We start from the raw sequence: 57671 nt of genomic DNA on the forward strand, positions 1-57671 counted from the left end.
TGTCGCGCGCCATGGAAAACTGCCCCCTCAGCGTCACAAGGGATTGCCCCCTCCTTGGATAGCTGAGGAGAGAGTGAATGAAGCGGGAACGAATCACTGAAGGCTCGCCGTGGAATGATCCACGGGGGCAGATGATGAAGACGCCGGATGACGTGGCGGAGATGATGCGCCTGAGGGCGTGCGGGTGGGGTGTGAAGCGGATTGCGCGGCAGCTGGGCTGCAGCCACCACACGGTGAAGGACTACTTGGCGGCGGGCGGGGTGAAGCCGTTCAAGTCGCCTGAGCGGCCGAAGCGTCTCGACGGCCTTGAGGGTTGGCTGCGCGAGAGGCTCATTCGGCATCGCGGCAATGCCGACGTGGTGCGACAGGACCTGCTGGCCGAGAAAGGCGTGGCCGTCAGCCGGCGGACACTGCAACGCGCCGTGCAGCCCTATCGCCAGGCGCTGAAAGCGGAGGCGCTGGCGACGACGCGGTTTGAGACGCCCCCGGGCCGGCAGCTGCAGATCGACTTCGGGGAGCGCCTGGTCGAGATCGGAGGGGCGAAAGTCAAGGCATTCGTGTTCGTGGCAACGCTTGGACACTCGCGAAGGCTCCATGTGCGTGCGTTCCGGGCCGAGAGGCAGGAGCATTGGTTCGCCGGGCTCGAGAGCACATTCACGACCTTCAGCGGTGTGCCGGAGGAAGTGCTGATGGACAATCCACGCGCGCTTGTCGTGCGGCACGACGCAGTGAGCCGGTCGGTTCAGTTCAACGACAAGCTGATAGCCTTCGCAAAACATTGGGGCTTTCGCCCTCGCGCCTGCGCGCCATATCGGGCGCGCACGAAGGGCAAGACGGAGAACGGCGTCGGCTACGTGAAGAAGAACGCGATCGCCGGTCATTCCTTCCCAAGTTGGGAAGCATTCGAGGCGCATCTCGACAGATGGGAGCGAGAGGTTGCGAACGTTCGGATCCACGGCACGACCGGCGAGACGCCGATCATCCGCTTCGCGCGTGACGAGATACATCGGTTGAAGCCGCTCGGCGGGCAGCCCTCGTTTGGATCCTTGCGTGAACTGTCCCGCGTCGTCGGCAATGATTGCGCCGTCGAGATCGACACGAACAGCTACTCGGTACCGTGGCGCCTGATTGGCGAGCGCGTGGCGGTAACGATCGCGGCCGGCGAAGTGCGGATCCGCCATGGATTGCACCAGGTCGCGGTCCACAAGCAATCGGAGGGTCGCCGGCTGCGGATTGTCGACTCCGCCCATCTCGATGGTGTTGCTGGTCGCAATGGCGCGGTCCGCCGGGCGGAGATCGCTGTGCCGGCGCCGTCCTCACCGCCGTCGTTGTTACGTCCTCTTGCCGAATACGAAGCCATGGTCGGAGGAAGCTTCTGATGGCGAGGGCAAAAAAGGCAATGGAAGCAACGAACGATCCGCTAGATGCCATGCTGGCGCGATTGCAGCTCTCCGGCATCCGCGATCAGCTCGACAGCCTGCTCGACGAAGCCGCGCGCGCGAACCTGTCGGCGCGTGAGACGCTGATCTTGCTGTGCGAGCGCGAGATCGCACGCAAGGATCATCGCCGCGTCGAGATGGCGCTGAAGCTCGCGCACTTCCCGGCTGTGAAGGAGCTTGCTGGCTTCGACTTCGAGGCGCAGCCGTCGATCGATCCAAAGCAGATCCGTGACCTTGCCGCGTCACGTTGGATCGCCAACGGCGAGAATGTGCTGTTGCTCGGGCCGCCGGGCGTCGGCAAGACGCACTTGTCGATCGCGCTGGGACGAGAGGCGATCCTGGCCGGATACACGGTGCAGTTCACCACGGCGACGACACTGGTCGCGGGCCTTGCCAAGGCGCACGGCGAGCGACGGCTGGACGAGAAACTGCTCGCCCTGTCGAAGCCAAAGCTGCTGATCGTCGACGAGCTCGGTTACCTGCCGCTGGAACCTGACGCGGCGCATCTGTTCTTCCAGTTGGTCAGCCGCCGCTACGAAACTGGCGCCATGCTGATCACCTCAAACCGCAGCGTTGCCGAATGGGGCACCGTGTTCGCGGATCCCGTGGTCGCCACCGCGATCCTCGATCGGCTCCTCCACCACAGTCACGTGCTGACGATCCGCGGCGACAGCTACCGGCTCCGCGCCAAGCGCAAGAGCGGCCTTATAAAGACGCCGACCGCCGGTGACGGCCCTCCAGTCGGCTCCGCCTCCCTCCGGCCCGTCACCGGCGGAAACAACCTTCAACCGAGATCATAATCCCGATGGTGGGGGCAGTTCTTCATGACGCAAAGGGGGCAGTTCCGGATGGCGTTTGACACCCATAGCGATTCTGCCGGAGCGATCACGGGGTGGGAGGAGCGTGGACCGCAATGGCGCGGCTTCGCCACTGAGGGCGCGAAAGAACTTTTCCGCTTCGGGCCGCCCGAGCCCGAGCGGATCTGCATTACAGAGGCGGCCATCGATGCCATGAGCCTAGCGGCGATCGATGTCCGACGCTCCGATACGCTTTATATCAGCACTGGAGGCGGCTGGTCCCCGGCGACAGATCATGCCATCCGCAATCTAGCTAAGCGCGCCAAGGTCTGCCTCGTGGCAGCGACCGACAACAATCGGCAGGGTGACGTGTATGCCGATCGCGTTCGGGCCATTGCCGGAGAAGCGAGTGCGGAATATGCGCGATTACGGCCACGCACCGATGATTGGAATGAGGATCTGAAAGCCCTGACGGCGACCCTTTGATGCGGCTTGCGAATGGGCCGGCTAGGCAGCCGTGGTCGCGCAGCGGTAAGGCCGCTGAATGAGTGAGGCCCTGATGGTTGCCGGTGAGCGGTAGAAGGAAATCGGGCAAGGAGAAAGGAAGATGAAATGGGAATGAGGCGCTGCCGCACGCCCGGCCAGCGCGTCAAGGGTGAAGCTTCGCCCGCGTTCCGCGGCCCTTGACCCGCCGGGCCTTCGATGCGGCGGGCGAGGAGGTGTGATGAAGGACTGGAGTGACGAAGAGATCAGGCGGATCGCTCGCGCTTCATTCCGGTCAGGCCAACAGGAGCCGCCGATGCACACCTCACCTATCGTTCGCAAGGTCTTCGAAGGCGTCGCGACGCGCCACGAGATGCACCGTTTGTTCAACCGCCATCGCGGCCATCCGGCCATGGCCGAGGAGGAGGCAGGGCACCTCTTCGGCGGCGAGTGGTTCGAGATCGCTGAGTCCGAGCACGAATACATGTTCGACATCCTGCCGCCGCTATGGATGCGCGCGGACATGTTCGCGATGCGTGAATTCATGACGGCAAGTGTGACAAGCGTTTTCCTATCACTGTCGATCGACGGCCAGATGCGCTGGTTCCACGGTTATTGCGACCTGTCGGACAGAGCGTCACCGGAGCGGATGAAAGCGGCGATCATCGAGCGCGAGTCTCGTCCTGTCCGGGCGATGACGCGCGAAGAGCGGCTCGAGCACATCTGGTCGTGCACCCACGACGACTACCGCGGCTACGCCGGCGAGCACTGGCCTGCCGCCGTGCGCGGCCGCCGCACCGTGCTCGTCTACGCTGGCCAGCAAGGCACCGGGCTGAAGCTGCTGGACGACCTTACCGAAATGGAGATCGCAGCGAAACTGCCGGTGCAGCTCCGCCACCTGCCGGAAGCGGTCGCGGCCTAGCCGGGCCGCCCGCCCTCGTCGACCTGCGAATAGCCCGGCCCAGTGCCGGGCTTCGCAATTCGGCACCCAGCCTCCCGCCGGCTCTCCCGTCAATCCCGCAAGACCGTGCCGCCCGTTGCAGCCGCGGCGGCGACGCGGTCGCGCGCGCCCAGCAGAAGGACATTTCCAATGGCGCAGGACGACCCTTTCACGATCGACCTCTTCGGCAACACCGCCCTCTCCTCTAGCCTCGGCCTCGGCGTCACCGCCTTCGCCGCCCACTTGGACGGTGACCACGACGACAGAGCAACACCGCCAGGGCCGGCTCCCGCGGGACCGGCGCTCAAACCCGCCCGGCTGTGCGCGCCGAACGCGCGCACGCGCGGCGACAATTTCCGTCTCGCCAGCGACCGTGGCCTGGCAAAGGGCTGGAAGCAGCGCGCCCGCGACAGCGTCGCGGCCATTCGGCTCGCCGCGCAGATCGAGGCGGAGCAGCGGTCCGCCTCGCAGGACGAGCAGCGGCAGTTGATGCGCTTCACGGGCTTCGGCGCTTCCGAGCTCGCCAACGGCGTCTTCCGCAAGCCGGGCGAATCCGAGTTCGCGAGTGGCTGGGAGGAGATCGGCGCCGATCTCGAGGATGCGGTCGACGACGCCGGCTACGTCTCGCTCGCGCGGTGCACCCAGTACGCCCACTTCACGCCCGAGTTCATTGTCCGCGCGATCTGGTCTGGTCTGCAGCGCCTCGGCTGGCGCGGCGGCCGCGTGCTCGAGCCGGGCGTCGGCACCGGGCTGTTTCCGGCGCTGATGCCGGACGAGCTACGCGAGACCTCCCACGTCACGGGCGTCGAGCTCGATCCCGTCACTGCGCGCATCGCCCGGCTGCTGCAGCCGCGCGCGCGGATCGTCACAGGCGATTTCGCGCGCGCCGAGCTGCCGACGAGTTTTGACCTCGCCGTCGGCAACCCGCCCTTCTCCGACCGGACCGTGCGCTCGGATCGCGGGTACAGGTCGATGGGCCTTCGGCTGCACGACTATTTCATCGCGAGGGCGATCGACCTCCTGAAGCCCGGCGCCCTCGCCGCCTTCGTCACGAGCTCCGGCACGATGGACAAGGCGGACGCCTCGGCGCGTCAGCACATCGCGAAGTCGGCCGACCTGGTCGCAGCCATTCGCCTGCCCGAGGGTAGCTTCCGCGCCAGCGCCGGCACCGACGTTTTCGTCGACATCCTGTTCTTCCGCAAGCGCAAGGTCGGCGACGCCGAAGGCGACCTGTCATGGCTCGACCTCGACGAGGTTCGGCTGGCGGCGGAAGACGAGAGCGCGATCCGCGTGAACAGATGGTTCGTGCAGCGCCCGGACTTCGTGCTCGGCGCGCACGCGCTCGCGTCCGGTCCGTTCGGCGAGGCCTATACATGTCTGCCGCGCGACGATGAGGATCTCGAAGCGACACTCAAAGCCGCCATCGGCTTCTTGCCGGAAGCCGTCTATGACGGCGAGCCGGAGGTGATCGATCCCGACCTGGCAGAAGCCGGTGATCCCTGTGACGTCGATTGGCCTGCCGATCGCCACGTGCGCGAGGGCAGCTACTTCTTTGACAAGGCCCACGGCTTGATGCAGGTCCTCGACGGCCAGCCGGTCGCGGTGAAAGCGCGCAAAGGCCGCAGCGCCGACGGCATTCCGGAAAAGCACGTGCGCATGATCCGGAAGCTGATCCCGGTCCGCGACGCTGTGCGCGAGGTCTTGAAGGCGCAGGAGCTCGACCGACCGTGGAAGGACGCGCAGGTCAGGCTGCGCATCGCCTGGTCGAACTTCGTTCGGGACTTCGGCCCGATCAATTTCACGACGGTCTCGACCGCCGAGGACGAGGAGAGCGGCGAGGTGCGCGAGACGCACCGCCGGCCGAACATCCAGCCCTTCCTCGACGATCCCGATTGCTGGCTGGTCGCCTCGATCGAGGACTATGACCTCGAGACCAACACCGCAAAGCCTGGGCCGATCTTCACCGAGCGCGTGATCTCGCCGCCTGCCCCGCCGGTGATCACCAGCGCAACCGACGCGCTGGCCGTTGTTCTCAACGAGCGCGGGCGCGTCGACATCGACCACATCGCCGAGCTGCTGCATCGGGACCGCGACGACGTCGTCGCCGAACTAGGGAGTGCCGTCTTTCGCGATCCCGCTAACGGCTCGTGGCATACGGCTGACGACTATCTCTCTGGTCACGTGCGGGACAAGCTGAAGGTTGCGGAGGCCGCTGCCGCGCTCGACCTCTCCTACGAACGCAACGTCACGGCGCTGCAAGGCGTGCAGCCCGCGGACCTCAGGCCGTCAGACATCACGGCGCGTCTGGGCGCGCCGTGGATTCCGGCCGCCGACGTCGTCGCCTTCGTCAAGGCGACAATGGACGCCGAGATCAGGATTCACCACATGCCGGAGCTCGCATCGTGGACCGTGGAGGCCCGCCAGCTCGGCTGGACAGCGGCCGGCACATCAGAGTGGGGCACCGACCGCCGGCACGCCGGCGAGCTTCTCGCCGACGCGCTGAACAGCCGCGTGCCGCAGATTTTCGATACGGTCAAGGACGGCGACAGCGAGCGCCGCGTCCTCAATGTTGTCGACACCGAGGCGGCCAAGACGAAGCTGCAAAAGATCAAGGACGCTTTCCAGCGCTGGATCTGGTCTGATCCCGATCGCGCCGACCGCTTGGCGCGCGTCTATAACGAGCGCTTCAACAACATCGCGCCACGAGCCTTCGACGGCTCGCACCTGAAGCTTCCGGGTGCCTCAGCCGCCTTTGTGCTTTATGGGCACCAGAAGCGCGGCATCTGGCGCATCGTCTCGGTTGGCTCGACCTATCTCGCCCACGCGGTCGGGGCCGGCAAGACCATAACCATGGCGGCTGCCATCATGGAGCAGCGCCGGCTTGGCCTCGTCGCCAAGGCGATGCTGGTCGTGCCCGGCCATTGCCTGGCGCAGGCCGCACGCGAGTTCCTCGCACTTTATCCGAACGCCCGTATCCTCGTCGCCGACGAGACCAATTTTACCAAGGACAAGCGGCACCGTTTCCTCGCGCGCGCGGCGACCGCGACCTGGGACGCGATTATTATCACGCACAGCGCATTCCGCTTTATCGCCGTGCCATCGGCGTTCGAGCAGCAGATGATCCAGGACGAGCTCGAACTCTACGAGACCCTTCTGACCAAGGTCGAGAGTGACGACCGCGTCTCGCGCAAGCGCCTCGAGCGATTGAAGGAGGGCCTGCAGGAGCGCCTGGAATCGCTTTCGACCCGCAAGGACGACCTGCTGACCATTTCCGAAATTGGCGTCGATCAGATCATCGTCGACGAGGCGCAGGAGTTCAGGAAGCTCTCCTTCGCGACCAACATGTCGACGCTGAAGGGCGTAGATCCGAACGGCTCACAGCGCGCCTGGGACCTGTACGTCAAATCCCGCTTCATCGAGACGAAGAACCCTGGCCGCGCGCTGGTGCTCGCCTCTGGCACGCCGATCACCAACACGCTCGGCGAGATGTTCTCGGTCCAGCGCTACCTCGGCTATGAGGCGCTCCTCGAGCATGGCCTGCACGAGTTCGACGCTTGGGCGAGCACATTTGGCGACGTCACGACCGAACTTGAGCTGCAGCCATCCGGCAAATACAAGCCGGTGACGCGCTTTGCCACCTTCGTGAACGTGCCGGAGCTCATCGCCATGTTCCGCTCCTTTGCAGACGTGGTGATGCCGGATGACCTGCGTCAGTACGTGAAGGTGCCGGCGGTCTCGACCGGCAAGCGCCAGATCCTGACTGCGAAGCCGTCGCCGGCATTCAAGCGCTACCAGATCCGGCTCGGCGAGCGCATCAAGGCGATCGAAGAGCGCGACCGCGCACCCGAGCCCGGCGATGACATCCTGCTGTCAGTCATCACCGACGGCCGCCACGCCGCAATCGACCTGCGTCTGGTTGATCCGGATAGCGACAACGAGGCCGACAACAAGCTGAACCTGCTCGTCGGCAATGCCTTCCGCATCTGGAACGAGACAGCCGAGAACAACTACACGCGGACAGATGGCAAGCCCTTCGACTTGCCTGGCGCCGCGCAGATGATCTTCTCCGATCTCGGCACCATCAGCGTCGAGAAGAGCCGCGGCTTCTCCGCCTATCGCTGGATTCGCGACGAGCTGGTCCGTCTCGGCGTGCCACCGGGCGAGATCGCCTTCATACAGGACTACAAGAAGTCGGAGGCAAAGCAGCGCCTGTTCGGCGACGTGCGTGCCGGCAAGGTCCGCTTCCTGATCGGCTCGTCTGATACAATGGGCACCGGCGTCAACGCGCAGCTTCGCCTGAAGGCATTGCACCACCTCGACGTGCCCTGGCTTCCGTCGCAGATCGAGCAGCGCGAGGGCCGCATCGTGCGGCAGGGCAACCAGCACGATGAAGTCGACATCTTCGCCTATGCGACCGAAGGCAGCCTCGATGCGCAGATGTGGCAGAACAATGAGCGCAAGGCCCGCTTCATCACCGCTGCGCTGTCCGGCGACACCTCGATCCGCCGGCTTGAGGACATGGGAGAGAGTCAGGTCAACCAGTTCGCCATGGCAAAGGCGATCGCGTCGGGCGACCCGCGCTTGATGCAGAAAGCTGGTCTCGAAGCCGACATCGCGCGGCTCGAACGGCTGCGGGCTGCGCACATCGACGACCAGCACGCAGTGCGGCGGCAGATGCGCGAGGCCGAGCGCGACATCGAGCTCTCCAACCGCCGCATCGGCGAAATCGGCCAAGACATCCAGCGCCTCACACCGACGGCTGGAGATGCGTTCAGCATGTCAGTGAGGGGAGAGCCGTGTAGGGAACGCAAGCCCGCTGGCCGCGCATTGATGAAGGAGATCCTGACGCTGGTGCAACTCCAGCAGGAGGGCGAGACCGTCATCGCCTCGATCGGCGGCTTCGACGTCGCGTACAGCGGAGAGCGCATCGGTCACGATGGCTACCGCTACACCACCATGCTGCAGCGAACCGGCGCCGAGTACGAAATGGAGTTGCCGGTGACGGTCACGCCGCTCGGAGCGGTCGCTCGCCTTGAGCACGCACTCGACGACTTCGAGGGCGAGCGCGAGCGCTATCGCCAGCGCCTGGCCGACGCCCGCCGACGGCTGGCGTCTTACGAATCGCGCGACGGAGGCGAGTTCGCCTTCACTGGCGAGCTTGCCGAAAAGCGCCGGCAGCTTGTCGAGGTAGAGAAGGCGCTGGCGGAGGACGGCGAAGGCACCCGGGAGATCGCCGCGGCCGCGTGAATAGAGAATGAGAAGAAAGAGAAAGGGAGAAGGCCAGCTCGCAGATCGGGCGGGCCGTCGACGCTGCGCTCAACCGCCGCCTGCGCGATCCTAACCCGTCGTCCTGCGCAGGGCTTACGCCCTACTGGTCCCGCCGGGCAGGGATGCTCGGCCGCAGTTGCACCGGCCCGCCCGCTCCGCAGGGCCCAGGGGTGTCTTCGAGAAGAAGACGAGAAAGGGCCGGCAGCGTCGGTCCGCAACCCCAAAGGAGTGTTCCCATGCAACTCATCAAGGTCGATCCGCGCGCGCTGAGAGAGAACCCCGATCGCATGCGCCAGACGAAGTCGACGCCGCAGGCCGACGCGCTGCTGCTCGCGACAATCAAGGCTGTTGGTATCGTCCAGCCGCCCGTCATCACGCCCGAGACAGCCGGTGGCAATGGCTACGTTATCAACGCCGGCCACCGCCGGGTGAAGCAGGCAATCGCCGCCGGTCTCGAGGAGATCCACGCGCTCGTCGACGAGGCTGCGAACGACAACGGCGCCATGCGCTCGATGATCGAGAATATCGCCCGCGAGGCGCTGAACCCGGTTGATCAGTGGCGTGCGATCGAGCGCCTGGTCGCGCTCGGCTGGACCGAGGAGGCGATCGGCGTCGCGCTCGCGCTGCCGCTGCGTCAGATCAAGAAGTTGCGCCTGCTGGCGAACGTGCTTCCCGCCATGCTCGACCACATGGCCAAGGGCGATATGCCGAACGAGCAGCACCTCCGCACCATCGCCGCAGCCTCGCTCGACGAGCAGAAGGAGGTCTGGAAGAAGCACAAGCCGTCGAAGGCAGATCCGCAGGTCTCGTGGTGGAGTGTCGCACAAGCGTTGCAGAAGACCCGCATGCACGCGCGCCACGCGAGCTTCGGCGACGACCTTGCGCAGGCCTACGGAATCCAGTGGGTCGAGGACCTGTTTGCTCCGGCTGACGAGGACAGCCGTTATACCACGGACGTTGAGGCGTTCCTCGGTGCCCAGCAGGAGTGGATGGCGAACAACCTGCCGAAGAAGGGCATTATCGCGGAGGCCACCAACTATGGAGAGGTGAAGCTGCCGCCGAAGGCTGAGCGGGTCTACGGCAAGCCGGCGAAGTCCGACTGCACAGCGATGTATCTCGACCGCGACGGCCGTGTGCAGACCGTGCACTACCGCATGCCTGCGGCGAAGAAGCCGAAAGACCAGATCGGCGCAGGATCGGACAACGCTCCGGACGATGTCGGCGAGGTCTCGAAGCCACGTCCCGACGTGACGCGCAAGGGCGTCGAGATGATCGGCGACTACCGCACCGACGCGCTGCGCGAGGCGCTCGGCCGCGCTTCGATCGAGGACGACACGCTGATGGCGCTGCTGATCCTCGCTTTCGCAGGCCAGAACGTCTCTGTGACGACGGCAAGCGGTGGGATCTATTACGGCCACAGCCGGCTTGCGAAGAACGCGGCGGCGCTATTCGACGCCGACGGCAAACTCTCCTTCGACATGGACACACTTCGTGTCGCGGCGCGCAATATGCTGGTCGACGTGTTCTCGTGCCGGGAGAACGCCACCAATAGCGGCATCGTCGCCCGCGTCGCGGGCGCGGTGGTCGGCGCGGACACCTTCCTGCCGAATATGGGCGCGGAGGACTTCCTGTCCTGCCTGTCGCGCACAGCGCTCGAGGCCTCGTGCAAGGACACGCCCATCCTGCCGCGCCAGCGCGTGAAGGACACACGCGCCGCGCTCGTCGAGCACTTCAAGGAAGGTCACTTCGTTCATCCGGCCGCGCTGTTCGCGCCGGATGCGACGAAACTCTCGGATTGGTTGTCCTCCGGCTCGGCCGCCCGGGACGACGAAGGCGATGAGGAAGTCGACGGCACAGGCGACGAGCTTGCTGACGGTGCGACCGACGCTGAGGCATTCAGCGAGGCGGCCGAATAACTGGCACGCGCCCTTCCTTCCGAACGATCCACCGCCGCCGGCCCGGCCGGCGGCGGCTTTGTTTCACGCATGCGCAAATGAGGAGAACACGATGTCCGCGCACACGATCTTCGACACCGCACCCATCGGCTCAATCGTCGCCTGGTCCGACGGAACGCCGCAGCCGCCGGCCCGCTTCAGGAAGAAGCTCGCCGCCTGGCAGTCCAGCAACAGCAAAGGCCGCCTGATCCGAATGCAGGGCGGACGAGACGCCGGCAAGGTCTCGCTGTCGCCCTGTTTTACCCTGCACGAGGTCGACTATGGCGCCGGCGGCGTCATCGCCATTCGCGTCCACCGGACGTTCTCACTAGAGGCGAAGCTGCATTTCACCGTCGTCGAACGTCCCGCGATCGGCTCGGTCCGCGTGTTCGACCGCGCCGGCGACAGCGGCGAGCTCGTCTATCTCGCAACCAATGAGGTCGACGCGAAGGAGTGGCTGACGCGCCATGGCTATCCGGACGCGGTGCTCCAGGAAGTGACTGCCGACGAGGTCGGCGCGGGCGCCGTCGAAGGGAGGGCAGCATGAACGCTTCTCTCCCGCAGGACGTGAGCTCCGGAAATCCGGAGGTCGAGTACGGACGCAGTGCCGAGAATTTCCTCGCAGCCCGCGTGGGCGAAACCGCCTTCGCGATGCTGCCGGCGCGCGGTGGCGGGCACTATCTCGCATCGGGCTGGCGCATCGGCCGGCCGATCGCGGAATGGCACCGCGCCGACTTCTACGGCCATTCCGGCGCGCTGGCGGACGAGGCGGCATTCCGATCGAAGGTTGCTGAAAACGCCGAGCATCAGCGCGAAAAGCGTGCGCTCGGTCGCAAGGACGTGCGGTTCGCGGCGAACACGCCGTGGGGCGCCTCGCAAGGCGCCACCCTCTACGCCGACGGTGTGGTCCGCCACTCGACCGCGGGCCACGGCGGCTTCCACCTCTCCGCCGAGCGCAACCGCAGGGTCCATGCCATGCTCTGCTCAAAGGGCGGCTGGTACGAAGAAGACGCCGAATGGGCCGCCGTTGCGATCACCTTCCCGCATCTCTTCACGGCGTTTGAACGCCGCTGCGCCGAGAGAACGATCAAAGACAGCTGGCCCGACGCCTGGGAGACGATCTTTGGCACGACCCTCCAGCCAGGCGAGTCCCGCGAAAAGGATCGCCGCGTCTTCGACCACGCGCATGCACGGGACTGGATTGTTGTGTCCGCCATCACGTCCAAGCGCGAGAGCGGTTTTGTCGAGGTCGTTGCGACGATCGGCGGGAAGCGAGGGCCCGGAACTGAGGAGCGCCGCTTCCTCGTCCCCTCCGGCGAGTATCACGTCGGCCGCTTCGGCTTCGTGATCGATGAGGCGCGTCACCGCCTCTACGGCGGCCCATCAGACTTCGCCGGATGGAGGTGACCCATGCCCTGGCCCCTTTTTGCCAAAGCTTTCGGTTGGCTTGCGGCGACTGACGAGGACGGCGACACGCCGATCCTCGTTGTCTGGCATCCCAGGCTCAGACGGCACTTCACTGGCTCCGATGCCTGGAGGCGCGCCGTGCGGGCGTCCATCCACGCGCCGCAGCCTGACCCGGCCGATGCTGACAGAAAGGAGGGGCAGTCATGAACGCCTACCTTGTCGCCGTGAAGCTCCTCGCGCATGCCTACCATAATCCCGCAAGCGCCATCGCCGGCGCAAGCGATGGCATCCTCGCAGACATGCGCAAGCACGCCGGCGCCAAGTCAGCGCTCATCGACTGTGCGGCCATCGGCGACGCCATCCCGTCGTCGAGCGTCTACAGGCCGAATGCCGCCTTCCCCGTATCGTCTACGGGGACGGTGTAATGATCGAGCCCCCGGACCGACGTCTCCTGCTCACGCGCATGGAAGCCGAGCAAGCCGAGACGAAGCGCCATCTGGGCGTCATCGAACGTCAGATCGCGGCACGAGCCGAACGGCTGACAAACACCGACCGGGCGAGGAGCCGGCAGCACCGCCGGACCGCATCGAGCTGGACGAATGCGGATGAGCGGCTGTTTCAGCAGCATGTCGCGGAGCTCGCCTTGGCCCGTCGTGGCGAGATCGACGCCCTCACGCGAAAGCTCGATCGGCAGGAGACGGCGATCGCCGAGTTTCGGACGCACCATCGCGTTTCCGCTGCGTGACGGTGAGAGACCAACGATCCACCTATTGGAGCGCGAGCGGCGCGCGCGGACCCTTCATGTCGAGACGGAGAGTTCAGCAGTTTTGGCCCGACCTCTCACGGTTTCGGCGGCGTACTGACCCTTGGCCGACGCTCCCTCGGTTTGGGCTGCGGTCTGAACCGGCCGCGGTCCGCTTCAAGGGCAAGTCGCGAGGCGATCGGCGGCCGCCGTCTCGCGATGGTTGGTCGCGTGCTTCGCAGGCCTGAGGGCCCGCTCGCCCGCAACTCACCTATGCTCGCCTTGGCAGCCGCCGCCCCCTGAAGCGGCCCGCTGAAGCCGGTTCTGGTCGACCGCACCCGAGGGAGCGCTGGCAAAGGGCCGATCGCTCTCAAGGCGAAACCGAGAAAGGATCTCACCATGACCAAAACTGCTCGTTCCTCTCGCGCCAGCGCCCGTGTCATCCCGCTTCGCAAGGGCACCACGCTCGAGATGGTCCGGCTCGCCTGTCCCGATTCGGCGCAGGCGCAGCGCATCTCCGAAAGCTTCGGCCTCGCAATCCTGGACAGCGACGGTATCCGAGATCTGCATGAGCGGCTCATCGTCGAAACCGCCGACGCGCTCAAGGACGGCTTGAGCGAACGCGCCATGCAAATCCACCTTCAACGGATCGTCGGTGCTTATGTCGGATCGGCGCACGGCGCCGGCCAGTTCTACACCCGAGCAGTCACTGAAGCGCGAGATGCGACCGCCAAGCTCGCCAACGACAGCCGCGATGAGGACCTCGATGGTCCGGTCGGTTTCGATAGCCAGGCACAGCGCAAGCGTGAATTCGCCGCCGACATGGGCGCGCAGGCTCACGCGCTTCGCATGGCTGCCGAAGGCGCCGTCGCCGCCTACGAACGGGTCGTCGGTGAGACCTGGAAGCCTTTCGAGCGTCCCATCGACAACACGACCGACACCGTCGGCCGGAAAGCGGCCAAGGTGCAGATGTCGGCGTTCGACTAACCGCCAGCGCGGGGCCTCGAGCCCCGCGCCCCTTCCACAGAAGCCACCTGACGGGCCGGTCCGCGCGACCGGCCCCTTTTTTCGTATCGACGCTGCAACAAAGCGAGCCGCCGCCCGTGCTGCTCGCCATCGTCGGCCCCTCCCGGTCCGTGGTCCTGCGCCGGGCTCGACGTCCGCGCAACGGCTTCGCCGTCCTTCGCGCTGCTTCGGCCCTTCGGGTGCGCGGACTTTGAGCCCGGCTGTGGCGGACCCCGTGAGGAGCCGCGATGAGCGCGGCCTCCCGAACGGAGGTTATTAGAATGAGCAAGAACGGAGAAAAATCGCGAGGCGACCTGTACGCCCGCATCACGGACCGCATCATCGTCGAGCTCGAACGCGGCGTGCGCCCCTGGGTTCAACCTTGGACCGCCGCGAATATGGCGGACCGCATCACCCGACCGCTCCGACACAACGGCCAGCCCTACACGGGCATCAACGTCTTGCTGCTTTGGTCAGAAGCCATCGCGCGCGGCTTCCGCTCGCCGATGTGGATGACGTTCAAGCAGGCCAGTGAACTTGGCGCGCATGTCCGCAAGGGTGAGACCGGCAGTACTGTGGTGTATGCGAGCCGCTTCACCAAGAGGGAGACCGACGCTCACGGCGACGAAGTCGAACGGGATATCCCCTTCCTCAAAGCCTATACCGTCTTCTGCGTCGATCAAATCGATGGCTTGCCCGTGCATTACTACGGTCGGCCGCCCGTCGTCGCATCACCGATCGAGCGCAACGCGCACGCCGACGCTTTCTTTGCCAACACCGGCGCGATTGTTCGCCACGGCGGCTCGACGGCGTTCTACGCGCCCTCGTCCGATCACATTCAGATGCCGCCGATCGAAAGTTTTCGCGACACGGCTTCCTATGTCGCCGTCAGAGCCCATGAGACCGTGCACTGGACTGCTCCCGCTCACCGCGTTAATCGCGATCTCAGCCGTTACGGCAAGGATCGGAGCGAACGCGCGCGCGAAGAGCTTATCGCCGAACTCGGCAGCTGCTTCCTCTGCGCTGATCTCGGGATCTCTCCTGAACTGGAACCTCGGCCGGATCATGCAAGCTACCTCGCGTCGTGGTTGGAGCTCTTGTCTAATGAGAAGCGCTTCATCTTCTCGGCTGCCGCGCATGCACAACGCGCCGTTGCCTATCTGCACGACCAGCAGCCGAAGGCAGCAGACGTCGAGGAGGCAGCATGATTAGCGCGCCGCGATCGGCGCCGACGCTTGCCGGCCCTTGCTTATCTGGCGACTAATGCAGAGACCGCAGCCCCTTGCTTGGCCGCTGCGGCCAGCGCTCCTTCATTTCTTGTGCTGCGCGACCGGACGTTCTTGCTCGCCTTTTTTCGAGGTTGGACGACGTTCGGGCTTTGCACGGGTCGTCGAATTTGCCTAGCAAATCTCGCTCGCGGCCTGCGGGTTCACCTTGCGGGCCGCGTAACTCCTGACGGCGAGTTGCGCTTGCGTTCCTGCTTCGGGCCTCGACCAGCAAGCCTTTAGGAATTGCCAGATGTGTGGTGAGCGGTGATCGGGTTCTTTCCTCGGTCTGGGTTTCGATGATCGCAATTCGTGTTCCTCGACCGTTTCTTCTGGCACACCCACGTCGTCCTCGATTGGCATGTCTGACCGAAGGGCGTCGTCGCTTAGGCGCCGCCTCGCTCTTACCCCCGCAACAGCCGGTTACGACTTTCTTCCCCTGGATCGCTGCGCGTCCATTCCTCGCGGAAATCAAGAAAGTCGTGCCCTGGCTGCCCTCTACTGCGTGCCGGCCCCTGCGGGGTGCGGGTCGACCGCCTCCGGTCTGTCGCCAGCCATCGAGGCCGCGATGGGCGCGGCCCGGGAAACTGAAAAGGACACCACAATGGCAACCATCGGCACCTTCACCTCGATCGGCAACGGCTTCACCGGCACGGTTCGTACCCTCGCGCTCAATGCCAGGGCCAAGCTGGTTCGGGTCGATAACCCCTCGGACAAGGGACCGCACTTCCGCATCTTCGCCGGTAATGTCGAGCTGGGAGCGGCTTGGCAGAAGACCGCCAGGGACACCGAGCGCGATTACCTCTCGGTCAAGCTGGACGACCCGAGCTTCCCGGCTCCGATCTACGCCACCCTGATCGAGGTGGAAGGCCAGGAAGGTCTCCAGCTCATCTGGTCCCGCCCGAGCCGGGATTGACGGCCGACGAAGCGGCCCCGCCGAAAGGCGGGGCCGCTTCTGCATCGACGTCAGCAGATGTGGGTACGCTCAGGGCGCCGGCGCGGGTATGGAGTCAGTTTAGCTGATCCCGTGAATCGTAGCTTGAGGAGGATATGAGCCGACCTGGTTTGAGCTGGAGGCCAAAGCCGTCGTTGGACTACGATAACTAACATTAATCTAAGCGAGGAAAGTGACCTTATCGATCCCGCACGAGGGGCACCATTACAAAACGTCCCACGCGCAATACGGCGCCGTCTGGCGCCCTGCGCAGCCCGAGCTCCGCGACGAGATCCTGCGCTTCTGCTCGATGCCGAAGCGGCGGCGCCGATCGGAAAGAGGTGCGCGGATCGTGCTGCACGTTGATCTGGCCCAAGTGCCTGAGCGCGCTCGGCGCGCCTATAGGAGACACACCTAGCTCGCGCTCGCTGGATGACTATAAGGCTATCGGCATTCGTTTCGTGGGTGGCGCCGCATTGCTCGCGTCTATGCCTGCCACGTGCTCGAGCAACTCCCAGTCAGCAAAACCGCGGCGGCCTCAATCAAGGGGATCAAGGCTAAGCTCGACGTTTCACGTCGGTCGCGTGCTGCCGGCATTCTGTCGGTGCGTCACGCCTGAAGACGCAGCCGCTGCCGCACTCTTTCGTAGAGCTGCACTTCGTCCTTCTGCAAGAGCTCGATGACCACGGCGAATTGCTGCCGATCGACATGGGTGGCCCAGCCGCTTTCGCAGCGCACGACAAGATAGTAGCTATCCCCATAGTCCTCGATGCCACGTTTGAACGTGACGGTGGCGGATTGGACGGTCCCCTTCTCCCTCGCCTGGGGACCTGGAACGAGATTGCAATTGTATCTCCCGGCGAGCTCCGGAAATGGACCATCGTCCTGCTCGCGCTTTCGATAGTGCTCAAAGATCAGATCAGGTTGGCAGCCCCGAATCAGCCGGAAGCTCATCCCGACACCTGCATAATCGGTTCGTGTGTGTCGCACCGGTGGATCAAACGCCAGCGTCACGCGAATGCAGCGTTCCCCATTTCCCGCTTGAAACGCTTCGGGAATTGGAATGCGATAAACGGCAAAATGGTCGAGGGCGAGCTCGTCTTCTGCGTAGAGCGTGACGCGCGCGTCGTCGGAAAACGCCGCGCGTTCCAGATCGACGAGGCCGTGCCCGCAGATCGCGCGCGTCGCGTCCACACCAAGCAGCTGAAGCCGCTCCTGGGCCGGCTGCGGGATTTCCGCGGAACCTACGATGAGCGCGCGCACCAGATTGGCTGAGGCCTGCGGGAAGCGCGTCAGGATCTGGGCGGCGCTGAACGCAACTCGTGGGGCGGCATAGGATGTGCCCGAACCGGCCGTGAACAGGCGATCAAGATAGCTGTGATACAGCGTCAGGACGCCTGCGCTGCCGACATCCTCCCCGCCCCGCAGACGCGCGACGATGGGGTCGAAGATCAGCGTGCCGCCGATCTCGACCACGTCGGGCTTCGTCGCCCCGCCAGGACCAGGTCCGATCCGGGAAAACGGCGCCGGCTCATGCAAGAGCGTGATCGGGCGCACGCCCACATCCTCGGCCCGATCCGGATCGAGACCCTCGCCATGCGCGAGCGCGCCGACGGTGATCACATTCAATGCGCCGGCGGGTTCGAAGAATCGATTGGCGTCCTCCAGAAGATAGCGCGGATATTCGGTCACCGCCTGTTCCAGACGATTGCCGCCTCGCGGGCTGCGGTTTCCGGAGGAGACGATGATGACGACGTCGAGCTCACGCGCCAGTTCATCGAGCGTGGCCGCCCACGTCCCCACCTTTCCGCCATCGAAAACGCGTCGGCGGTCGGCCAGGGCCACGACGAAGATCCGACAGCCGAAGCGCAGGTTCAGCGTCGTGATCGCCTCGCGCATCTGGGAGGGCACGAGGCGGCGATCATCAAAGTCACCCCGATCGTTCACGACCTTCGCCGCACAGATACGGGCGCCGCGTTGCAATGCGCCGGCGGCGAGCTGTGCGCGCAGGTCGCCAAACACGGCGACGCCGGCGACCCGGGTGCCGTGACCCCAAACGTCTGCCGTGCCGAGATCGGCGGGAACGCCGATCGCGCCGGCGACAATATCCGCCAAGAACGGGTGATCGTTGACGCCGCTGTCGATGATGCCGATGAGCGGCGCGTCCTCGGCAAGCGCGTTCAGCGCGGGAGCTTCGGCCAGCGTCAGGTCGAGTGCTTCCGCCGTCGTTACATCCGGCGCCGGTGGCAGATCGACCGTCGCTACCTCCTCAATCGTTAGCAGGGTACGAATGAGCTCGCCCGTCAGGCGCGCGCGAAACATGCTGATCGAGGGACCGATGTAGCGATCCAAGACATCGCCGGCCCGGGCCTCGACGTAACGGATGACCTCCTCGATCTTGCGTTCCCGCAGACGGCGCTCGCCGAGGTCCCAAAGCTCGATATCGACCAGGTAGGATGTTTGGGGCACAAAGTCGTTGAAGTCCGCAAACCCTTCCTCCTGGAAGCGCGAACCAATCCGGTCCCGGGGCTCGACGGACCCAATCCTCTCGATCCCTGCGACGAAACTGTTGTACGGGGCGTGCTTCTGGCCGGGCGGCGCGCCGCGCTGGTAGGCATCGAGGCGGGCGCGGAAGTCCTGCATGTCTTCGTTTGAAGAGAACAGAACGAGCGTGCGGTCCGCATCGCTCGACAAGACCGTAAGCCCCAAACGCTCCCAGTCCTCCTCAAGCAGGGCGCCCGTCATTTGCACGCGCAGGATCAGAGAGGGATCGACGAATTCAGGCTTTCGCCGGCCTCTCTGCGCCTGCGTCGCCGCATCGAGTTCGTCGCGCAGTTTCGTGCTGTGCTGGTCGCGATCGCGTGTTGGCGGAGGCCCGCCGCCGCCGTGTTTGCGGCGCTCGAATTGTTCGGGGAGCCGGACAAGCTCAAGATGATCGTAGCGTGCCACGATGCGCCTAGCTCGTCGGCGCGAGGCGAGACTGTCCTGCTCGGCGCCGCGCCTCATCTTCCAAGGCGCGATTGAAATCGCGTTCCTGCATCTGCTTGCGGCGGTCGATGATCATCGACTTGACCGCCTGCGTGCAGACCCGCTCGATCTCGGCGTAGGAATAGCCTTCCAGCGCAGCGGCATGCTGCATCGGATCGAAGGTGAGGTCGACATTCTTGAACTTCAACCGCAAGAATCGCCCGATCATCGACCGGCCAGGTTTGTCGAACCAGACGACTTCGTCGAACCGCCGCCAGACCGCCGGATCGAGCGATCGGTCCAGGTTCGTCGCGGCGATCAAGAAGCCCTTCGGCTGGATGTGGTCGATGAACAACAACAAGCTGTTGACGACGCGGCGCAGCTCATTGTGCTCGCTGCTGTCATCGCGCGAGCGCGCCAGCGCGTCGAACTCGTCAAAAAACAGAACGCACGGTTGCTTGCGGGCGAACTCGAAAATCTTGCGGACATTGCCGGCCGTCTCACCCAAGTAGGACGAGATCAGCCGGTCAAGCTTGACGAGAAAGAGCGGTAGTCCAAGCTCCGCGGCGAAAATCTCCGCGCACAGCGTCTTGCCGCAGCCCGGCGGCCCGCAGAACAGGAGTTTCGAGCGCACCCTGAGGCCGTGGCGCCGAATTTCATCGGCGCGGCGAAACTCTTTGACGAGGCCAAGCAGCACGCGCGCGTTCGTCGCGCCCAGGACGATGTCGTTCCGGCTGTGCCGCGGCTCAACCCGCTCGATAAAATCCGCCGCCGCCTCGGGAAAGGGAATGAGGGGCGCGAGCGCCTTGGGACCGCTCGGCCGGCTCGGGCCAGCCTCGAGCGTCTTGCGCAGGCTCCGTGCCAGAGCGCGATTATTCTTCTTCTCCTCCTCGTCGATGATTTGCTCTGCCACGGCGCGGAACTCGTCGTCCCGACCGTAGCTGGCCAGCAATTTCTTCATCAACTCCCCGCGGGCCATGGCTCTGCTTTACTTTCCCCTGTGGGACGAATCATAACCTCAATCGAAGTGTTTCACGATGGGGTTACTGCCCGATTTAAACAACGCAAATGGCCGACGGCCACAGATGGCAAATTGGATGTCCGAAATACATATGCAAACTTCGGACAGCCCAAGCAGGGGGCGGCCTTTCAGAGAATCCCCCACGCCCGATAGCGTCCCCGTCCGGTCGCCTCGCGCAAGCCGAGCTCGGCCACCAGGTCCTGCGCGGCGCGCGGCGTGATGCCAAGTTCCTTGGCGATCATGCCGGCCGAGACAATTGGGCGGGTCAGCACGTAGTCCAAGAGTGCCGGCAGCCGGGAGGTGGTGCGGCGGCCGTTGAGTTTGCGGGTAAGCAGGGTGCGCTGGTTCAGCCAGCGATCGTGGTCCTTGAGGCCGGCCGCGGCAGCAGCGGTGATCGCCTCGAGCTGGACGGCGAGTCGCGCCGCAGCGTCGCGCGGCCGTCGGCGTTCACGCGGGATCGCCTTCAGCCCCTCGTGCAGGCATGGCAGATGCCAGCGGGACTTGCCGCGATCGCGCAACACGCTAGCTGCGAGCAGCCGGCCGAGCCAGGGCGTATGCTGTAGCGGTGCAATCTGGTCCCAAGCCTCCGCTGCGATCGCCGCCGCCAAGGTCGGGGGCAGGGGGCGAGTCTGGTCGAGGGTGGCGCGCCAGTCCTCGATCCGGGCGTCTTCGTCCCAGTCGGGATCGTAGACCAGCGGATCGCGCTCCGTCCGGGGGCGGCCCTCGCCGGCTAACGTCTGCTCCGCGCGGACCATCGCGGCGTCGACCGCGGCGAAGGCGGCCGCAAGGCGCTGGTCCGTCTCGATGAGCCCGGGCTGACCGTCGATACCGGCCTCGTCGTCACCGTCGAATTCGGCGTCGTCGCGCTCGTCTCCCCTCGCCGTTTCCCGGTCGTCCTCCCCTTCCCGGCCGCGCAAGCCAGCAAGGCCGGCGACCGACAGCGCCCAGCCGGGTTTGGCGTCGGCGATGCGACGGCGCGTCCGCAGCACGGCCCGGGCTCGGGTCAGCTCGTGGGTCGGGGCGCGGATATCCATGCCGGCGTCGTGGAGAACCAGATCTTCGAGATGGACGAGCTCACCTTCCAGCCACAGACTGGCGCAGGCATCGGTATAATGGGTGCGGGCGACCCAACCCTCGCGGATCGGACTTCTGGCCAGCCGCTCGTCGAGGCGGGCGAGCGCATCTTCGGCGGCGGCGAGCGGACCGGCGAGCTGGGCCCAGGGCAGCGGATCGGGGATTTTGTAGCTGGGCGACAAGGTCTTGATAACCTTAACAGGAATCACCGAAACGGAAGCTAACACAGCTTTGGGTTCCGTCATAGCGAGGCATGTTCCCGGCCACCTCTCACTATCGATAACCACCCCTTATCGATAGGGTTGGACGTCACGGCGCAAATCAGCGAGTCTGAGCTCTGGGGAGCCCCGGACATCGCATCGTCTGGGCACCCGATCGGCCCGTGAGCCCGCCATGCTGAGGCGCTTTGCCGTTCCGGAAGACAAAGTCCCCTGCCCTTCCGGTTGCAGGGACGGCCTGGCGGCCGCCTCAGGCGGCCTCGATGTCGGTCTGCGGAAAATCGCCGCCCTTGAACATCAAGGGCTGCCCCAGATGCCGGGCACAGGCATAGGCAAAACAGTCCCCAAAATTGAGGCTCGCCGGATGCCGGCCCTTGCCGAACCGGTCGAAGGCATCCAATGCGATCCGCGCCGTCTCCGGCGGCACCGCCACCACGGCGATTTCCATCAGCGCCAGATAGCCGTCGACCGCTTCCGCGGCGGCGCTGACCGAAAGATTAAGAACCCGCGCCACCGCGACCCCCGCCTCCCACACCGCCAACGGCGACGTCAGACGCGTCCCGGTCCGCTGCAGGCGGGCCAAAAGCTCCCGCGCCTCGTCCTCGTCGGTCAGCAGCGCGGTCAAGGCCGAGGCGTCGATGAACATCAATCGTCCTCGTACAGGCTGTCGCGGAACGCTTTGTCGGCCGGCTGTCCCTTGACAGGGTTGCCCCTGGCGCGGAGATCCCGGCAGAATTGGATGCCGAGGTCGACCAAGGACGGCTTGCCCTGCTCGCGCTCGAGCTCATGGGCGAGTGCCGCGTGCACCGCTTCGGTGAGGCCGATATTTTTCAGCGCCGCGACCTTGCGGGCGAGCGCGTCGGTCTCCGGGTTCTTGATGTGGAAAGCCATGACGCGTTCCTCTAGATCGTATCGTGTATCCGTATATATCACCTCGGATACACAGAAGGAAGAGCCGGTTACGCCGTTGGCAGGGCCACCAAGGTCCTGGGCCCCGCCGATTCGGCCCCCGCTCAAGGCGACGGGGCGCAGCCTGCCGATCGCGCGCTACGGAAATCGCGGCAATCCCGCTAAGACGCGCGGCCTTCGCGGCATATGAGGTGGCTTTTATGGTTAATTTTCAATGAACGCCTCCCCTCTCCGTCTCCCGACGCTGGTTCCATCGAGGCCGTCCTAGCAAACCTCGACCCGGCCTCCGCTGACGACGACCTCGTCCCAGCCCTCGCCCACGCCTTCCCAGGCTTTCAGTTCAGCGCCGCGCGGATCGACGATGACTACTGGCGCGACACCCGTTCGGTCATTCGACCGGATGGCACGCGGATCGGCGAACTGCGGCCATGGATGACAGGCGAGCTTGCCAAGGATGACGGCGACATTGACGCGCTGTGGCGGCGCCTCAAGGAGACGGATCTCCTGATCACCGAATGGCGCGGTACCAGCGCGTTCGTCTTCGCGCCGACCGGACCCGGCGCAGCCGATTACATCCAGATCGCGCTCGGCCGTGAAAGCGAGTGGCAGGCCGCCCCGATCGTCAATCCCGACTATCGACCCCGGGGCGAAGAGGAACTGCTCGATCCAAGCTGGCCCCGCCGGGATCAGCCGCCAGAGAGGGACCGCCTCGCCGGCCCCCTTTACCGCTTGCTTGACCGCGCCGGCGGCGCTTTCGTCCATATCCGTAGTTTTCTGGAGCGCTGCGGCCGCATCGAGCGCGAGAAGCGAGAGGCCAAGCGGCCCGAGATGGAGCGGCGGGTTATCCGCGAGGTCGGTCCCGACGGTACGCGCGAGACGCCTTTCCTGGAGGCGGTCCCCGACTGGTTCGACTACGTGCCGCGGGAGATTCGCTTCTTTCGCGACTGGGAGGACTCGAGCGCGGGTAGGCAGCGTGTCTTTGCGCATTGGGCGCTAGATGTTCGCGACTACACCTACAAGGGCGAGCGTGAGATCGGGTTCATCCCGCGGCCCTTGCAGCCGCCCCAAGAGCGGCTGCTGCCGACGCCAGACGCGTCGGTGCATCTCCTGATGGACCGGATCGAGGCGGTCGACCGTGAGCTCGGGCTCCCGTTCGGCTGGTTTTTCCTGATGACCCACGGCCATTGGGTCGACCCCGACGTAGGTCAGGCGATCGCGCAAGGCCTGAAGGAGCAACGTGTGCGTCTGCCCGATCGCGACGCGCGCGTGCTGCTCCGATGGGCCGACCGGACCTATGGGTTTTGAGGACGGGGCGATGGACAGCATCACCTCCCGCGCACTGGTCTCCGACCCCGAAACCCGGCGGGCCCTACAGCTCGACGCGCTGGCCTCGATCCTGCCGATGGAACGGCGCGACCGGCTAGCCGCGCTCCTGACCGACGACGACGTCGAAACGCTGAAGCACCTCGCGCGCGAGGGCATGGCGAGAATAGTCTGCGGGCGCTGGCCTCGGACCTCGCCTATCTCGAAGCTTGGCGCGAAACTCGTCCGAGGCCGAATTTTTAAGGTTAGCATTCTATGAATGCCACCCCTCCTCTTTGGTGCTTCCCGCGAGCCTGTGCTGAATGGCATTGGGAGCCAGCGCAACAGGGAGATGTTGTCAGCTGACAACATCCATCCCAGGCAAGCCCCCTGTTGTCAGCTGACAACAACCTCTTCCCGGGGCGCTGTTATCTGGCAAGAGTTCCGCCCGTCCGATGTCGCTATGTTGGAGTGGCTCGCAGCTCGGATCTCGGCGGATCTCCCATCGGGCCGAGGCTCGGTGCGGCTGCTTTGCTGCTTGCTATCCAAAGGAGCGGCTGGCCTTCGGCACTGGGCGCCTCGTCTTGTTGAACTCGATTAGGACAGTCCGCCGCGAGGTCGATTCACCCCTCGACCGGGTCATCCCAATGTCGCATGTGATGGCCCCATCCCTAACTCCAGCGATGCCGCGCCCCTGCGTGCGAATGCGCCGAACCAAGCGCATCTCAAGCTTGGCGATGGACGTCGCCTCGGCCGACTGTCCGAAGCCGGGTCAAGTCACTGCCATTACAATTGAGCCGGGCGAGGCCAGTTCTCTGCTGCTTGGTCGTGCCCGGCCGAGGTGGCGAACCGAGTCCAGGTCGCCTATCCGGTCGCGGTCGCGAACGGGATGGCATCCAGGACCCGCCGGTGGCGGCGTACGGGAACGTGGCGCCGCCGCAGAAAGTCCCCGTTGCAAGAGGCGTTTATCCAGCGTCGTGAATTTGTGAGACTTCGGCGACGATGGTATTTTGGAAGACTGCCTCGAATATCCGCTCGCCGCGCGCCGGGCGGGGCATGTCCAGCAGATCCGGACCGAAGCGTCGACAGCGTGTTTGCCCGGCGGCGGTACAGCGTTGGCGGGGAAGCCCTCGATTCATCTGCGACGGCTCGGGAATAGTGAGCCGACTTTGCCGACTCTTCGCCCGTCCAACGTGGGCGCTGAAAGGCCCGTGTCGCTGACGAGGGCGGCTGAAGCGGGTTGAAGGGGGCTGGATGCAGCGTGCCATCACATCATCTGCGGTGAATAATGTCGCGGCGGCCCGCGCTGGCAAGAGTGGGGGAGGGGGACGGTTCGGAGCACTTTGCGGAGCTGCGCGGCAGGGTCTCTTTGATCGAGAAGACGCACCATGGTTGCACCTTTCGATGCAGCGGAGGGAGCGGGGGGGCGCCGACTCATGCTAAAGTAGAGTTCCGCCCGGTCGCTGGAGGCTTTGTTGTCAGCTGACAACAGCCGCACGATGCACCGAAAAGCGCCATTGCTTGTGGGCAGCGCGCCATTGGGCGTTAACAACTCGTTAACCCTTTAATTCTTGCTCAAATCATAGAATCGTGGCCATCTCTCAAGACGGAGATCAGGCGTCTGACGCGCAGAAACCGTCTTGAGAAAGCAAATGCCGAGCTTAGCGGAAGATTCACTTACCATGAGCGAGACTGCGTCTGCCCGGATCACCCGGCACGCCGGCATTCTTTCCGGCCAGCTTCGCTCGCTGGCGACAACGCTTTTCCCGCCTTCAGCCAGTAAGTCTCTCCGCTCGTTCTCCTCAGGGGAGGTTGCGCGAATTGTCCGCGTCTCCGATGGTTATCTCCGACAGCTCTCCCTCGACGGACTTGGACCGACCCCAGCGACCGGACTTGGGGGCCGCCGATCCTATACCCTGGCTCAGATTCATGAGCTGCGCGCGTATCTAGCGACGGCGCGGCCCCGAGAAGCGTCGGAATTTCTCCCGCGCCGCCAGCCGGGCGACAAGCTCCAAATTATCACCGTCGCCAACTTCAAGGGCGGGTCCGCCAAGACGACGACGGCATTGTATCTTTCCCAATACCTCGCCCTTGCCGGCTTTCGGGTCCTTGCCATTGACCTCGATCCGCAAGCGTCGCTCTCCGCGATGTTCGGGTACCAGCCCGAGTTTGATATTGGGGCGAATGAAACTCTCTACGGTGCCATCCGGTATGACGAGCACCGCCGGCCGATGCGCGACATCGTCCGGCCGACCTACTTTGACGGGATAGGTCTTGTTCCGGGCAATCTTGAGCTGATGGAGTTCGAGCACCACACGCCTCGCGCAATGATCGAGCGGCGTGAACGCGGACACGACCTGTTCTTTCGCCGAGTCGCCAGCGCCATCGACCAGGTTGCCGACGACTACGATGTCGTCGTTATCGACTGCCCACCCCAACTTGGTTACCTGACCATGGGCGCGCTAAACGCGGCCACCGCGATGCTCGTGACCATCCATCCGCAGATGGTCGATGTCGCATCCATGAGCCAATTTCTCCTCATGACGTCGGATCTCATGTCCGTCATCGAGGAAGCCGGCGGGCGACTCGACCACGACTTCATCCGGTACGTCATCACGCGTCATGATCCCAACGACGTGCCCGAAGCTCAAATCGTGGCCCTCCTTCGTAATCTCTTTGGATCGGATGTGCTCCAGGCCACTGTTTGGAAATCGACTGCAATCGCCAATGCTGGCCTCACCAAGCAATCACTTTATGAGCTGGAGCGCGGCGCGGTAGGGCGGGGCGCCTACGACCGCGCGTTGGAATCAGTCGACGCGGTCAATGCCGAAATCGCGCAACTTCTTAAGAAGGTGTGGGGTCGATGAGCAAACGTACTGACACTATCAAGAGCCTTTTCACGGCCCCGCAATCAAGCACGTTGTCAGCTGACAACGTGCCCGCTGCCTTGCCGCGGGTCTCGTCGGGCTCGGTCCGCTCGTTGAAGGATTCTTTTTCCGAAGTCGAGAAGGAGAACGAGGAGCTTCGCGAAAGAATCGCGTCTGGGGCTGTGATCCTTGAAATCGACCCTTCGCTTATTGATCCATCACCCCTGTCCGACCGGTTTCGCGACAATGATGATAGCTCGTTCGAAGCACTCAAACAGTCGATAGCACAGCGTGGCCAAGAGGTGCCCATTCTCGTTCGGGAGCATCCTGAAGCAAAAGGGCGCTATCAAAGCGCGTATGGTCATCGCCGCGTCCGCGCCACGCGCGAATTGGGTATTTCCGTCAAAGCGATCCTGCGATCGCTGTCAGATGAAGCCCTTGTCGTGGCGCAAGGACTCGAGAACGCACCGCGCGAGGATTTGAGTTTCATTGAGCGCGCCAGCTTCGCGATGCATATCGAAGATGCCGGGCATAGCCGGTCAATCGTGCAGGATGCGTTGTCGATCGATCGGGCTGAGGCTTCGAAACTCCTTGCCGTCGCTCGGTCGGTTCCACCCGAAGTCGTTCGAGCAATCGGGAAGGCTCCGAAAGTTGGCCGCGGCCGCTGGCAGTCCTTCGCTGAATTACTCAAGGATGCCGCGTCGCTCAAACGTGTCAGAGCGGTGATCGCTGACCCGAAATTTGCAGAGCGGGAAACCGACGCGCGATTTCTCGCAGCATTCTCAGCAGCAAGCCGTCCATCTCCCGCGGGGACATCGAAGCCATCGGAAGAGAAGCCAGTCTTTTCCGCATCCGGGGACAAGATTGCGCACGTGCGTCAGGTCGAGCGCGAATTGAAGCTTACCATCGACAAGAATGTCTCGGCGACATTCGCGGCATTTCTTGTGGACCAACTCCCGGCCATCTTCGACGCCTTTTCCAAGACGAGTGGCGGCCAGGAAACTACCGAGGCCTGACGGCCTCGTCCCGTAAACACGAACCAGGAGCAGACAAGGGAAAAGAAAAAAGGCCCCCGAAACGGAGTTCCGGAAGCCTTCTCTTCAAGTTTGGCGACTGACAGAGAATCACTTTCGCGAATCGCAGTCAAGAGTTTCCACGCGATTTTATCGCCGTTTCGGCGAGCAGGTTTTCTTTGCCCAGCTGAGGCAAAGACATGCAGTCACACTCTCCAACGACGCCCTTTGGGCGGCGATCGCTGACGCTTGCCCATGTGGCAAGCCAGATGGTCACAACCGAACGTCCTCCCGAAAAGATCGTGCACAAGTGGAAGATCTTCCACGCCATCTGCACGGCACGGCCGCGCCTAGGCGTGTCGGAGCGCTCCCTCTCGGTACTGAATGCGCTGCTGACCTTCCATCCCGAAACCGCCCTGACAGGGGAGGACGATCTGATCGTCTTCCCCTCGAACCATCAACTCACTCGGCGAGCGCACGGCATGCCGGCATCGACGCTGCGGCGTCATCTCGCTGTGCTGGTCGACGCCGGGCTGATCGTTCGGCGCGACAGTCCCAATGGCAAGCGGTATGCGCGGAAGGACGACGCCGGCGAAATCGAGCTCGCCTTCGGCTTCGATCTGTCGCCGCTGGTCGTGCGGTCAGAGGAGTTCGAGAGCCTGGCGGCCGATATCGAAGCCGAGGCCCGCGCACTCAAGCTCGTACGAGAGCGCATTACGCTGTGCCGGCGCGACATCGCGAAGATGATTGCAACTGGCATCGAGGAAGCCGTCCCGACGCGAAGAGGAGGGCAGGGGCCTGCCGATTGGCAGGTCGTGCACGCCGCCTTCCGCGCGATCGTCGACCAGATTCCGCGCACGGCTACGCGCCAGGAGCTTGAGCCGATCGCCGACGAGTTGTCTCAGCTCGCCGACGACGTGCTCAATCTTCTGGAAGCACACATCAAATCCAAGAATCCGAGCGCCAATGAGTCCCATTCTGAGCGCCACATACAGAATTCAAATCCAGACGCCCCTATTGAACTTGAACCTGTCCTTCGAGAAGGCAGGGCGGCGAGAGCTGAGCCCAAACCTCAACCATCGCGAGTCGGGGAGGGATCGTATCCGTTAGGAATGGTCCTGAGTGCGTGTCCGGACATCGTCGATTATGCGAAGGGCGGGGTTTCGAACTGGCGCGATTTCCTCGCTACCGCGGCCGTTGTGCGATCGATGCTGGGCATCAGCCCGAGCGCTTGGGAGGAGGCGCAAAAGGTTATGGGCGAGGTGCCCGCAGCCATCGTCGTCGCGTGTATCCTGCAGCGCGGGACGGCGATCAATTCCGCCGGCGGTTATCTACGCGGTCTGACGCGAAAAGCCGAGGTCGGCGAATTTTCGCTTGGCCCGATACTGATGGCGCAGATCAATTCTCGCCGGCGAGACAAGCAGCGAGCGTGAGACGATGAGGCGCCGTTCCCAGACCTTGCCTTTTTCGTGTGATCGAAAATACCCGCACTGACCCAGCTGCTGCGCTGTGTCGATGCAAAGTCGTTCGGAGAGATCGTCATGGGAAAACACCCTCCAATCGTCCTCACGCCGTTCCTCCAGCCTCGTGATGAAGGGGCTGCGGAGCAACGGATGTACGTGGCGGGGTTCGCGGACGAGGCGGGCGAGGCCTGGGGGACGCTGATTCCTTTGGATGCGGAGATGGTCGAGCACGCCGTTCTGGGACAACAGACATTCACCGTCTGGTGCAACTCCGACGGTCACATGCAACCGCAGCCGAGCGGCGATAGTCTGTTTGAAGAGCTTCTGGAGAAAGGCCAATTGAAGGAGACGCCCCTCGATGAGCTCGTCGCCGAAGCCATCGAGCAGGGCAAGAATGAACCCAATGATGACATCCTCGATATGTTCGAGACCCTGCATGAGCGGCTGGTGCGGGCGGAGGGCATGGTCGCTGACGAGATCGCGCGGCGCAGGCGATGATCCTTCGCGGCGCGCGTGCGCGGTTTCATGCTGCACGGGTGAGCTTGTGATAACGCGAGCACCGCGACCGCGGGTGGCCGACACCCGGACCGGTCGATGAACACATAGAAAACCGACGACCGGGCCGCGCTCCGACTAGTCTTAAGCTTCGCCGGAGCCGGAAAACAGCGCCGTCGGTGGCGTCGCGCGCGGCGGCGGGAGGGTCCGACCGCCCGGGGCTCCCGGTCTGCTCTTGAGATCGTATCGTTGGGCCAGGTCGAGCAGCCGCCGCTTGGTGAACGGGTCCGCGTTCTCGGCCAGATCGCGCGCCCGCTGCGCGAAGCCCCTGTAAAATTCTTCCACGACGCCACCCCCGCAACATCACTGAAAACCGGATTTCAGTGCGAGACGCGTTCCGCGTCAAGCGCTCTGGTGCATGCGGACAAGTTTCGGCGATCTACTTGTGCTCGCGGCGCACCGGGAACTAAGCTGGTCGCGGCAGGAAAAAAACATGACTCCGCTCTACCCGAGCCGGAAGCTGTGCCCGAAGTGCGGGAAGCCGATGACGGCGATGCCCGACGACGTCGCGCCTGGCCAGCCGCGCTACGTCTGCGTGGCCTGCGAGGACGATCCGCTGCGCGACCCCGCCGCTCGGAAGTGGGCGGACAGCCCGCTGCGGCACCGGCCAAATAGCGTCCGATCGAAATCGAGCCCGGCAGCCGGATCGCTGTCGACTTCGATCGTGCTCACAACCCGCACCAATGCTGTGGCGTTGCAACCGGCACGCCAAGCTGCGTTCCATCGCGCGTGCCGGCGGAATCGTCCCGGACTCGGCGGCCGGCCCGTCCACCGACGCTAGCATCTGTTTCACGCCTCGCAGGGCGTGTCGGTCGCACGGATGCGGAGGACCGGGTTGCATCCGCATGGCGAGAACGTGGGCAGCCTCGTTATCGATCTTGCGATGGCCGCTTCGACAGGTGCGCCGACGTTGCTGACAGCGATAGTTTCCCTGGTAGGTGATGACCCGGCTCTTATGTGGCCTGCTTACGGTGAACGACGTTTCGCTGCGACGCTCGTTGCCTTGATCCGAATGGCGCATAGGGCCGTCCGTCTTCATTCCATGTGTTTTCGCGACGGGCGCACCCATCTGCGTCCTCGATAGAGGCTGGTCTGACCGAAGGGCGATCCCGCTTTGCGGGCTCTCGATCTTATCCCTGCAACGCCCGTCCTCGACTTTCTTCCCCTGGCGCTGCGCGCCATTCCTCGCGGTCCAAGAAAGTCGCTGCCGGCCGCCCTCCATTTCATTTCGGCCCTTTGGGTGCAGGTCGATCGCCTCCGGTCTCACGACCGCCATCGAGGTCGCGATAGGCGCGGCCCGAGAAAACAAAGGGAATGAGACAATGGCTACCATCGGCACCTTCACCTCCACCGGCAATGGCTTCTCCGGCGCGATCAAGACGCTCAACCTCAACGTCAAGGCCAAGCTGATCCGCGTCGAGAACCCTTCCGACAAGGGACCGCACTTCCGCATCTACTCAGGCAACGTCGAGCTGGGTGCTGCCTGGCAGAAGACCGCCAAGGACACTGAGCGCGACTACCTCTCCGTCAAGCTGGACGATCCGAGCTTCCCCGCCCCGATCTACGCCACCCTGACCGAGGTCGAAGGTGCGGAAGGTCTCCAGCTGATCTGGTCCCGGCCCAACCGGGACTGAGGCTCAGCCAGTGGGCTCCGCCGCGAGGCGGGGCCCGCTCCCTTCGACTGGAGATGCGATCATGACCATCGACACCATTGAAGAGTTGCGCGCCGAGCTGCGCGACTGCGTATTCACGCCGGCGGAGCGCAAGGCGCTCGAACTCGAATTGGCCGAGCTCATCCGCCAACGCGACGAAGCGCTCGCGGCCGAGGAGAGGGCATAAGCCCCCTCGTCTTGCGTCTTACGACACACCGTCGCTTGGGGCCGCTCCTCCGTTCAGAACATCTTTCACGGCTTTAGCAGGTGTAAACGTCAGCTTCCTGGAAGCTGCGATCGCAATCGTTGCGCCCGTCGACGGATTGCGGCCCTCACGCGCGGGGCTATCCTTGACCTTGAACTTGCCAAACCCGGGAAGGCTCGTCTCGGCTCCGGTTACGGCCGCATCAGCGATCGCCTTGAACACGCTATCGACGATCGTTTTCGCCTGAGCCTTTGTCAGGTCGTTCTCGGCTGCGATCGTTTCCGCGATCTCGTTGGCAGTCGTCATGGGACGAGCTCCGTCTAGTTTCGATTTTGCTCGTCTGACATCAAGGCTGTGGGACAGATAGAGCCGGCATCACGGCCAGAGCCGTAATCCCCGAGAAATTGCCTACCGTGACAGCTTTTCGTCGACTGCAGCATAACCGCGCCTTCGCTTGGCGCGCTCCAGCCGTCCGAATGCTTCGACAGCCTTCGCAGTGCCATCGAAGGTCTGCATCATGGTCTTGCCGTTCGTGCCGATCCGGCCCCAATTGCGGATCAGCGACATTCTCCGAACAGGGTCGGCTGCGTGGACAATGCATAAAACCGCCGCATATTGCGCCCGGCATCGATGCGGCGCTGATGAAGCGGTTCTGGTTGCGATTTCGGCATGGGCGGATTCTTGCTCCTTAGCAGGCGCCGTCCAATGAGTTTTATGAATCGACCGGGCAGATCCATCATTTTATCGATGGGTCAATTGCGCCGGAGGTTGCCGCGAACCTTGCCGGCCAAACCTTTCCTCAACAGTGACTCGCTGCCGGGACGCCCGTCGCAATGCTTGGCTTGTAATTGCGGCCGTCTTTATCGCAACAGCCGGCCATAGACGAGCTTGCGCCGGCGACACGACTTGCTCGGTGGAATGTATTCTCCTCGATGTAGATAGCCGTCGCACAGAAGAATTCGCATCCACGGGATCCACTCTTGCAGCAGTGGGCGGTTGGGCGAGCCCCTTCGGGACGGCTCTACTCGCGCCGCCGCGGCGACGCTCCCGGAGCCCGCAAGCGGTCTCCGCGCATTCGCGTGACGATCCTCTCGCGACCGTGTCGACAGCAGTCGTCCAGCAACCAGCACGATTTCCAGTCTCGCTTTCCGGAATTTGTTCCCTCGACGGCTATGGGCTGACCTGACTCTTCTGGCAGGAGATTCGCCGGATGAATTTCGGGATCGTTCCGGTGGTCGGATTCGCAATCGTCTGTTGGTTCAAACCAACATCCCCCGACATGAGGACAAGGACATGACTCCCACGCCGCTAGACCCATTTCGGGCCTCAAGATGAAGACCATTGTCATCAACAATCAAAAAGGCGGGGTCGGCAAGACGACGCTTGCTGTGCATTTGGCTTGGTTCATGGCGGAAGCGCACCTCCGTGTACTAGTCATCGACGTTGATGCGCAGAGCAATGCGTCCGATACGTTAAGGCAGTATGCCGGTTCAACGTTGGCCGCGGATTTGTTCAAACCGGGGATACGGATTGTGCCTCGGGAAGAAGAAGGCCTGACGCTCGCGCCGGCCGATAGCTCTCTGACTGATCTCGATCGCAGCAATGCGGCCGCCATAACGACTCTGCAAGAAAACCTCGCCATCGCGTCGGATCAGTTCGATGCCTGCGTCATCGATACGCCGCCATCGCTTGGGCTGCGCAGTGTCGGCTGTTTGGTTGCGGCGTCGCACGTGCTGGCCCCCATCTATCTGGAGGACTATTCGATCAAGGGAGTCAAAGGTCTAATGCAGACCGTGATCGGCGTGCAGAGGCGCTATGGCCGCCAGGATACGAAGTTCCTCGGGTTGCTGCCCTCGAACTTCAACACGAAATCGCCCCGGCAAAGGACGCATCTTGAGCAGCTCCTGCGCGAGGCTGGCAAATATGTGTTCCCGGGCCAGATCGTTGCAAGAGACGGCTACGCTGAGGCCGTCGCGGAACGTCTGCCGGTCTGGAAGCTGAAGCGCCGCTCTGCGCAAGAGGCTGGTCGGGAAATCCGCGATGTTCTCGCCAAGATCGTCGCGCAGATGGACGAGACGGCACATGGCGCTTGATCTCAGCTTTAAGCAGCTCATTGATGCCGCGGAGGATGTTGCCGCCCCAACCGGGCAGCCCACCTCCATCGCCATCGATCGTATTGACGAAGACCCGGATCAGCCGCGTCGCAGCTTCGACGAGCAGAAGATCGAGGAGCTTGCGGAATCGGTCCTTCAGCATGGCGTGCTGCAACCGATCGTGCTGCGGCAAGCGACCGAGGAAGGCCGGTACGTGATCGTCATGGGTGCGAGGCGGTATCGTGCGGCCAAGCGCGCCGGGCTCCGTGACATCCCGGCTTTCATTCAGGCCGTTGGTTCTGCGGATCGTTATGTCCAGATGATCGAGAATATCCAGCGCCATGACCTCAATGCCACCGAAATTGCGGCGTTCATCGCGGGCCGTCTGGAGCTAGGCGATAGCCAGGCCGACATCTCGCGCAAGCTCGGCAAGCCCAGGGACTGGGTTTCTCGCTACGCCTCGGTCCAGAGCATGCCGGAGTTCCTCCGGTCGAAGCTTGCCGGCTCGTCAATCCGTGCTGTGTATGAACTCTTCCAAGCGTGGCGCGAACAGCCCAACGCCATCGAGACCTTATGCGCAGCGCAGGAGAGTTTTACCGATGCACACGCACGTCAGCTGGCTCATAAAATTCGGACTGAAGGCCGCGGTTCGCATGCTGATTGCGAAGGTGCCTCTGGAGCTCAAGCAGAACGAAGTCGGCCGCGGGTGGCATTGCGATCGACAGAGACGGACCCTGTAATACCGAGCGCGGAAAGGCGCCCTCACTCGTCGGTTCGTCGAAACGAGACAATGAGCCCATCACTGACGATCAGAGTCCGTCACCAGGATCGCACGGGCTGTCTTCTGGTCGATCGACCAGCCTCTCAAGGCTCACGTCATGCCGTGCTGCTGATGGATGGCGCAGACGAAGCGGAAGAGGTTCCAACATCGACCATCACAATCGAAGAGGTCTTTTTCGCATGAAGCTGGTCTTAAAGAGTCTCCGCAGAAACATTGCTACAGTTAGTGCGCCGGCGGAGCGGATTTCCCATCCGAAGGATGGCGCGTTAGCGCAGCAGCCGGAGGCCGAACGCGCCCCCCACAGCGCTGTAGAGAGGCCGGAGGCTGCTGGAAAGCCGCGGCCCACATGCTCGGTGCCAATGTTGCCGATCTCCACGCGCGGTGTTCGTGGAGTGGAAGCACTGGGGGTGGAGCCGGCTGCGTCATTCCCAGAGGAATTCTTCGCATCGATCGTCGGCTGGGGTGGGTCTCAGTTGCAGCAACACCCGCGGGTTGAATGTCGAGCCTGTTGGTTTGAACCAACATCGAGGGGGTGGAAGGATTCGCGTTTTCTAGTGCAGGATAGGCTTCGCGCCAGCGATGTATTACATCGCGATTGGGATTGGCGTGCATGGCTCTGATCTCGCTTCGCGTCTCCGACCAAGTCGCGGCGGAGTTCTCAGTTCTTGCAGCGACACAGGGTGGCAAATCCGCGCTGCTGCGACGTCTGATCGCTGATGCACTAGCCGCACCAGCGCCGCGCATCTTGGCGTTGCCCGTCGGGCGACGGGAGAAGGTGACCGTGCGATTTCGTGAGAGCGAGATGCGGCAGCTTGCTGAAGTGTCACATCAGCGTGGCATGACCCGAACCGGCTGGATCGTCGCGCTGGTGCGCTCGCGGTTGGCGTCGCCCGTTCAGCATTCCCCGGACGAGCATGCCGCGCTTCGCGCGATCGTTCGCGAACTCAACCGGATTGGCGGCAACATCAACCAGATCGCACGCGCCGCAAACACCAGCGTGCTGCAGGGCAGGGCGGTTGAGCCCGATCTGTCCGCAATTCAAGAGGCCACATTGGTCATCGAAAGAGAGCTGGCGCAATTGCGTAGCGCGCTGCACGGCAATGCCGACTATTGGAATGGACAGTCATGAGCCGGCGCTCGCCGCGGCCGACCGACCTGACCTCCGAACTTCCGCCGATCTCGTATGTCTGGGAAACGCCCAATCGGCGCCCGCGGCGGGCCGAGTGGGATATCCCAGATCCGGGCGCTCCGGGCCTCCTGACGCCGGCGATGCGTGCAAAGCTCGAACGCATCGTGCGCCGAGCACCAGAGGTGATGGTCAAGATCACCGGTCGCACAAAGAGCGTAGCGCATCTCAAGTCGCACCTTGCATACATCACGCGAAACGGTGAGCTCGATGCGGAAACAGAGCAGGGCGCGACACTGGCGGGTCGTTCCGGATTGAAGGACCTGCAGCAACGCTGGGAGGATGATGCCGGCCTCGACGACAAGCGCCGCCGTGACGGATCGCTTTCGATCAACATTATTCTGTCAATGCCGGCCGGAACCGATACGGTCGCCGTTAAGGATTCAGCGCGGGCATTCGCCATCGAGACGTTCGGGGACAATCACGACTACGTCTTTGTCCAGCATCTCGACGACAAGCATCCCCATGTGCACTTGACCGTTCGGTCGTTCGGCCATGACGGCAGGCGCCTCAACCCCCGCAAGGCGGATCTTCAGGCCTGGCGGGAGCGGTTTGCTGGCGAACTCCAGCTTCGCGGGATCGCGGCGGAGGCGACGCCGCGGCGAACCCGCGGACAGGTGAGAAAGGCCGATCGCGGGGCGGTCCTCGCGATGCGCAAGCGAAAGGTCACGCCCAATGTCGATCGGCTCGCCCGTGACAAGGTGCTTTCGGAGGTGAGGGGTGGCAGGACCGCCAAAAACCCCTGGGACGAACAAATTAAGTCCCGTCAGGACGTGATCCGGCGTCGATATCTCGATTATGCCGCCGAACTACAGCGCTCTGAAGCGCCAGTAGATCGCGAGTTGGCTCGCCAAGTTCGGCAATTCGTCAAAGACATGCCCGCTGTCGAGACGCGCCGGCATGCGTTGAAGAATGAGCTTGCGGAGCTTGCCAATAGCCGGCGCCGCGACGCGGATCAGGGCGTCGATGCCGATGGGCGCGACGAAACACGAGGTGATGAGCGGGCCAGATAAGCTGACCCGGAGGTTCATCAGGCCCGAATCTCCCGGAGGATCGAGGCGCCCGGAACTATATCCCAGTTGCTGTTCCAGGGCGCTAAAGTTAGGCAGGCGAAACCATGTCCGTAAATCTCCATCGCGGAATGCTCGCACGATGATCATCAATCGGATTGACATAACCCTCTCAAGGCTGAAACAGGGGTTCGATTCCCCTAGGGAGCGCCACCCAGTACTCATCTGCGAACCCGGAATGGCCCCATTTCGGCTGGCCAAAACCGCCTTTTCGAGCACATCCCTGCTGCCCTTGATCCGGATCGCGGTGTCGTCGACTTCAATTACGCTGATGAGCGACTGTAGGTAGGCTTTCCGGAATGGGATGGACCCGGAGGTGAAGTTTTCCCGCATGGTGCGGCCGAACTTCTCAAGCAACGCGGGATCAATTTGAATTACGTTTAATGAGTGTGACTTGGCCCGCTCTAGTGCAGCCTTTGAGCGATCACGATCCGCCTTCAGAACATTCAAGCGGTCCTTGAGGACATCGTCGATCTCCGTGACCCCCTCTTCGATGAGCTTGTAAAGGCGCCCAAGTTTTTCGTCGGCATCGCTGAGTTCGCGCTGGAGCGCCGCGATACGCGCATTCACGGCGTCCGCCTTTTCTGCGCGACGCGCCGATAACGACGAAAGGATCGCTGCCAGTCGCTCTGGCTGGAACAATCGTTCAGCCAGTTGCGTGGTGACCAATTCGTCCAACTTTTCCATTCGGACCGACCGACCTTTGCAAGCCGTCTTTCCTTTTCGGTTACAGGTCGAACAGGAATAGTACCGATGGACGCGTCCGGTCTTCGAGGTTCCGGTCCGTAACGTCATGGCTCCTTCACAAGTCGCGCAGACGGCCAACCCCGTGAGCAAGATCGGACCAGTCGTCACGCGCGGTGCCACCACCTTCGGGCTCCGCGCATGAAGTTGTCGGCGGACCTGTTCGAAGACGTGGGGCTCGATGATCGCGGGAACAGCGGTCGTGATGACCTCGTCGTCCGGCTTGCGTTTGCCGGTCCGTGAAGACATCTGGTTGAACTTCCACTCGCCAACGTAGGTGGTATTCGTCAGGATCTTGTAGATCGTGCCGGTGCCAAACGTCTTACCCTTCCTGGTGCGGTACCCGTGGCTATTGAGCCATTTGACGACTTCCTTGACGCCGAGTGCCCCCGAGGAGCCATCGCGTAGAGGTAGAGCTTGAAGATAAGCTGGACCGTTTCTGCATCGACCGGATCGATTGCGAGCGTCTTCTTGATCTTCGTGCCGCGCTTCTCTACCTCGACCAGAACATAGCCTAACGGCACTGGCGAGCCATTCCAGAAGCCATGTTGAGCATTTGCCTTCATGTTCCTGATGACATGTTTGGCATTTTCCTTGGACTGATACTCGTCGAATAGCGCGATGACTTTACGCATCATGGCCTGCACGGGATCGTCGTCGTCGCCGAGCGGTTGGGTAATCGAAACTAGCTTTACATCATGCTTCGCCAGCTTCCTCAGGTAGAATTCCTGTCCGAAGGCGTCGCGGAAGAAGCGGCTATAGCTGTGCACGACGATCAGGTCGAATGCATGCTCACCGTCGCAGGCGCGTTCGATCATCTGTTGGAAAACTGGGCGTTTGTCGTCGGTAGCCGATGCGCCGGCTTCGATAAACTCCCCGACAACTTGATGACCTCTAGCCTCACACCATGCGCGCAATTGGGCGCGCTGATCTGGAATCGAGAGATCGTGTTTCGCCTGTCGATCCGTCGAGACGCGCAAGTAGAAGGCCACTCGGGACGAATTGGCGTCGACTGCGCTGTTCGATTTACGCGCGTGCTTACTCATGTCATCAAGCCTTTCGCTCCTGAGTCTCGCAGCTCTACAAGCATCTGCAACAACTATTTCTTGACCTCGATCGCCAACTCTTTGCCTGCGGTTGTAGCCCTCAATTTCTCGTACAGGTCGACCCTGACGAGCTTGCCTGATGGTTTGCGGCCTCCGATCGTCTTGTCACACCGGCGCGTCCATTCGAAGCGGAGCGCCTCATGCAGCATCTCGGCGTGCTTCACGAGCAAGCGCCGGAACGTCGCCTGCGCGCCGTTGTCCGGCAGCCTCAGGAATCCCGCGATGAAGATCCGGTGACGCAGGTCCTCGTTGCTCGCGCGAAGCTCGATGATCGCCGCGTCCAGATCCCGGGGCTTGTAGAGGTAGCGGGGATCGGGGACGAAATCATCGCTCATCGAGGGACGCTGCGCCAGCACCTCCCCAACGAGCCAGAGCCCGCCGTCGATGGCGATGTTTGCGTATTCCTCCAACCGCATTTCCAGCATGCGGGGTTCGTAGAACGGGCGGATGGTCATCGTTTGTCTCCTTTTTGATATGCCGTGGCTACCGCCGGCATCGTTCGGGGTTGGGGTTCGAAGACGGCGTCGAGCAGGTCGCTGAAATATCGCTCGACCACGTCCAACTCGGCCTTCGAGACCGGAATCGGATCGGGCAACTCGTTCTCCACGGTCCAGAATTCCGGATCGGAGGGCCGGGGCTTTGACGGAGGACAGCTAGAGCTCATGGTCGAGCTCACGCTTCTTGCGATGTTTGCAATCGCGATCGCCGGCCACCTCGGTTGTTGCCAATTCGGATGGCGAACGATGCGTCTCCCGGCGCTGCTGCTCGCCGCCACGCGTCTGTGCGTCTACCAGGATGTCCGGCGACGAGCGCTTGAAGCCGCAGCGAGCAAGTCGGCTTGCCAGGTAGGTTCGCCGCGCCACCGCGCCGATTTCGTTCGCTTTGCCCCGCTCCGAAAGAGGCAACTCTGCCCTAATACGGGCATCCAGCGATTTGCGATCGCAAAAAAGGTCGGTTGCGTTGCGCGCCCGACTCGACGCAACCAGAATCGAATGACGATCCATGTCGGGCGACAACCATGCGATTGCACGGTCTGTGGTGCAGCCTTGTGCGCCATAGATCGTCGTCGCGTAAGCGTGTGTGAGCTTGACGCGACCCTCGCCGTCGGCAATCTCATCTGTGGAGAATGTGAAGCGGCCTGCATCAGTGCGAACTGCAATGTCGACGCGTCCATCGTTGGCAGCGTCAATTGCCTCGACGGTTGCTTCGGTGCCATTGATCGTCTCAAGGTCGCGGACTTTAATGCGGGTGAGGAAGCGAATTCGGTCGCCGGCTGTCAGTGGCAGTGATACCGTTGAATTCGACGACGTAACGGCTTTCAGTGTCACGTCCTCGCCGCGAATTATGTTCTGCTGGCGGAGCCGGGCGCGAATCTCTGCCGAAATCGCCCGTACCTCGGCGTTCGTTTTGGCTATGAGAAGAGAGCGGCCAGGCGCGGCTTTCTCATGAGCTTCCCAGGCGTCGACCATCGCGCGCACCGTGGCCTTGGGACCAAGCGCCTCGTGGAGGAGGCCTCGGCGCTCAAAGGCCTCCAGCGCTTCGTCGGCGTCCCCCCTCCCGAAGGCAGTGACGGCATCTCGCGCCCATTGCTCACGTTGTCGAACAATCTTGGTGACTGACTGTACCGATGAAAAATTTGCGGCGAGCGCCAAGCCAGGGCCGGCCCCGACGCTCTGTAGCTGGTTGCGATCGCCAACCAGGACGAGATGCGGATTGAGACCCTTGGCATCGGCGGCCTCTACTGCCGAGAGAATGCTGTGCATCTGCCGGCTGGAGAGCAGGCCGGCTTCGTCGACGATCAGTACGGTGTTCTTATCCAGAAACGGAACGCCATGTTCGGCACCCACGAGCCAAGAGTCTGTTGCACGTGCATCGATCGCCAATTCATCGCGAAGAGCGTGAGAAATCTTCCATGCCGTGGAGGCGCCGATCACGCGGTACCCGACTTCGGCGTCGGTCCAGGCGTCGGTGATGGCTGCCAAAGCCGTGGTTTTTCCCGCGCCCGGGGTGCCCTCAAGAATCGTGATCCTGGCACCGCTGGTCGCCGCGCGCACGGCAACAGCCTGCTCCTCGTTGAGCCCATACTTCTGGATCAACTTCGCGACGATCGTAGGGGGCGGCGCGATTGGCGATTTCTTGGAAAGCCGAGCTGCCATCTCGCCGATTTTCAGACTCGATGCGCAGCATTTCCGGCGTGGTAAAGACCTGATGCCCCCACACGTCGCGATCGAGGGTAACAACCGCCTTCGTCGCGACCAGGCGATTAACCTCCGTTTCGACGCGTTCCGCGCCCTCGCCGGTTCCGACAAGGGCGGTGGCTACTGCGGCGTAGAGATGCCGGCGTTCGAAGGTGCTGTCATGCTCAGTAAGCCGATCCGGCAGAGCCGCGAGACGCCCTTGGAGCAATCGCTCACGATCGGAATTCTCAAGCGATGCACACTGCTCGCGACCCGCGGCAAAGCAAGAGTCAATGACGGCGTTGCGATCAAAGCCGATATCGCGGGCACATTGCTGCCAGAATGCGAAGCGGTCGTGGTGTTGCTCCTGTTTAGCCTCACGGGTCGCTTTGGTAATTGCGGCGGCCAGTGCGGGGGCACTTGCGCTGTCTGTCCCGGCTGCGTCGAGTGCTTCCTCGATCTCACCGCGACGAGCCGAGAAATAGGATTTTAGCTGGGGAACAATTCCGACGACTTCCCAGATTCCATTCTTGCCGATGTCTCCGACGGCGAAGCCAAGATTCTGAAAATTTTTGGAGAGCTGGGCGTGGTAGACTGCTCCCGCTGCCATTTTCCAGGCGAAGATGGCTTTACCATCCAGAGCTCCATGGCGCTTCTGCTCGGTTTGATTCGCTTCATCGTCGACGCGACGGTCCGAACTTTCGTCGTATTTGCGGGCGATGTTGAAGGTAACCGCGTGACTATGAAGCGCACAGTCCGAGAAGGTTTTGCCGTCGCGATGCCGTGCGGGACGCGCGGCTCCGTGCTGAAACACGGCGACAGACAGCTTGACCTTCTGACGACGAACACCGTCCTTGCCAAACCGGCAGAACGCAGCGTTGGCCTCGATCGCCTTGAGGGCGACTTCGAAAGCGTTGGCCTGCGCCTCCTCGATTTTTGCCCGCAGTTCCGGATCGGCAAGCGCCCACAGAATCGAGCACGTCTTTGGCGCCGAAAACGTGATGTCATATCCGCCGACGTGTTTCTTCCCGCTCCGGCTTGAGAGCATCGGGCGGCCCGTCAAATCAAGCGCCGCATGCAGCCGTTCGAACGGGTCGCGTTCGACGATCGCCCCTACGACAACGCCAATTTCGACGCCGACTGCTACCCATCGACCTGCGGGCTCGCTGCCGCCGATATAGTAGTCGGACGAAGCGATGTAGTATTCGGCTGATGTTCCGGCAGCTACCGTTGCGACCATCTCGCTCACCTGCATGATGCAAGCGAGCATGCGCGCCCGAGAGAGGGGTCTACCGGGCATCTCCCCGAGATAAGCTCAGGAGTCCCCGGATTGAAAAAAATAAATGGCCGCCACTGAGGTGGCGGCCATTTCGATATCACTCGATGGTCCAATGAAGAGGACCTAAAGTCGTTGCCAGGTATCGAGCGGCCATTCAACAACGTAGACGTTGTCGAACCCGACGATCGACGCGCGGATCGACTTCCGCCCTCTCCAGTCGACCGTCAGCCCCAGACAGGTAGACATCTCGTGGGCGGACAAGGCTGGCACGTCGTGCAACTCGGTGTCACCTTCGCCGGGCGGGTCAATCCCGACGGTAGTGATACCCATCAAGGTTTCGGAGAGTTCGGTTGCGCTTTTGCCAGACCTTGCTTTGCAAACGACGATGGTCGCGAAGTTTTCCGTCAGAGCTTCTGCCGCAGCCTTTGTTGAGGCCTCCTCGATCTGTGCGAGACTCTGTGCAGTTGCGACTACGCGGATCCCGCGAGATCTCCCCAAGGATGCAAGCTCCATGATGTCCTTCATCGCTCTCCGAAAGCGAGGAAGTTCGTCCGCGATGATCCAGACGCCATGGTCGACATCGTCGGCCATGTCAGGAGCAAGGAGCTCGCTCGCTAGCACCCGGAACATCAGGCTCAACAGCAGCTCGGAGTTGTCCCTGTTGGACAAGTCATGCCGCAACACGATGATGCGCTGGCGTGATCGCTTCCGCGCCCAATCCAGGAGCGAGATACGCGGACGTCCGTCTGCCTCCATGGACGCGCAGGTATCGACGATTTCGGCGACATGAGCGATCATATTGAAGACCACCGAAAGGCTCATGGTGGTGGGGTCGTCACCCTTGCCGCGCAACATTTCTGCGACCTGTCGCATTGTCGGTCGCAGATCGTTGGCGATCTCTTCGACGGGCTTCGAGATAGCGGTTTGCAGCTCTCGCCACCCCCAATTTCGTCGATGCTCTCTAATCAGTTTCGAGAGCAGCCCCTTCAGAACCAAACGGGACGCCGCCGACCAAACCGGATCGCGAGATTCCGGTATCATGATCGCGGCGACGCGGCTGGCAGCTTCGGGCGAGCGGACGTCTCGGCCGATCGCCCAAACGGACGAAGCCCGTCCAATACCAATTGCGGCGCTTTGTCTCCGGTCGACAAAAGCCGTAATCCGTTTGTGAAGGGCGCCTTTCACGTCGAGAAGAAGAACATGATCGCCGCGCATGATGGCTTGGCGCGCGACACCCTCAACAACCACTGTCTTTCCTGATCCCGGTAGACCGACGGCAAAGGCCGACTCCTGTTCGGCCAGCCTGGGAAGCCGCAGACCGGGCGCGAGTTCGACCCCATCCGGAAACTGGGCAATCAATGCTGCCAGACGGCTTCGCGCTGCGCCGACCGCTGCGCCGAACCACAGCGTCTGCGGCCCGTCGATCCAACGCGCACTTCTCAGTTTCGGGGTTCGCGAAAGCACCTGCCGATAAATTGGAACGGCTACGACCCATCCCGCCAAAACCGTACCGATCGCGCGAAGCGGGAGCTGGATCGCCATGTCGATGCTGGTCAGCAATCGCCAAAATGCCTTTCCAAATGCAATTGGGTAATTCAAGCAACCGGCGACGTAGGTGGCCAGTTCGCGCAACCTCTCGCTTGCCTCGCCGCTCAAGACCAGGACAGGAGCGGCGGCATGGTGGGACATCACGATCAACCGCAGCATGGCCGCCAGGTCGAACGGCAACTCAACTTGATCGCGAGTAGACCAATAGAATGCGGGCACAATGGCGAACAGGATGAGGAAAGCCGTTGCGGCCGCGAGCAGAGCAAATGAAAGTCCTGCCAGAACGGCACCGGAACGGGACGCCACCGGCGTGAGTGGATGAGTAGGTTCCGACATAGTCTACCTTTCGCGATTGCGGTGGACGTCAACGATGGTACCGATGGGCAGGGACCCGTCGGTGTGCAAAGTCGTGGGGGAAATGCTGAACGAACTTTGGGCGCGTCCGAGATGCACCGCGATATCGTCGGGGCTGAGGCCTTGAGCTGTCACCGGGAAATTGCAATCTTCGGTCCAGCGATCGAGCCGGTTGCAGAGACCGACGTCGTCGGCGCTCAGGTATCCTGAGCTTGCAATTGCCCATCGCAATGGCCGATCCAATATTCCTGCGAAGATCGTGACCGCGATGACAATCAACGAAGCAGCACAGCAGACAAGCCAGAGCGGTGGCGGCCCGTCGGCCGGCCGATCCTGCGATTGGATCCGAATCGGGGCTGGTATTGCTGCCGGCAACGCGTCGTCGGTTCCCGCCGCTACCCGAGCCATAGTCGCGATTCCGGCAGGACCAATGCGGGTCAGCACCGCACGCGGAAGCTTGGCAATGTCGCGCGGTGGCATTTCCGCAAGTTTTTGACCGAGAACATCGCGCGCGGCTCTGCCGCGCCCGATGTTTTCATTCAGGCGACTGACGAGTTCGCTCGGAAACATTCCATTAGCGACCGGCATCGAACGCCCCCACAGAGAAGCCAGCAATGGCGCCGAGGCGCGGCCACACGACAGAGACAAATTCGCTGACGTAGCCCTGCAGCGCGGTGACCATCAGCCGGGACATACCCAATTTAGCAATCAGTGTCGCTTCATCCGCCATGACCGCTTCGGTAAAAGTCATCCCAGCGGACTCGAACAGCGGCCAGGCGCCCGCGGCAATTGCGGGTAGCGTGACGCGGCGGCGGTCTTTCAACAGCGGCACGATCTTGTCGTTGTAAATCTTGTGAGCTGGCGTACCCGCCAAGAATTTGAATCCTCCGTCGCGCAAGTTGAAAACCGGCACGATCTCGGCGTCCGGATGCACAAGCTGAAGCTCTTCCATCAGGTTAGCGCTCTGCGAAATTGCGCTGGGATCTGCCGTCATCAAGACCAGCACGATCGGACGGATACCCTGATCGACAAGAAATCGGTCGAACCTGGCGCGGGCCACGAAATTGAGGAAAGCGCGCTGGTTCTGTCCGGCGCCGACATCGATCACACCGATGGTCTCAGACTTGGCAATCGATTGAACCATTTCCTCGAGCGGCTCGAACACGCGCATTGAGGCGAGAAGATCGCTTCGCATCTCTTCGGCGCCGGGCGCCTCGATCGTGATCGTCTTGTCTGGATAGAGCTGCGGCAGGGTCGGAGCCCGGTCGATCTGGGCGATACGAACATCCCGCTGGGCAGCGATGACGTCGACGATCAGGCGCCCGGTCAGGCTTTTGCCGACGCCGCCCTTCGGCCCCATCGTGTAGATTATGGTTGCGGCCGTACCCTTCAGCGCTTCCTTATGTGCGGTAATGACCTTCTTTTCCGCACGAGATTCGAGCTGAGGGGTGGACGGGGGTTTACTCGTCATTGCTTGCTCCTGATACGCCGAAATGGCGCATCAGGAGCAAACGACAGTTGCTGAAGGCCTTACCGGCCAACATCCCGAGATAAGGTCAGCACAACTGAAAAAATCGAACACCAATCAAAATATTATGCTGACCTGATCGCCGGAATTGGTTTGACCCGTTTTGTCACGTGTTCCCAGATATCTCGGATGTCTGGATGATTCGCGCTTAGCGATTCCAACAAGGAGAGGATGACTTCTTCATTCATGGTCGCGCCATGGCCGCGATTGAGTGGATATTCCATCATCTCAAGCGTGTGACGTTGCACCAGTGGCGCCAGCGTCGGAACGTCAAGTGGCATGCCGCCGGCATGGCGTTTGATGTCACGTTTGTAAAGAATGCCTTCCCTGTACCGCGCTTCCAGTTCGCGATACCAATCCTGGATCTCATTGAAAATCTGGCGCAGAAATTCGTTCCACAGATGCGGAGGCAGCGGTTCCATCAGAGCGGCGCTATACCAATCCATAAAAACCGCATACCCTCGCAGGGTCAGCATGTCATGCCGCAGAGCCCAGATTTTTGCGATCAGGATATCCCGTCCGGTCACCAATCTGGATTGAATTTCTTCGGTGGTTTCTGTACGGCCGGTCGTTTTTCGATCTTTGCGGCCCTTTCTTTGCTCCCCTTCAGAGATTTCCATAAGCCCCGCACCGATATCGAGATCGGTGCCGTGCAACTCCGGGATCGCCATGATAATCGACTTGGCGCAATCATAGCCGACGCTTGCCAAGTCCCATGCCGACTTCGTCAGCTGGTCAAAATTTCCTCGTTCCGACACTTCATCCTTGGATCGTGGAATGTTTCGAGCGAACCTGATCTGCTCGAACGGGACGCCGAGAGTAGGCGTCAAAAGCTCGAATATTCCAACGATGAAGCGGTTCAGTGGTGGTGCGTGCAGCCACTGCTCGATAGTCTTGTTGGAATGATTGACGTCGCCCGGCTCCGTCATGTGAAGTGCAATTTTAAGCAACTGCGTCGCCTGGCTAGCGCAAAAAGCGAGGTTCCGCCGTCCATCGTCGTCAAGACGGCGCTTAACGTCTCGCAAGCAGACGTGCTTCCCACGGCGAGCCCGATTGGCATTAGCCAATATGTCCACAGCTGCCGGGCTGAGCTCCCACGTCACGGGATCGATCCGAAGAAGCGACGTCTCACCAACCATGCCCGCGCGGGCCGTGAGACGATCGACAAGACGCGCGTTACTGGAATTGTCGTCGGTGATCATTCCGGGGTCGACAAAGCCGAATACCGTTCCTTCGCTCGCTGGCCCCATATTGGAGCCGCCCAAGCCGAGAGGAGTTTCGGCCGCGGCCGTTTGTTTAGCGATGTCAATTTGTCGCGCGTGCGACGCCACCCCGGATCCAAGCACCGCGCCTTTCTGGAGTTCGCGGATCGCATATAGCGATATGCTTGTTCGTCCCTTAACCCGAGACTTATCCGGCAGCTTGGACATGAAGTCTGACAGGAATTGCAGCTCAGTAACCACTCTCCCATCGACTTGAGAAGGCGGATGCGCATCGTCATCGGGGGATCGCTTATGTCTGACGTGACCCGAGCGATCCGCGCCCCAGGCAATTGCGTTCGCCAGATAGAATGCGATCAGCGGTCCCAAGCTCGCTACGACCTCATCGATCTCATTACGAGGACGGTAGCCATTTTCCGTCAGCTCCGCTCTGAATGCGTCCGCAAAGGCGGACACGGCCTCTGTCGCCCTTTCGCTCGCGTTGATGAGGAGAAGAATTTCAAAGTCAGTCATGGGTCTTCGTACTCAAGTGTCGGCGCCAGGCGACAGTATCGTTTCGATTGGCTGGCTCTGCGGTTCTCGATCGACCGAGCTTAGTCGTCATATTCTGTACGGGTCGCCTCGCTCAGTCTGCGAGCCTCAGTCAATCGTTGTGTCAGTCCGGTCAATAGGCGCGGCGCCGGCATCGCCACGGCTCCAGGAGATATCGCCGCACCCTTGTCATCGGATTTCGCTTGCGTCGGGCGCGGTAGCCGTCCGATCTCTTCCTCGCGCGCCCGCACATGAGGCGCGAAGCCGAGAGACGCCGCGTTGGCAGAATTCTTCAGTTGAGCGTTTCTTACGCGCAGAAATACCGAGTTCATCTGCCGCGCGGAGATCGGTTGGCCGCTCTTATGTCGTGCGCCTGCCTGGGTCAGCGCGTTGGCGATCGTTGCCCATGTCAATCCTGAAGTTGCCAGCCGCTGTAGCGTCAGATAGTGCGCGCGTACCGATCGTTCAAACGGAATATCAAACGACCAGTTCTTGACCAGATGTTGTAGCTCGCGGCGCATGATGTCGCTCGTTATATGACTGCCTGCTCCAGAGGTAATGGCAATCGACCCGATGTCAATCGATGGTCTCGTCGTTGATGCGATTTACGACAGCGAGCGCAAATATCGCGCGAGCATCGCCTCAAGCTCAACATCAACGATGGTGCGAACGAATTCGCAGTATCAGACCGGGTCAAAGCGCGCCGCGCGAAATCTCGGCACGCTCATCCTTGAGCCGACATGTCAAAATGCCAAAATGCCAAAACCCAGGCAGAAGTCTGCGTCACTGTTGCGGGGTAACAAAACCAGGAAGATTTCGCGGAGAGTATCGAGCCGTTCGCCGGGGACACTCGGTCCCGGGTCCCGCCGCAGGCGGCGCGATGCTGCCCCTCTCTTTGACCGGCCTCACGACTGCCAACGGGCCTTCGCTGCGGCGCAGACGCCCTATCTGTTTTTGGGAGCTAAGGGCTCCGCCCTCGCGCGGGCAAGGGTGAAGCCCCGGCGGCGCCGGGACCGGCCGAGGCGGTCTCCCCGACCTTCCGCGCGGCCCACTCTTCGACGGACTCCAGGTCCGACATCCGCTTGTGCAGGCCGGGTGATCCCCCTCCGCCCCGGCCGCCCTTGCTCTCGCTACCCCGGTCTCGCCGACGGGCAGGGTTGCAGCGCCGTGGAGCGCTTGCACCCCAACCCTCAAAAGGAGATCGCCGATGTCTGCCAAGAAGATTCAAACGGCTCTCGCGAGCGGCGCGGAGGTCCTGATTCCGCTCAACAAGCTGAAGAAGTCCCCGAAAAATGCGCGCAAGACGCCGCACAGTGAAGCGTCCATCGAAGCCTATGCCGCCAGCATCGCCGCGAAAGGCATCCTGCAAAATCTTGTCGTCGAACCGGAATTGGACAGCGAGGGGGCGGCTACTGGTTTCTATTTCGTGACCATTGGCGAAGGCCGCAGGCTCGCTCAGCTCTTACGAGTCAAGCGCAAGGAAATCAACAAGACCGAGCCGATACGTTGCATCGTCGACACCGCGAACGATCCGCACGAGATTAGCCTCGATGAAAATATCACACGCGAGAGCATGCACCCCGCGGACCAGTTCGAGGCTTTCAAGAAGTTAGCGGACGAACGCGGCTTTGGCGCGGAAGAGATCGCAGCGCGATTTGGCGTGACGCCTCACGTGGTGCGCCAACGGCTGCGACTGAGCGCGGTGTCGCCCCGGCTGATAGAGGCCTACCGCAATGGCGAAATGGGGTTCGAGCAGTTGGTGGCGTTCGCCCTCATCGACGATCATGAGCGGCAGGAAGAGATTTATAGTCGGCTGACTTATAGCCGCGATCCCGTCACGATCCGCCGGATGCTGACGGAAACCAACGTCGCTGCTACCGACCGACGAGCGGTCTTCGTCGGTCGTGAGGCCTACACCGAGGCGGGTGGCACTATCCTGCGTGATCTCTTTACTGAGGATCGCGGCGGCTATTTGAAGGATGCAGCGCTGTTGGACCGGCTCGCCCTGGACAAGCTGCAACTGTTGGCGACGACCTTGCAGAAGGACGAGGGCTGGAAATGGGCGGAGGCGAACCTCGATTTTCCGCACGGTCACGGCCTCCGGCGCGTCTATCCGCGAGAGGTCGCGCTTTCGGCGGAAGATCAAGCTGCCTACGAAGCCGCGCAGGCCGAATTCGATCTCCTCACTAAGCAGTATGAGAATTTTGAGGAGCTTCCCGAGGATGCTGATATCCGGTTCGGCGAGCTCGAAGCCGAGATGGACCGCCTTGAAGCCCTGCACCGCGCGTACGATGCCGATGACATCGCCTGCGGCGGCGCGTTCGTGGTTCTCAACCATGATGGTGAAATTCGCGTCGAGCGCGGCTTTATTCGTCCGGAGGACGATAATCGCCGGCAGAAGGCGTCGGCCGAGAGTGACGTGCAAGGTCATGATGTGGATGCGGCCGACCGCGACGACGATATGGAGTCCGATGCCGGCCTTTCGGACAGTCTGGTTGCCGATCTCACCGCCCACCGAACCCTTGGCCTTCGTCTGGCGTTGTCGGACCAACCCGATGTCGCGCTTGTCGCCGTCACCCATGCGCTGGTGGCGCAGACGTTCTATCGGGGGGCCGAGGCCAATGTCCTCGATATTCGTCCGGGCAGCTTGTTCCTCGGCTCTCACGCGGACGGAATAGCCGATACCGAAGCGGGCCGGTCTTGGTCGGATCGGCACGCGCGCTGGGCGGCGCAGCTGCCGTGTGATGTTGCCGATCTCTGGCCCTTCGTCGTTGCCCTCGACCACGACAGCCGCATGGCGATCTTTGCGCATTGCGCAGCCCTGACCATCAACGCGGTCAAGTTGCCGCGCGATCTTCGCCCGCGTGCACTGGCAACCGCGGATAGACTGGCCAAGGCCGTTGCTCTCGATATGAGCGGCTATTGGCGACCGACCGTGCGAACCTATCTCGGACGTGTCACCAAGGCGCGTATCCTTGACGCGGTGCGAGAAGCCGTGAGCGCTGAGGCAGCGGACCGCATGGCCGACATGAAGAAGCCGGACATGGCGGAGGCCGCCGAGCAGTTGCTGGCTACAACGGGTTGGCTGCCTGCACTGATGCGGACGCCGCAAGCCGCGCAGCTGGGCGCGACGCAATCAGCGGCGGGTGCTGCCACGGATGGGCCTGCGAACGCCTACGCCAACGCGGCCGAGTGATCGGCAAGGCCGGGACCGTGTTGCGGTCCCGGCCTTCTCGTCGGCAGTTGTCGAATTTTCGGCCGCGCGCCTGTCGGCGCGCGGCCTTCATCACGATTGCCATATCCCGACCGGAAGCATTTCGAGAGCAAGGGATAACGAGGGCTTCGCGGTCTCTTTGAAGGGACCAGGGTCGGCTACAACGCCGGCAAGTGGCCGAATGCGTAGGGCGAAAACGGGAGGCGGACACATTCAACATCACAGAGACTGAGGGCCGACCCCGAGGCAATCTCCACCCCGCTGCCGCCATGGAGTCGGCGCAAGGGTTCCGAGACGGCGAGGGCGGCGGCGATCAAGCCGACGAACGGCACGCCGACTGTGCGCGACGCGAGCTGGGCCAGACCGCAAGTATCGAGCCCGGACTTTCGCAGCGCGCTGTACGCGGGCATCGCGGAGACATCAAAGGCGCTTCCAGCAGCTTCGCGGCGCCAAATTTGGTCGGGCCTCCGCGACGACGGAAAGGTGTGCAGCGAGAAGTTCCGAAAGCCGACGGGACCGGCGCCCAACCCGGCTTCCACCACAAGTTCGAATTTCGCGGTGCCGAGATCGGCGCGCGTCGGCGCGTTGTCGACCCCGCAGAAGGCAACGGCCGGATCGTGCGGACCGCGCAACGTCCAAGGTCCGAAGCGGCGCTCTTCAAGCGCGGTCTTGAACCCCGCTGCCTCCAGCCAGCTCGCAACGACGCGTGTTTTCTTCGTTCCGACCAAAGGCAAGGATGACAGCAAAGAGGTGCTGTCGTTCGAGGCCGCAATCAGATCGTAGTCCTGAAGCGTGAGTTCGACTTTGCTGCGGTCCGCATAAGGCAAGCAAGCCAGCAGCCATGAGAAGGCCTGTCCGAGATTGCCAAGGCCAATCAGCCACAGCGAAGCGGGCAGGTAGGACAGCTCGGGCTCGCTTGCGTCCGGTGCAAGCCAATCGGCGCCCGGATTCCATAGCGAGAACCCCGCGGCGCGCCGTCCGGACATCGGGTGGTCGGACGCGTGCCAGGCGAACAGCTCGGCGGCAGCGGCGGCGGCGGCCATGGCGGCGGCGAGCGGATTCGCCGCATCATCGGACAGGCGGCGGGCGTCATGCCGTGGCACGACACCGCCCCGCCATCCCTGCCAGGTGAGCTGCCAGCTCGAGGCGTCCGTCGGCGGCGGCACCGTGCCGATCTGCGCCACCGGCCAAAGCGGATTGCCGGTCGTGGAGAGCGTGCCGCCCAGTTCCACCACGGTGTCTGCGAGGCTGCGCGCGCGCGCAAGCGGAACGAGCAGAGGCGCATCGGGCACGCCGAGCACCTCGACGCCACCGAGCAAGGTCCGGCGCGCAAGGTTGACCAAAGTGAGAAGCGCGATTTGGTGCGGGATCGAGACGGCAGCTTCCGGACCGACGCGGATCAAAGTGCCGAAGCCGCGCAGGATACTCATCGCGTCGTCGTGCGTCGCCGCGCGGCCGCTGTCCATGAAGTATTTGGCCGTGCGGTGCAGGCGCGTGTGATCGATAAGAGCGGTCATGGGATCAACTCCAAAATCCGGTGTAAACGAATCCGCGGCAGCGGCGGTGACCACGCTCGGCCCAACGGTGCTCGCCCTGGTATTCGTAGATGCCAAGATCCTCGTAGCGGACCGGCGACGCGGCGAAGCTGGGCACGATGATGGCAATATGGCCGGGCTGCGCGACCATCGGGTTGGTGCGGTCGGCCTCGCTCTGAAAGGCCGCGCCGGGATGCGTATGAATATCGGCGACGACGGCGAGCTTGCGCGCGCGGCACATCGCCCAAAGCTTGGCGAAAGCGCCGGCGTGGAGAATGCACACTCCGCTCGCGTACGCGGCCGGGTCGAGATCGTCATAGTAGACGACGTCGACGGCCGCGCGGCGGCCATCATGGTCATGCCCGAGCAGGAACGCGCCGGATTCATGCCGCTGCTGTGTGCGCCGGTGCAGCTCGGCCATAGTGCGCGCCCATAGCGCTGTCGGGCAGTTCAAGCGGTGCTCAGGCGCCGCGAATGCCCGAATAATCGTCTTGATTGAGGAGATCATAAAGCTGCTCCAGGTAGCAGAGGATGCCCCGCTGCGGCTGCCACAGCCGGTTCGGGTGCTTGTGAATCCAGTCGCCGTGCCCCTCAATCGACATGCGGTCGCACGGCAAATAAAGACATTGGCCGCCTTTCCAATCCGGCCTGAACACGGACGGAATGAGGGAGCGGCCCGTCGGCCAGTGCGGCGCGGACAGGGCCCGCCGCGTGGCGAGGTCCCACGGCTGCGCCGTTGCCGGCGTGTGGCGGTAGCCGCTGCACTCGAACCGGAATCCGAATTCATCGGGTGCGTGCGGGCGCTTCGCCGCGGCGACCGCGATGGTCGCGTGCGGCCCGGCGTTTTCGATGTGACGCCACTTGCCCTCGATCTCGCCGCGCCGGAATTCCGGGGCGGCGAGATCCGCCGCGAGGAGCAACTGGTCGGGAGGCACGACCACCGTCATCGGCTAGCCCTCGATGCGCTTTTCGGGGACGAGGTCGAAGCAGACATCGCAGCTCCGGCCGTTGACCAGCTCCGCCAGCGCGGCGTCGGTCGGCGGCTGGATCGTACTGTTGCAGAGTTGCAGCACGTGCTCGCCCGCATCTGTGGGATTGAGCTTCAGCTCGCGCACGGCCCACTGCTTGACGGTGCGCACGCGGGTGCCCGGTGCGAAGGCGCGGTCGATGGTGCGGTGCATGTAGTGGACCGCGACCTTGATCTTCTTGCAGTGGGTCACGTGGACGCGTGAGCCGTGCTTGAGGCCCTCGACCGTGGCCTTGGCGTCGTGCGGCACGGGGTTCTCGGCCTCATCGACAAAGGCTTCACGTTCCTTGTCGAAATCGATCCCGTGCGTTTTGAAGGCCTCGTGCAGGTCGCGCACCGTCGCCGGGATCGCGATCTCGGCCTCGGTGACGCCGGGCTTGCCCTCGGCCTGGATGAAGATGATCGTCTTGCTCATCGCTTATTCCCTTTGGCGCGCGGCCCTTGATTGGGCCCCTAAGGACTAAGCGACGGCAGGTAGAATTTTCGGGAAGTGAGTCTAGGAGACGCCCTGGACGAAATCGCAGATGAAGTAGCACTGGCAATTCGGGCAGCGCCGCGCGTCCTCCGGCGCCGGCGCGAATGCGCCGCGTTCGATGTCGGTGATGGCGCCGGTGTATTCCTCCAGCAACTTGTCGTCCTTGTTAGGTGGAATCGGCACCGCTTCCCGGGTCGCAAGGTAATAGGCCTCGATCACGACACGCCGCCCGGGGTAGCGCGCCGTAGCGCCACGGCGGAGCAGCGCATAGATGCGGTTGGCGGGATCCGACTTGGTCTTGCGCCCGGTGCGGATGCGCTGCACGTGCACTGTGCCGTCGGGAGCGATGACGACACGATCGGGCGTCACCGCGATTTGCTTGCCGCCGACATCCACAATCCATTCGCCCTGGTCATAGCTGCCCGTCTCGGCGGCGATCACGTCCACCATCGACGTGATCATGGTTTCGGCGGAGGCACGGTAGTAAGCCTCGAAGCCGTGTCCCTTCGGCCCGCGCACCGCCCATTCTTGGCCAAGCTGCGCGAGCGCGGGGGGAAGATCAGACGGCGTGCCGGCGGCCCGCTGCGTCTCAAGCCAGCCGATGGTGCGGAACACGCAGCGATGGAAGCGGACATAGGGAGAGTCGTCGCGAATGGCGCGCAGGCCGTCCAAGGCCTCGAACTGATAACGCTGCGGACACTGAATATAAAGAGAAAGCTCGCGCTCCTGATAAAGCGTGCGCGCGCCGGGCGGTGCGAGGGTCCGCGCGAGCCGTCCCGGAAGCGGAGAGTCATTGCGCCGTGCTGCCGGCGCCAGCCCGTTGATGGGTGACAAGAACTTGGACGCGCTGGCGGACTGGCTCGCGCTATAGCGTTCGGCGCGGCTCAAGTACAGGAAGTCCCGCGCACGCGAAAGGGCTACGAAAAACAAACATTCTTCTTCCGCCTCATGATCGGCGGGGCGGATGGCGAGATGCGGCAAGCTCGGCGGCGGCGGGCAGCGCACCCCTTGCCGGTTCGCCGGCATGTATCGAGTCGCCAGGGCCGGCAAGTGAACCGCTCTGAACTCAAGCCCTTTGCTGCCATGAACGGTAAGGACCCGGACGCCGTTGAGGTCGGATGCTTCTGAGGCCACGGCCCGGTACATGCGATCGTCATTCAAGGCCTCGATGCGGCGCACGCGCACCAGCATGTGCTTGCGGGTGGAATCGCCTTCAGCCGCCATTTCACCGCAGACCTTGAGGAGCTGATAGATAGCGACGAGCTGCTGCTGCGCCTTGGAGTCGTTGGCCGCCAGGCGCGGCTTGAGATAGTCGCTGCGCTCAAAAAGCCACGTCGTCAGGAGCGTCCAGGGCGAAGTGCCCGCGCCGAAGCCGTCGAGCTGGTTCGCAAGACGTGCCAGGCCCGCGCTGCCCTGCGGCGTCAGATCCGGAATCTCGGGCAGCCGGCGCAGCGCGTCGAAGATGCGCAGGTTATTGGCCTCGGCCCATTTGATAACGGCAAGCGCGTCGGATTTGGACGCGCCGTATTCCGGCAACTGCGCGACTCGAACCAAACCGATTCCACCGGATTCGGCGTCGATTGAGATCAAGGCGAGCAGATCGCGGATCTCCTCGCGCTCGAAGAGATCGCCAAGATAAAGAAGAGGCACGCCAAGTTGTTCGAGCGCGCCGGTGATGCGCGCGAGCGTGAGATGACTGCGCGCCAAGATGACCTGTTCGCTATAGGGGATGCCGTTAGCGCGCGCTTGCTCGATGTGGTCGCGGATCGCGGCCGCCTCCGCCGCGACCGAAGGCGCCACGATCTGGCGGATTGCGCCGACGCTTCCGCGCTGAGCGGTCCAGCGTCCGCCGGGGGAGGCCTGCATACTGGCGGCGAAGGTTTGAAACGCCTGCACCACCGGCGAGCCGGAGCGGTAATTGATGCCAAGTGAACGCCGTGCGCCGGAAAACTCGGTTACGAAACGCTGCACGTTGCTGGGCGCCGCGCCCCGGAAGCGGTAGATGGACTGCCGCTCATCGGCTACGACCCACACATCCGCTTGTGGCGCTGCGAGCGCCCGCAAGAGCCGCGCGCTCGCCAGATTCACGTCTTGGTATTCGTCAACGAGGATGTGTTCGATCCGCGCCTGGTACTCGGCGCGCAAGTCGGGGTTCTGCTCGAGCGCTTGCGCCGCGAGCCGAACCAGATCCCCGAAATCGACCGCATCGGCTTTCGCCAATTCATCCTGATAAATCTCATAGATGTCCGCGACTTCGAGCGCTTTGCCGGCGGCTTCGCGTTCCTCCTCAGTCACTGCCACGCTGTGCGCGGCTTCGGCGGCGGCACGGTACTCTGCAGGGGTGATGAGTTCGTCCTTGCAGCGCGAGATCGCCCGCAGCACGGGCACCAGCTCATAGGCGGGCTCGTATAGGTTTTGAAAATAACGCAGCGGCAGGCGGATGAGGTTGGCTTCAAGCAGCGCGAGCGAGCCCGTTTCATCCAAAATGCGCACGTTCATCGTGCGGCCGATGCGCTGATGATACTTGGTGATCAGCTCCAGCCCGAACGCGTGGAACGTGCCGACCCACATTTCGATCGAGGCGTCGGCGTTGCTGACGGACAGCCGCTCACGCATTTCCTCGGCGGCTTTATTGGAGAAGGTGAGGGCGAGGATCGAGGCGGGCGGGGCGCCGTTGTCCAGCAAGTGCTGGATACGGTGGACAAGTGTTCTTGTTTTTCCTGTGCCGGGCCCAGCATCGACGAGCAGCGGCCCGCCGCTCCAGGTCGCGGCCTCAAGCTGGCCGGGATCCAGCGCGTAGCTCGGGGTGGGGCCAGCCGGGGCGGGGGCTTCCAGCGCCGGCAGGAGCAGAGCACGGATGGCCTGATTCAGGACGAGGCCAGGCGGCGCGCCGATATCTTTGGCAATGTCCGCAGGCTTGCGGCCATGCGCGAGGAGTTCTTCGCGCAGCCAGTCGGCCGGGCAGAGAAACTCGCCGGCGAAAATATCGGCTTGGACTTCCTTGCGCTCGCTCGGCGAATAGCCCTCCACGCGGCCCGCGCCTGAATCGATCGGATCGCCGCCAAGGCCAGGCGCGATGGCGGTCACTTCGTTGCGGGGATCGCGGTGGAGTTTGTAGTGACCGAGTTCATGCGCGGTCACCACGGCTTCGTTTTCCGGGCTCTGGCCGCTCGCGACGTTGATTATCTTCGAAGGGCGGTCGAGAAATCCATAAACACCTTTGCTCACGACCGTGCCCGGCGCGTAATGGGTGAGCTGAAGGTCTTCGTCTTCCAGCGCAGCCGCGAGCAGCGCAGGTGCCTTACGGACGCCCTTGGACTTCAAGAGGGCCTGGCGGTGACATTCGCGCGCCTTGAGCCGGATATCCCGCCAAGCGTCCATGCCTTAGTCCTCTCCAAGCCAATAGTGTTTTTCATCCTCCGACATGGAGCTGGCCTGAATGACCTCAGCATAGGATCGCGTATTGATGGTGGGCGCTTCATCCGCCTTGGCGTGGCCCAATCGCCGGGGCCCCGCCAAGAGATCGGTTACCACGCGCTCAAGCCAAGCGGCGCTCATGCCGAGTACGTCCGTGAGCGCATCCGTCAAACGCCGGCCCAACGGCAAGCGCATGCGGCCGGCATTCAGCTCGGCCAGAACCATGCGATCGATGTTGATACAGCGCGCAAGCCGCGGAATATCGAAGCCGGCCGCCGACACGGCATGGGGCCATGTCTTTTCAGAAACGTTCTGGGCGGCAGCGGCTTCTTGACGCGCGCTGTGAAGCAGATTCAGGGCATGGCTGCGCCCGCGCGCAAGCATGCTCTCGTCGGGCTCGTCGCCGGGCTCGTCGGACTCCGAAGACCACTGCGTGCGCAGGGCGGCGTGCTCACGGATATCGTCGGCATACTGCGGATACCGGCGCGTCCATTCGGACACCTGCTCAGCGGTCGGGTTGTCGCAAGTCTGGTGGAATGCGAACAACACGTCGTCCCGTTCGGGATTTCTGTTTTGTTCAATCATGGGGCGGCTCCTATCTCAATCTTGAGGAGAGCTTTGGTCTCGGCGATCCACTCTCCAGCGGTTTTAGCGCTGATTCCGAGTTGCTCCGCGATCGACGTCGTGCCGATCCCGGGACCAAGGGGGCATCCGTGCATATGCAGGCGGAATGCCTCGCGCTTTCTCGGATCAGGAATCCTATTCAGCAATTGTTGAACCTCGGCCGCCTGCTCGCTGCCTTCCTCGGGCGGCTCGATGGTTTCGAGAATTTCCTCGCCGTCATCGGCGACGCCGGGCTGCGTCTTGAAGGGCTTGTTGCGGTAGGCGTATTTGCGCTCCGCGCGGATCGCGTCGGCAACGCGGAA

General features: G+C 62.9%; 49 protein-coding genes and 4 pseudogenes (1 of these 53 running past the window's edge). 27 read left to right on the forward strand and 26 right to left on the reverse strand.

Features of this window, described 5'->3' with window-relative positions; translation table 11 throughout:
• Positions 1-77 precede the first annotated feature (77 nt).
• The 13 genes and pseudogenes from istA (at position 78) to K410_RS0134520 (ending at position 16196) form a co-directional block, all read left to right on the forward strand.
• Entirely contained in the window at positions 78-1379 is a 1302-nt protein-coding gene (gene istA, locus K410_RS0134455) for an IS21 family transposase (RefSeq protein ID WP_049820478.1), read from the forward strand.
• Positions 1379-2239, forward strand: coding sequence for an IS21-like element helper ATPase IstB (istB, locus tag K410_RS0134460; RefSeq protein ID WP_028139087.1), 861 nt, complete (start codon positions 1379-1381; stop codon positions 2237-2239). Before istA ends, istB begins: the two co-directional genes overlap by 1 nt.
• Before the next feature lie 63 nt (positions 2240-2302).
• Positions 2303-2722: pseudogene (locus tag K410_RS37685) on the forward strand (toprim domain-containing protein); the annotation flags it as partial.
• Between the two features lie 313 nt (positions 2723-3035).
• Positions 3036-3641, forward strand: coding sequence for a DUF1419 domain-containing protein (locus tag K410_RS0134470; RefSeq protein WP_024342316.1), 606 nt, complete (start codon positions 3036-3038; stop codon positions 3639-3641).
• Positions 3642-3809: 168 nt separating this feature from the next.
• Positions 3810-8906: a helicase-like domain-containing protein gene (locus tag K410_RS0134475; protein ID WP_024342315.1), complete on the forward strand. Its 5097-nt coding sequence runs from the start codon at positions 3810-3812 to the stop codon at positions 8904-8906.
• 257 nt (positions 8907-9163) lie between these two features.
• Complete coding sequence (locus tag K410_RS0134480; RefSeq protein WP_024342314.1) at positions 9164-10843, forward strand: ParB/RepB/Spo0J family partition protein; 1680 nt, start codon at positions 9164-9166, stop codon at positions 10841-10843.
• Between the two features lie 91 nt (positions 10844-10934).
• Positions 10935-11408: a UCP036055 family protein gene (locus tag K410_RS0134485; protein WP_024342313.1), complete on the forward strand. Its 474-nt coding sequence runs from the start codon at positions 10935-10937 to the stop codon at positions 11406-11408.
• Complete coding sequence (locus K410_RS0134490; RefSeq protein ID WP_024342312.1) at positions 11405-12268, forward strand: DUF7007 domain-containing protein; 864 nt, start codon at positions 11405-11407, stop codon at positions 12266-12268. The genes K410_RS0134485 and K410_RS0134490 overlap by 4 nt, the downstream gene beginning before the upstream one ends.
• Before the next feature lie 203 nt (positions 12269-12471).
• Positions 12472-12693 carry a hypothetical protein gene (locus K410_RS0134500; protein WP_024342310.1) on the forward strand — a complete coding sequence of 74 codons (222 nt, stop codon included), beginning with the start codon at positions 12472-12474 and terminating at the stop codon, positions 12691-12693.
• Positions 12693-13013: a hypothetical protein gene (locus K410_RS0134505; protein WP_028139088.1), complete on the forward strand. Its 321-nt coding sequence runs from the start codon at positions 12693-12695 to the stop codon at positions 13011-13013. The genes K410_RS0134500 and K410_RS0134505 overlap by 1 nt, the downstream gene beginning before the upstream one ends.
• Before the next feature lie 396 nt (positions 13014-13409).
• Positions 13410-13997, forward strand: a complete 588-nt coding sequence (locus tag K410_RS0134510) for a hypothetical protein (protein WP_024342309.1) — start codon at positions 13410-13412, stop codon at positions 13995-13997.
• Positions 13998-14296: 299 nt separating this feature from the next.
• On the forward strand, positions 14297-15223 hold the full coding sequence (locus K410_RS0134515) for an ArdC family protein (RefSeq protein WP_024342308.1): 927 nt from the start codon (positions 14297-14299) through the stop codon (positions 15221-15223).
• Between the two features lie 661 nt (positions 15224-15884).
• On the forward strand, positions 15885-16196 hold the full coding sequence (locus K410_RS0134520; protein WP_024342307.1) for a DUF736 domain-containing protein: 312 nt from the start codon (positions 15885-15887) through the stop codon (positions 16194-16196).
• Between the two features lie 627 nt (positions 16197-16823).
• On the opposite strand, the gene K410_RS37690 is transcribed toward K410_RS0134520, so the two are convergent.
• The 5 genes from K410_RS37690 to K410_RS0134545 form a co-directional block, all read right to left on the reverse strand.
• Complete coding sequence (locus tag K410_RS37690) at positions 16824-19163, reverse strand: S8 family peptidase (protein WP_035698962.1); 2340 nt, start codon at positions 19161-19163, stop codon at positions 16824-16826.
• Positions 19164-19170: 7 nt separating this feature from the next.
• Positions 19171-20160, reverse strand: a complete 990-nt coding sequence (locus K410_RS0134530) for an AAA family ATPase (RefSeq protein ID WP_024342305.1) — start codon at positions 20158-20160, stop codon at positions 19171-19173.
• 170 nt (positions 20161-20330) lie between these two features.
• Positions 20331-21521, reverse strand: a complete 1191-nt coding sequence (locus K410_RS0134535) for an RHE_PE00001 family protein (RefSeq protein WP_196236098.1) — start codon at positions 21519-21521, stop codon at positions 20331-20333.
• Positions 21522-21744: 223 nt separating this feature from the next.
• A complete protein-coding gene (locus K410_RS0134540; protein WP_024342303.1) occupies positions 21745-22140 on the reverse strand; it encodes a type II toxin-antitoxin system VapC family toxin in 396 nt (131 codons plus the stop codon).
• Entirely contained in the window at positions 22140-22385 is a 246-nt protein-coding gene (locus K410_RS0134545; protein ID WP_024342302.1) for a type II toxin-antitoxin system VapB family antitoxin, read from the reverse strand. Before K410_RS0134545 ends, K410_RS0134540 begins: the two co-directional genes overlap by 1 nt.
• Before the next feature lie 204 nt (positions 22386-22589).
• Here K410_RS0134545 and K410_RS0134550 point away from each other — a divergent pair, with 204 nt between their 5' ends.
• The 6 genes and pseudogenes from K410_RS0134550 (at position 22590) to K410_RS0134575 (ending at position 29546) form a co-directional block, all read left to right on the forward strand.
• The gene (locus K410_RS0134550; RefSeq protein ID WP_024342301.1) at positions 22590-23708 is read left to right on the forward strand and encodes a hypothetical protein; all 1119 of its coding nucleotides are present in this window, start codon (positions 22590-22592) and stop codon (positions 23706-23708) included.
• A 10-nt stretch (positions 23709-23718) separates the two neighbouring features.
• A pseudogene (locus tag K410_RS0134555) lies at positions 23719-23939 on the forward strand (integrase); the annotation flags it as partial.
• 1418 nt (positions 23940-25357) lie between these two features.
• Complete coding sequence (repA, locus tag K410_RS0134560; RefSeq protein WP_024342299.1) at positions 25358-26572, forward strand: plasmid partitioning protein RepA; 1215 nt, start codon at positions 25358-25360, stop codon at positions 26570-26572.
• Entirely contained in the window at positions 26569-27588 is a 1020-nt protein-coding gene (gene repB / locus K410_RS0134565) for a plasmid partitioning protein RepB (protein WP_024342298.1), read from the forward strand. Before repA ends, repB begins: the two co-directional genes overlap by 4 nt.
• 197 nt (positions 27589-27785) lie before the next feature.
• Positions 27786-29018: a plasmid replication protein RepC gene (gene repC / locus K410_RS0134570; protein WP_024342297.1), complete on the forward strand. Its 1233-nt coding sequence runs from the start codon at positions 27786-27788 to the stop codon at positions 29016-29018.
• A 108-nt stretch (positions 29019-29126) separates the two neighbouring features.
• A complete protein-coding gene (locus K410_RS0134575; RefSeq protein WP_024342296.1) occupies positions 29127-29546 on the forward strand; it encodes a hypothetical protein in 420 nt (139 codons plus the stop codon).
• 141 nt (positions 29547-29687) lie between these two features.
• Here the strand turns inward: K410_RS0134575 and K410_RS0134580 are convergent, their stop codons facing one another.
• On the reverse strand, positions 29688-29888 hold the full coding sequence (locus tag K410_RS0134580; protein WP_024342295.1) for a hypothetical protein: 201 nt from the start codon (positions 29886-29888) through the stop codon (positions 29688-29690).
• A gap of 148 nt (positions 29889-30036) precedes the next feature.
• Between K410_RS0134580 and K410_RS38975 the strand changes: the two genes are divergently transcribed.
• The 3 genes from K410_RS38975 (at position 30037) to K410_RS40725 (ending at position 31442) form a co-directional block, all read left to right on the forward strand.
• Positions 30037-30384, forward strand: a complete 348-nt coding sequence (locus tag K410_RS38975) for a hypothetical protein (protein WP_024342294.1) — start codon at positions 30037-30039, stop codon at positions 30382-30384.
• 541 nt (positions 30385-30925) lie between these two features.
• On the forward strand, positions 30926-31237 hold the full coding sequence (locus tag K410_RS0134585; RefSeq protein ID WP_018273795.1) for a DUF736 domain-containing protein: 312 nt from the start codon (positions 30926-30928) through the stop codon (positions 31235-31237).
• Positions 31238-31298: 61 nt separating this feature from the next.
• Positions 31299-31442 carry a hypothetical protein gene (locus K410_RS40725; protein ID WP_196232455.1) on the forward strand — a complete coding sequence of 48 codons (144 nt, stop codon included), beginning with the start codon at positions 31299-31301 and terminating at the stop codon, positions 31440-31442.
• Between the two features lie 18 nt (positions 31443-31460).
• On the opposite strand, the gene K410_RS0134595 is transcribed toward K410_RS40725, so the two are convergent.
• Both K410_RS0134595 and K410_RS0134600 read right to left on the reverse strand, forming a co-directional pair.
• Positions 31461-31766 carry an HU family DNA-binding protein gene (locus tag K410_RS0134595; RefSeq protein WP_024342293.1) on the reverse strand — a complete coding sequence of 102 codons (306 nt, stop codon included), beginning with the start codon at positions 31764-31766 and terminating at the stop codon, positions 31461-31463.
• Between the two features lie 102 nt (positions 31767-31868).
• A pseudogene (locus K410_RS0134600) lies at positions 31869-32131 on the reverse strand (WGR domain-containing protein).
• A 660-nt stretch (positions 32132-32791) separates the two neighbouring features.
• Here K410_RS0134600 and K410_RS0134605 point away from each other — a divergent pair.
• The 4 genes from K410_RS0134605 to K410_RS38980 all read left to right on the forward strand — a co-directional run bounded on the left by K410_RS0134605 (position 32792) and on the right by K410_RS38980 (position 36533).
• Positions 32792-33553 carry a ParA family protein gene (locus K410_RS0134605; protein ID WP_024342292.1) on the forward strand — a complete coding sequence of 254 codons (762 nt, stop codon included), beginning with the start codon at positions 32792-32794 and terminating at the stop codon, positions 33551-33553.
• On the forward strand, positions 33543-34517 hold the full coding sequence (locus K410_RS0134610) for a ParB/RepB/Spo0J family partition protein (protein WP_024342291.1): 975 nt from the start codon (positions 33543-33545) through the stop codon (positions 34515-34517). The genes K410_RS0134605 and K410_RS0134610 overlap by 11 nt, the downstream gene beginning before the upstream one ends.
• A gap of 427 nt (positions 34518-34944) precedes the next feature.
• Complete coding sequence (locus K410_RS0134615; RefSeq protein ID WP_024342290.1) at positions 34945-35463, forward strand: MobC family plasmid mobilization relaxosome protein; 519 nt, start codon at positions 34945-34947, stop codon at positions 35461-35463.
• Entirely contained in the window at positions 35460-36533 is a 1074-nt protein-coding gene (locus K410_RS38980) for a relaxase/mobilization nuclease domain-containing protein (protein WP_024342289.1), read from the forward strand. Before K410_RS0134615 ends, K410_RS38980 begins: the two co-directional genes overlap by 4 nt.
• A gap of 768 nt (positions 36534-37301) precedes the next feature.
• On the opposite strand, the pseudogene K410_RS41135 reads toward K410_RS38980, so the two are convergent.
• The 11 genes and pseudogenes from K410_RS41135 to K410_RS40115 form a co-directional block, all read right to left on the reverse strand.
• Positions 37302-37655, reverse strand: a pseudogene (locus K410_RS41135) (recombinase zinc beta ribbon domain-containing protein); the annotation flags it as partial.
• Positions 37622-38380, reverse strand: coding sequence for a recombinase family protein (locus K410_RS41140; RefSeq protein WP_063830811.1), 759 nt, complete (start codon positions 38378-38380; stop codon positions 37622-37624). The pseudogene K410_RS41135 and the gene K410_RS41140, both read right to left, overlap by 34 nt.
• Positions 38381-38433: 53 nt before the next feature.
• Positions 38434-38895 carry a hypothetical protein gene (locus tag K410_RS37695; protein WP_024342288.1) on the reverse strand — a complete coding sequence of 154 codons (462 nt, stop codon included), beginning with the start codon at positions 38893-38895 and terminating at the stop codon, positions 38434-38436.
• Positions 38892-39035: a hypothetical protein gene (locus K410_RS0134635; protein ID WP_245265939.1), complete on the reverse strand. Its 144-nt coding sequence runs from the start codon at positions 39033-39035 to the stop codon at positions 38892-38894. Before K410_RS0134635 ends, K410_RS37695 begins: the two co-directional genes overlap by 4 nt.
• Positions 39036-39093: 58 nt before the next feature.
• On the reverse strand, positions 39094-40494 hold the full coding sequence (locus K410_RS37700; RefSeq protein ID WP_245269639.1) for an AAA family ATPase: 1401 nt from the start codon (positions 40492-40494) through the stop codon (positions 39094-39096).
• A complete protein-coding gene (mobF, locus tag K410_RS41145; RefSeq protein ID WP_196232454.1) occupies positions 40454-41857 on the reverse strand; it encodes a MobF family relaxase in 1404 nt (467 codons plus the stop codon). Before mobF ends, K410_RS37700 begins: the two co-directional genes overlap by 41 nt.
• Positions 41858-42019: 162 nt before the next feature.
• Complete coding sequence (locus K410_RS0134645) at positions 42020-43780, reverse strand: type IV secretion system DNA-binding domain-containing protein (protein ID WP_028139094.1); 1761 nt, start codon at positions 43778-43780, stop codon at positions 42020-42022.
• A 3-nt stretch (positions 43781-43783) separates the two neighbouring features.
• Positions 43784-44386 (reverse strand): hypothetical protein, encoded by a 603-nt coding sequence (locus K410_RS37710; RefSeq protein ID WP_049820482.1) that lies wholly within the window; start codon positions 44384-44386, stop codon positions 43784-43786.
• Complete coding sequence (locus K410_RS0134655; RefSeq protein ID WP_155253857.1) at positions 44373-45269, reverse strand: P-loop NTPase family protein; 897 nt, start codon at positions 45267-45269, stop codon at positions 44373-44375. The genes K410_RS37710 and K410_RS0134655 overlap by 14 nt, the downstream gene beginning before the upstream one ends.
• A 122-nt stretch (positions 45270-45391) precedes the next feature.
• Entirely contained in the window at positions 45392-47059 is a 1668-nt protein-coding gene (locus K410_RS0134660; protein WP_028139096.1) for a hypothetical protein, read from the reverse strand.
• Between the two features lie 80 nt (positions 47060-47139).
• Complete coding sequence (locus K410_RS40115) at positions 47140-47598, reverse strand: hypothetical protein (RefSeq protein WP_155248717.1); 459 nt, start codon at positions 47596-47598, stop codon at positions 47140-47142.
• 686 nt (positions 47599-48284) lie between these two features.
• Here K410_RS40115 and K410_RS0134665 point away from each other — a divergent pair.
• The gene (locus tag K410_RS0134665; protein WP_024342281.1) at positions 48285-50273 is read left to right on the forward strand and encodes a ParB/RepB/Spo0J family partition protein; all 1989 of its coding nucleotides are present in this window, start codon (positions 48285-48287) and stop codon (positions 50271-50273) included.
• Between the two features lie 176 nt (positions 50274-50449).
• Here the strand turns inward: K410_RS0134665 and K410_RS37715 are convergent, their stop codons facing one another.
• The 7 genes from K410_RS37715 to K410_RS0134700 form a co-directional block, all read right to left on the reverse strand.
• On the reverse strand, positions 50450-51808 hold the full coding sequence (locus K410_RS37715) for a hypothetical protein (RefSeq protein WP_024342280.1): 1359 nt from the start codon (positions 51806-51808) through the stop codon (positions 50450-50452).
• Positions 51809-51812: 4 nt separating this feature from the next.
• Positions 51813-52334, reverse strand: a complete 522-nt coding sequence (locus tag K410_RS0134675; protein WP_063828482.1) for a Mov34/MPN/PAD-1 family protein — start codon at positions 52332-52334, stop codon at positions 51813-51815.
• Positions 52288-52773 carry a DUF7665 family protein gene (locus tag K410_RS40730; RefSeq protein WP_024342278.1) on the reverse strand — a complete coding sequence of 162 codons (486 nt, stop codon included), beginning with the start codon at positions 52771-52773 and terminating at the stop codon, positions 52288-52290. Before K410_RS40730 ends, K410_RS0134675 begins: the two co-directional genes overlap by 47 nt.
• Positions 52774-52776: 3 nt before the next feature.
• Positions 52777-53268 carry a hypothetical protein gene (locus tag K410_RS0134685; RefSeq protein WP_024342277.1) on the reverse strand — a complete coding sequence of 164 codons (492 nt, stop codon included), beginning with the start codon at positions 53266-53268 and terminating at the stop codon, positions 52777-52779.
• An 81-nt stretch (positions 53269-53349) separates the two neighbouring features.
• The gene (locus K410_RS0134690; RefSeq protein ID WP_024342276.1) at positions 53350-56709 is read right to left on the reverse strand and encodes an ATP-dependent helicase; all 3360 of its coding nucleotides are present in this window, start codon (positions 56707-56709) and stop codon (positions 53350-53352) included.
• Positions 56710-56712: 3 nt separating this feature from the next.
• The gene (locus tag K410_RS0134695; protein WP_024342275.1) at positions 56713-57330 is read right to left on the reverse strand and encodes a hypothetical protein; all 618 of its coding nucleotides are present in this window, start codon (positions 57328-57330) and stop codon (positions 56713-56715) included.
• A protein-coding gene (locus K410_RS0134700) for an RNA polymerase sigma factor (protein WP_024342274.1) crosses the window boundary here: on the reverse strand, positions 57327-57671 show its 3' end. It continues 345 nt past the right edge of the window; the window shows 345 of its 690 coding nt (coding positions 346-690); its start codon lies beyond the right edge, outside the window; the stop codon is at positions 57327-57329. Before K410_RS0134700 ends, K410_RS0134695 begins: the two co-directional genes overlap by 4 nt.

Source organism: Bradyrhizobium sp. 22 (assembly GCF_000482425.1).
GTDB lineage: Bacteria > Pseudomonadota > Alphaproteobacteria > Rhizobiales > Xanthobacteraceae > Bradyrhizobium > Bradyrhizobium japonicum_B.

What these genes read in the sequence shown, in the direction of transcription:
- K410_RS38975 (WP_024342294.1), top strand. Translation starts at nt 30,037, where the DNA reads ATGACTCCGCTCTACCCGAGCCGGAAGCTGTGCCCGAAGTGCGGGAAG.
- K410_RS0134520 (WP_024342307.1), top strand. Translation starts at nt 15,885, where the DNA reads ATGGCAACCATCGGCACCTTCACCTCGATCGGCAACGGCTTCACCGGC.
- K410_RS0134485 (WP_024342313.1), top strand. Translation starts at nt 10,935, where the DNA reads ATGTCCGCGCACACGATCTTCGACACCGCACCCATCGGCTCAATCGTC.
- repC (WP_024342297.1), top strand. Translation starts at nt 27,786, where the DNA reads ATGCAGTCACACTCTCCAACGACGCCCTTTGGGCGGCGATCGCTGACG.
- K410_RS40730 (WP_024342278.1), bottom strand. Translation starts at nt 52,773, where the DNA reads ATGACGGTGGTCGTGCCTCCCGACCAGTTGCTCCTCGCGGCGGATCTC.
- K410_RS37710 (WP_049820482.1), bottom strand. Translation starts at nt 44,386, where the DNA reads ATGCCGGTCGCTAATGGAATGTTTCCGAGCGAACTCGTCAGTCGCCTG.
- K410_RS0134660 (WP_028139096.1), bottom strand. Translation starts at nt 47,059, where the DNA reads ATGACTGACTTTGAAATTCTTCTCCTCATCAACGCGAGCGAAAGGGCG.
- repA (WP_024342299.1), top strand. Translation starts at nt 25,358, where the DNA reads ATGCCGAGCTTAGCGGAAGATTCACTTACCATGAGCGAGACTGCGTCT.
- K410_RS0134475 (WP_024342315.1), top strand. Translation starts at nt 3,810, where the DNA reads ATGGCGCAGGACGACCCTTTCACGATCGACCTCTTCGGCAACACCGCC.
- K410_RS0134530 (WP_024342305.1), bottom strand. Translation starts at nt 20,160, where the DNA reads ATGGCCCGCGGGGAGTTGATGAAGAAATTGCTGGCCAGCTACGGTCGG.
- K410_RS38980 (WP_024342289.1), top strand. Translation starts at nt 35,460, where the DNA reads ATGAGCCGGCGCTCGCCGCGGCCGACCGACCTGACCTCCGAACTTCCG.
- K410_RS0134645 (WP_028139094.1), bottom strand. Translation starts at nt 43,780, where the DNA reads ATGTCGGAACCTACTCATCCACTCACGCCGGTGGCGTCCCGTTCCGGT.
- K410_RS0134675 (WP_063828482.1), bottom strand. Translation starts at nt 52,334, where the DNA reads ATGATCTCCTCAATCAAGACGATTATTCGGGCATTCGCGGCGCCTGAG.
- K410_RS0134655 (WP_155253857.1), bottom strand. Translation starts at nt 45,269, where the DNA reads ATGACGAGTAAACCCCCGTCCACCCCTCAGCTCGAATCTCGTGCGGAA.
- K410_RS0134685 (WP_024342277.1), bottom strand. Translation starts at nt 53,268, where the DNA reads ATGAGCAAGACGATCATCTTCATCCAGGCCGAGGGCAAGCCCGGCGTC.
- K410_RS0134545 (WP_024342302.1), bottom strand. Translation starts at nt 22,385, where the DNA reads ATGGCTTTCCACATCAAGAACCCGGAGACCGACGCGCTCGCCCGCAAG.
- K410_RS0134505 (WP_028139088.1), top strand. Translation starts at nt 12,693, where the DNA reads ATGATCGAGCCCCCGGACCGACGTCTCCTGCTCACGCGCATGGAAGCC.
- K410_RS0134695 (WP_024342275.1), bottom strand. Translation starts at nt 57,330, where the DNA reads ATGATTGAACAAAACAGAAATCCCGAACGGGACGACGTGTTGTTCGCA.
- K410_RS0134575 (WP_024342296.1), top strand. Translation starts at nt 29,127, where the DNA reads ATGGGAAAACACCCTCCAATCGTCCTCACGCCGTTCCTCCAGCCTCGT.
- K410_RS0134470 (WP_024342316.1), top strand. Translation starts at nt 3,036, where the DNA reads ATGCACACCTCACCTATCGTTCGCAAGGTCTTCGAAGGCGTCGCGACG.
- K410_RS0134665 (WP_024342281.1), top strand. Translation starts at nt 48,285, where the DNA reads ATGTCTGCCAAGAAGATTCAAACGGCTCTCGCGAGCGGCGCGGAGGTC.
- mobF (WP_196232454.1), bottom strand. Translation starts at nt 41,857, where the DNA reads ATGGTCGCAACGGTAGCTGCCGGAACATCAGCCGAATACTACATCGCT.
- K410_RS0134610 (WP_024342291.1), top strand. Translation starts at nt 33,543, where the DNA reads ATGGCGCTTGATCTCAGCTTTAAGCAGCTCATTGATGCCGCGGAGGAT.
- K410_RS37715 (WP_024342280.1), bottom strand. Translation starts at nt 51,808, where the DNA reads ATGACCGCTCTTATCGATCACACGCGCCTGCACCGCACGGCCAAATAC.
- istA (WP_049820478.1), top strand. Translation starts at nt 78, where the DNA reads ATGAAGCGGGAACGAATCACTGAAGGCTCGCCGTGGAATGATCCACGG.
- K410_RS0134615 (WP_024342290.1), top strand. Translation starts at nt 34,945, where the DNA reads ATGGCTCTGATCTCGCTTCGCGTCTCCGACCAAGTCGCGGCGGAGTTC.
- K410_RS0134535 (WP_196236098.1), bottom strand. Translation starts at nt 21,521, where the DNA reads ATGACGGAACCCAAAGCTGTGTTAGCTTCCGTTTCGGTGATTCCTGTT.
- K410_RS0134540 (WP_024342303.1), bottom strand. Translation starts at nt 22,140, where the DNA reads ATGTTCATCGACGCCTCGGCCTTGACCGCGCTGCTGACCGACGAGGAC.
- K410_RS40115 (WP_155248717.1), bottom strand. Translation starts at nt 47,598, where the DNA reads ATGCGCCGCGAGCTACAACATCTGGTCAAGAACTGGTCGTTTGATATT.
- K410_RS0134480 (WP_024342314.1), top strand. Translation starts at nt 9,164, where the DNA reads ATGCAACTCATCAAGGTCGATCCGCGCGCGCTGAGAGAGAACCCCGAT.
- K410_RS0134550 (WP_024342301.1), top strand. Translation starts at nt 22,590, where the DNA reads ATGAGGTGGCTTTTATGGTTAATTTTCAATGAACGCCTCCCCTCTCCG.
- K410_RS40725 (WP_196232455.1), top strand. Translation starts at nt 31,299, where the DNA reads ATGACCATCGACACCATTGAAGAGTTGCGCGCCGAGCTGCGCGACTGC.
- K410_RS41140 (WP_063830811.1), bottom strand. Translation starts at nt 38,380, where the DNA reads ATGAGTAAGCACGCGCGTAAATCGAACAGCGCAGTCGACGCCAATTCG.
- K410_RS0134690 (WP_024342276.1), bottom strand. Translation starts at nt 56,709, where the DNA reads ATGGACGCTTGGCGGGATATCCGGCTCAAGGCGCGCGAATGTCACCGC.
- K410_RS37695 (WP_024342288.1), bottom strand. Translation starts at nt 38,895, where the DNA reads ATGACCATCCGCCCGTTCTACGAACCCCGCATGCTGGAAATGCGGTTG.
- K410_RS0134490 (WP_024342312.1), top strand. Translation starts at nt 11,405, where the DNA reads ATGAACGCTTCTCTCCCGCAGGACGTGAGCTCCGGAAATCCGGAGGTC.
- K410_RS0134595 (WP_024342293.1), bottom strand. Translation starts at nt 31,766, where the DNA reads ATGACGACTGCCAACGAGATCGCGGAAACGATCGCAGCCGAGAACGAC.
- K410_RS0134585 (WP_018273795.1), top strand. Translation starts at nt 30,926, where the DNA reads ATGGCTACCATCGGCACCTTCACCTCCACCGGCAATGGCTTCTCCGGC.
- K410_RS0134515 (WP_024342308.1), top strand. Translation starts at nt 14,297, where the DNA reads ATGAGCAAGAACGGAGAAAAATCGCGAGGCGACCTGTACGCCCGCATC.
- K410_RS0134605 (WP_024342292.1), top strand. Translation starts at nt 32,792, where the DNA reads ATGAAGACCATTGTCATCAACAATCAAAAAGGCGGGGTCGGCAAGACG.
- K410_RS0134510 (WP_024342309.1), top strand. Translation starts at nt 13,410, where the DNA reads ATGACCAAAACTGCTCGTTCCTCTCGCGCCAGCGCCCGTGTCATCCCG.
- repB (WP_024342298.1), top strand. Translation starts at nt 26,569, where the DNA reads ATGAGCAAACGTACTGACACTATCAAGAGCCTTTTCACGGCCCCGCAA.
- K410_RS0134500 (WP_024342310.1), top strand. Translation starts at nt 12,472, where the DNA reads ATGAACGCCTACCTTGTCGCCGTGAAGCTCCTCGCGCATGCCTACCAT.
- istB (WP_028139087.1), top strand. Translation starts at nt 1,379, where the DNA reads ATGGCGAGGGCAAAAAAGGCAATGGAAGCAACGAACGATCCGCTAGAT.